Annotated in this window: 47 protein-coding genes and 3 pseudogenes (1 of these 50 running past the window's edge); 29 read left to right on the top strand and 21 right to left on the bottom strand. The window is 54.4% G+C overall.

Going from position 1 to position 57,671, the window contains the following annotated elements:
- The 5 genes and pseudogenes from RBB80_RS11835 to RBB80_RS11815 form a co-directional block, all read left to right on the top strand.
- Positions 1-20, top strand: partial view of a hypothetical protein gene (locus tag RBB80_RS11835; RefSeq protein WP_433968358.1) — the 3' end only. It extends 820 nt beyond the left edge of the window; 20 of the gene's 840 nt are visible here — the last part of the coding sequence; its start codon lies beyond the left edge, outside the window; it ends in the stop codon at positions 18-20.
- Between the two features lie 263 nt (positions 21-283).
- Positions 284-982: a hypothetical protein gene (locus RBB80_RS11830; protein WP_433968357.1), complete on the top strand. Its 699-nt coding sequence runs from the start codon at positions 284-286 to the stop codon at positions 980-982.
- 37 nt (positions 983-1,019) lie between these two features.
- Positions 1,020-1,928 carry an aminotransferase class I/II-fold pyridoxal phosphate-dependent enzyme gene (locus RBB80_RS11825; RefSeq protein ID WP_433968356.1) on the top strand — a complete coding sequence of 303 codons (909 nt, stop codon included), beginning with the start codon at positions 1,020-1,022 and terminating at the stop codon, positions 1,926-1,928.
- Between the two features lie 127 nt (positions 1,929-2,055).
- Complete coding sequence (locus tag RBB80_RS11820; protein ID WP_433968355.1) at positions 2,056-2,994, top strand: peptidoglycan-binding domain-containing protein; 939 nt, start codon at positions 2,056-2,058, stop codon at positions 2,992-2,994.
- A gap of 233 nt (positions 2,995-3,227) precedes the next feature.
- Positions 3,228-4,540: pseudogene (locus tag RBB80_RS11815) on the top strand (sigma 54-interacting transcriptional regulator).
- Between the two features lie 320 nt (positions 4,541-4,860).
- Here RBB80_RS11815 and RBB80_RS11810 read toward each other — a convergent pair.
- Positions 4,861-6,225, bottom strand: a complete 1,365-nt coding sequence (locus tag RBB80_RS11810) for a hypothetical protein (protein ID WP_433968354.1) — start codon at positions 6,223-6,225, stop codon at positions 4,861-4,863.
- Positions 6,226-6,763: 538 nt separating this feature from the next.
- On the opposite strand from RBB80_RS11810, the gene RBB80_RS11805 reads away from it, so the two are divergent.
- Together RBB80_RS11805 and RBB80_RS11800 are read left to right on the top strand one after the other, a co-directional pair.
- Positions 6,764-7,947, top strand: a protein-coding gene (locus RBB80_RS11805; protein WP_433968353.1) for an IS3 family transposase whose coding sequence is annotated in 2 segments (ribosomal slippage) — positions 6,764-7,031 and positions 7,031-7,947 — 1,185 coding nt in all. Because the reading frame shifts where the segments join, the coding sequence is not laid out codon by codon here.
- Positions 7,948-8,974: 1,027 nt separating this feature from the next.
- Positions 8,975-9,877, top strand: a complete 903-nt coding sequence (locus tag RBB80_RS11800) for a hypothetical protein (protein ID WP_433968352.1) — start codon at positions 8,975-8,977, stop codon at positions 9,875-9,877.
- Positions 9,878-9,995: 118 nt separating this feature from the next.
- Here the strand turns inward: RBB80_RS11800 and RBB80_RS11795 are convergent, their stop codons facing one another.
- Together RBB80_RS11795 and RBB80_RS11790 are read right to left on the bottom strand one after the other, a co-directional pair.
- Positions 9,996-10,820: a hypothetical protein gene (locus RBB80_RS11795; RefSeq protein ID WP_433968351.1), complete on the bottom strand. Its 825-nt coding sequence runs from the start codon at positions 10,818-10,820 to the stop codon at positions 9,996-9,998.
- A gap of 276 nt (positions 10,821-11,096) precedes the next feature.
- A complete protein-coding gene (locus RBB80_RS11790; protein WP_433968350.1) occupies positions 11,097-11,903 on the bottom strand; it encodes a LysR family transcriptional regulator in 807 nt (268 codons plus the stop codon).
- 104 nt (positions 11,904-12,007) lie between these two features.
- Here RBB80_RS11790 and RBB80_RS11785 point away from each other — a divergent pair, with 104 nt between their 5' ends.
- The 5 genes from RBB80_RS11785 to RBB80_RS11765 all read left to right on the top strand — a co-directional run bounded on the left by RBB80_RS11785 (position 12,008) and on the right by RBB80_RS11765 (position 15,485).
- The gene (locus RBB80_RS11785) at positions 12,008-12,958 is read left to right on the top strand and encodes a Gfo/Idh/MocA family protein (RefSeq protein WP_433968349.1); all 951 of its coding nucleotides are present in this window, start codon (positions 12,008-12,010) and stop codon (positions 12,956-12,958) included.
- 219 nt (positions 12,959-13,177) lie between these two features.
- On the top strand, positions 13,178-14,158 hold the full coding sequence (locus RBB80_RS11780) for a quinone oxidoreductase family protein (protein ID WP_433968348.1): 981 nt from the start codon (positions 13,178-13,180) through the stop codon (positions 14,156-14,158).
- A 26-nt stretch (positions 14,159-14,184) separates the two neighbouring features.
- Positions 14,185-14,694 carry a nitroreductase family protein gene (locus RBB80_RS11775; RefSeq protein ID WP_433968347.1) on the top strand — a complete coding sequence of 170 codons (510 nt, stop codon included), beginning with the start codon at positions 14,185-14,187 and terminating at the stop codon, positions 14,692-14,694.
- On the top strand, positions 14,588-14,812 hold the full coding sequence (locus tag RBB80_RS11770; RefSeq protein WP_433969626.1) for a nitroreductase family protein: 225 nt from the start codon (positions 14,588-14,590) through the stop codon (positions 14,810-14,812). Before RBB80_RS11775 ends, RBB80_RS11770 begins: the two co-directional genes overlap by 107 nt.
- A gap of 76 nt (positions 14,813-14,888) precedes the next feature.
- A complete protein-coding gene (locus RBB80_RS11765; RefSeq protein ID WP_433968346.1) occupies positions 14,889-15,485 on the top strand; it encodes a redoxin domain-containing protein in 597 nt (198 codons plus the stop codon).
- A 116-nt stretch (positions 15,486-15,601) separates the two neighbouring features.
- Here RBB80_RS11765 and RBB80_RS11760 read toward each other — a convergent pair whose 3' ends face one another.
- The 4 genes from RBB80_RS11760 to RBB80_RS11745 form a co-directional block, all read right to left on the bottom strand.
- Positions 15,602-16,087: a tyrosine-type recombinase/integrase gene (locus RBB80_RS11760; RefSeq protein ID WP_433968345.1), complete on the bottom strand. Its 486-nt coding sequence runs from the start codon at positions 16,085-16,087 to the stop codon at positions 15,602-15,604.
- A gap of 144 nt (positions 16,088-16,231) precedes the next feature.
- Positions 16,232-16,432: a cold-shock protein gene (locus tag RBB80_RS11755; protein ID WP_020711995.1), complete on the bottom strand. Its 201-nt coding sequence runs from the start codon at positions 16,430-16,432 to the stop codon at positions 16,232-16,234.
- Positions 16,433-16,594: 162 nt separating this feature from the next.
- Complete coding sequence (locus RBB80_RS11750; protein ID WP_433968344.1) at positions 16,595-17,125, bottom strand: tyrosine-type recombinase/integrase; 531 nt, start codon at positions 17,123-17,125, stop codon at positions 16,595-16,597.
- Positions 17,098-17,526: a site-specific integrase gene (locus RBB80_RS11745; protein WP_433968343.1), complete on the bottom strand. Its 429-nt coding sequence runs from the start codon at positions 17,524-17,526 to the stop codon at positions 17,098-17,100. The genes RBB80_RS11750 and RBB80_RS11745 overlap by 28 nt, the downstream gene beginning before the upstream one ends.
- Before the next feature lie 323 nt (positions 17,527-17,849).
- Here RBB80_RS11745 and RBB80_RS11740 point away from each other — a divergent pair, with 323 nt between their 5' ends.
- Together RBB80_RS11740 and RBB80_RS11735 are read left to right on the top strand one after the other, a co-directional pair.
- Positions 17,850-18,404 (top strand): hypothetical protein, encoded by a 555-nt coding sequence (locus RBB80_RS11740; protein WP_433968342.1) that lies wholly within the window; start codon positions 17,850-17,852, stop codon positions 18,402-18,404.
- A gap of 439 nt (positions 18,405-18,843) precedes the next feature.
- Positions 18,844-20,013 (top strand): hypothetical protein, encoded by a 1,170-nt coding sequence (locus RBB80_RS11735; protein WP_433968341.1) that lies wholly within the window; start codon positions 18,844-18,846, stop codon positions 20,011-20,013.
- Between the two features lie 1,103 nt (positions 20,014-21,116).
- Here the strand turns inward: RBB80_RS11735 and RBB80_RS11730 are convergent.
- Complete coding sequence (locus RBB80_RS11730) at positions 21,117-21,611, bottom strand: hypothetical protein (protein WP_433968340.1); 495 nt, start codon at positions 21,609-21,611, stop codon at positions 21,117-21,119.
- Between the two features lie 150 nt (positions 21,612-21,761).
- On the opposite strand from RBB80_RS11730, the gene RBB80_RS11725 reads away from it, so the two are divergent.
- The 3 genes from RBB80_RS11725 (at position 21,762) to RBB80_RS11715 (ending at position 24,886) form a co-directional block, all read left to right on the top strand.
- Positions 21,762-22,919 (top strand): winged helix-turn-helix domain-containing protein, encoded by a 1,158-nt coding sequence (locus tag RBB80_RS11725; RefSeq protein WP_433968339.1) that lies wholly within the window; start codon positions 21,762-21,764, stop codon positions 22,917-22,919.
- Between the two features lie 307 nt (positions 22,920-23,226).
- Positions 23,227-23,991, top strand: coding sequence for a TolB family protein (locus RBB80_RS11720; protein WP_433968338.1), 765 nt, complete (start codon positions 23,227-23,229; stop codon positions 23,989-23,991).
- Between the two features lie 337 nt (positions 23,992-24,328).
- Positions 24,329-24,886 carry a sugar O-acetyltransferase gene (locus tag RBB80_RS11715; RefSeq protein WP_433968337.1) on the top strand — a complete coding sequence of 186 codons (558 nt, stop codon included), beginning with the start codon at positions 24,329-24,331 and terminating at the stop codon, positions 24,884-24,886.
- 389 nt (positions 24,887-25,275) lie between these two features.
- On the opposite strand, the gene RBB80_RS11710 is transcribed toward RBB80_RS11715, so the two are convergent.
- On the bottom strand, positions 25,276-27,201 hold the full coding sequence (locus RBB80_RS11710; RefSeq protein WP_433969624.1) for a phospholipid carrier-dependent glycosyltransferase: 1,926 nt from the start codon (positions 27,199-27,201) through the stop codon (positions 25,276-25,278).
- Between the two features lie 385 nt (positions 27,202-27,586).
- Here RBB80_RS11710 and RBB80_RS11705 point away from each other — a divergent pair, with 385 nt between their 5' ends.
- The gene (locus RBB80_RS11705) at positions 27,587-28,417 is read left to right on the top strand and encodes a TIR domain-containing protein (RefSeq protein ID WP_433968336.1); all 831 of its coding nucleotides are present in this window, start codon (positions 27,587-27,589) and stop codon (positions 28,415-28,417) included.
- A 187-nt stretch (positions 28,418-28,604) separates the two neighbouring features.
- Here RBB80_RS11705 and RBB80_RS11700 read toward each other — a convergent pair whose 3' ends face one another.
- The gene (locus tag RBB80_RS11700) at positions 28,605-28,946 is read right to left on the bottom strand and encodes a hypothetical protein (RefSeq protein WP_433968335.1); all 342 of its coding nucleotides are present in this window, start codon (positions 28,944-28,946) and stop codon (positions 28,605-28,607) included.
- Positions 28,947-29,095: 149 nt separating this feature from the next.
- Complete coding sequence (locus RBB80_RS11695; protein WP_433968334.1) at positions 29,096-29,662, bottom strand: hypothetical protein; 567 nt, start codon at positions 29,660-29,662, stop codon at positions 29,096-29,098.
- A gap of 959 nt (positions 29,663-30,621) precedes the next feature.
- Between RBB80_RS11695 and RBB80_RS11690 the strand changes: the two genes are divergently transcribed.
- The 3 genes from RBB80_RS11690 (at position 30,622) to RBB80_RS11680 (ending at position 34,525) form a co-directional block, all read left to right on the top strand.
- On the top strand, positions 30,622-32,256 hold the full coding sequence (locus tag RBB80_RS11690) for a hypothetical protein (RefSeq protein ID WP_433968333.1): 1,635 nt from the start codon (positions 30,622-30,624) through the stop codon (positions 32,254-32,256).
- Positions 32,257-32,613: 357 nt separating this feature from the next.
- The gene (locus RBB80_RS11685) at positions 32,614-33,684 is read left to right on the top strand and encodes a hypothetical protein (RefSeq protein ID WP_433968332.1); all 1,071 of its coding nucleotides are present in this window, start codon (positions 32,614-32,616) and stop codon (positions 33,682-33,684) included.
- 673 nt (positions 33,685-34,357) lie between these two features.
- Complete coding sequence (locus RBB80_RS11680; protein ID WP_433968331.1) at positions 34,358-34,525, top strand: hypothetical protein; 168 nt, start codon at positions 34,358-34,360, stop codon at positions 34,523-34,525.
- 34 nt (positions 34,526-34,559) lie between these two features.
- Here the strand turns inward: RBB80_RS11680 and RBB80_RS11675 are convergent, their stop codons facing one another.
- The 4 genes from RBB80_RS11675 to RBB80_RS11660 all read right to left on the bottom strand — a co-directional run bounded on the left by RBB80_RS11675 (position 34,560) and on the right by RBB80_RS11660 (position 38,229).
- Positions 34,560-35,009, bottom strand: coding sequence for a hypothetical protein (locus tag RBB80_RS11675; protein ID WP_433968330.1), 450 nt, complete (start codon positions 35,007-35,009; stop codon positions 34,560-34,562).
- Between the two features lie 128 nt (positions 35,010-35,137).
- Positions 35,138-35,896: a hypothetical protein gene (locus tag RBB80_RS11670; protein WP_433968329.1), complete on the bottom strand. Its 759-nt coding sequence runs from the start codon at positions 35,894-35,896 to the stop codon at positions 35,138-35,140.
- A 16-nt stretch (positions 35,897-35,912) separates the two neighbouring features.
- On the bottom strand, positions 35,913-36,905 hold the full coding sequence (locus RBB80_RS11665) for a hypothetical protein (RefSeq protein ID WP_433968328.1): 993 nt from the start codon (positions 36,903-36,905) through the stop codon (positions 35,913-35,915).
- Positions 36,906-37,117: 212 nt separating this feature from the next.
- Positions 37,118-38,229, bottom strand: a protein-coding gene (locus RBB80_RS11660) for an IS3 family transposase (RefSeq protein WP_433964155.1) whose coding sequence is annotated in 2 segments (ribosomal slippage) — positions 37,118-37,977 and positions 37,977-38,229 — 1,113 coding nt in all. Because the reading frame shifts where the segments join, the coding sequence is not laid out codon by codon here.
- 27 nt (positions 38,230-38,256) lie between these two features.
- On the opposite strand from RBB80_RS11660, the gene RBB80_RS11655 reads away from it, so the two are divergent.
- The 3 genes from RBB80_RS11655 (at position 38,257) to RBB80_RS11645 (ending at position 41,013) form a co-directional block, all read left to right on the top strand.
- Complete coding sequence (locus RBB80_RS11655) at positions 38,257-38,550, top strand: DDE-type integrase/transposase/recombinase (RefSeq protein ID WP_433969623.1); 294 nt, start codon at positions 38,257-38,259, stop codon at positions 38,548-38,550.
- A gap of 564 nt (positions 38,551-39,114) precedes the next feature.
- Positions 39,115-39,876 (top strand): IS5 family transposase, encoded by a 762-nt coding sequence (locus RBB80_RS11650; RefSeq protein WP_433968327.1) that lies wholly within the window; start codon positions 39,115-39,117, stop codon positions 39,874-39,876.
- Between the two features lie 681 nt (positions 39,877-40,557).
- Positions 40,558-41,013, top strand: coding sequence for a HipA family kinase (locus tag RBB80_RS11645; RefSeq protein ID WP_433968326.1), 456 nt, complete (start codon positions 40,558-40,560; stop codon positions 41,011-41,013).
- 2,139 nt (positions 41,014-43,152) lie between these two features.
- On the opposite strand, the gene RBB80_RS11640 is transcribed toward RBB80_RS11645, so the two are convergent.
- The 4 genes from RBB80_RS11640 to RBB80_RS11625 form a co-directional block, all read right to left on the bottom strand.
- Entirely contained in the window at positions 43,153-43,728 is a 576-nt protein-coding gene (locus tag RBB80_RS11640; RefSeq protein ID WP_433968325.1) for an outer membrane beta-barrel protein, read from the bottom strand.
- 14 nt (positions 43,729-43,742) lie between these two features.
- The gene (locus RBB80_RS11635; RefSeq protein WP_433968324.1) at positions 43,743-47,513 is read right to left on the bottom strand and encodes an Ig-like domain repeat protein; all 3,771 of its coding nucleotides are present in this window, start codon (positions 47,511-47,513) and stop codon (positions 43,743-43,745) included.
- Between the two features lie 1,335 nt (positions 47,514-48,848).
- Entirely contained in the window at positions 48,849-49,076 is a 228-nt protein-coding gene (locus tag RBB80_RS11630) for a hypothetical protein (protein ID WP_433968323.1), read from the bottom strand.
- Between the two features lie 771 nt (positions 49,077-49,847).
- On the bottom strand, positions 49,848-50,831 hold the full coding sequence (locus RBB80_RS11625) for a transposase (RefSeq protein WP_433964555.1): 984 nt from the start codon (positions 50,829-50,831) through the stop codon (positions 49,848-49,850).
- Positions 50,832-52,224: 1,393 nt separating this feature from the next.
- Here RBB80_RS11625 and RBB80_RS11620 point away from each other — a divergent pair.
- Positions 52,225-53,160, top strand: coding sequence for a HipA family kinase (locus tag RBB80_RS11620; RefSeq protein ID WP_433968322.1), 936 nt, complete (start codon positions 52,225-52,227; stop codon positions 53,158-53,160).
- A gap of 806 nt (positions 53,161-53,966) precedes the next feature.
- Here the strand turns inward: RBB80_RS11620 and RBB80_RS11615 are convergent.
- Positions 53,967-54,530, bottom strand: a complete 564-nt coding sequence (locus tag RBB80_RS11615; RefSeq protein WP_433968321.1) for a transposase — start codon at positions 54,528-54,530, stop codon at positions 53,967-53,969.
- 58 nt (positions 54,531-54,588) lie between these two features.
- Positions 54,589-54,951, bottom strand: a pseudogene (locus RBB80_RS11610) (IS66 family transposase); the annotation flags it as partial.
- A 47-nt stretch (positions 54,952-54,998) separates the two neighbouring features.
- Between RBB80_RS11610 and RBB80_RS11605 the strand changes: the two are divergent.
- From RBB80_RS11605 to RBB80_RS11590, 4 genes and pseudogenes are all read left to right on the top strand, one after another.
- A pseudogene (locus RBB80_RS11605) lies at positions 54,999-55,208 on the top strand (transposase); the annotation flags it as partial.
- Positions 55,209-55,689: 481 nt separating this feature from the next.
- Positions 55,690-55,929 carry a hypothetical protein gene (locus RBB80_RS11600; protein WP_433968320.1) on the top strand — a complete coding sequence of 80 codons (240 nt, stop codon included), beginning with the start codon at positions 55,690-55,692 and terminating at the stop codon, positions 55,927-55,929.
- Between the two features lie 368 nt (positions 55,930-56,297).
- Positions 56,298-56,501: a hypothetical protein gene (locus RBB80_RS11595; RefSeq protein WP_433968319.1), complete on the top strand. Its 204-nt coding sequence runs from the start codon at positions 56,298-56,300 to the stop codon at positions 56,499-56,501.
- A 111-nt stretch (positions 56,502-56,612) separates the two neighbouring features.
- Positions 56,613-56,888, top strand: a complete 276-nt coding sequence (locus RBB80_RS11590) for a hypothetical protein (protein ID WP_433968318.1) — start codon at positions 56,613-56,615, stop codon at positions 56,886-56,888.
- Positions 56,889-57,671 lie beyond the last annotated feature (783 nt).

Here is a 57,671-nt window from a genome sequence, read left to right as displayed (position 1 = left end):
TGGATCCGCTGCGCCCCTAAATAACGTGTTTTGGGGATATATACAGAAGGAGGTCGACCGGCTTTCTGTTCGTCGCCGAGCGTTTGAGTACTCACATCAGTACGGGCTCACGCTGCTTGGTAGAGCTACGGGCGGCATCCGTCCTGCAGATTCTCGATCAAAGTTCCTCGAAGCGTTTCACAACCTTTTGTACCAAAGCTTCCTCTTTTTCAAAGAGGACTTTCAGACGACGGTCATTGCGGACGGATTCCCTCTCCTTAATGCACTCAAGGAAGTTCATCTGATGCTGGCGCAGGGAGCTCATAACCAATTTGGAGACTTGCCGTGGACTGCGCGCGTGGAGACACTGCTGACCCAATTCATGCTGGCACGGCCTGAGATTCGCGACTTTCTTCAGAGCCGGGTAATGGTCCCTTACAAAGAAGCCTGGATGCCACAAGTGGACACGATGAAAACCCTCCAAGGATGGACTGACGTGTCTGTAACTCACTTCCGTGATCTCGCCGTTTATGGAGAGCAGTTGTTGCTATCAGCGCGGTACGGTGACTGGATTAATGTCAACGATGAGGATTCAGCGAAGAACTGGGCACGCTATTGGCGGCCAGAGATCCAGGGCTACATTCACGCATACCGTGCAGCAGTGGGCGTGGATGTGACTACCGGAGACAACGTAGATGCGACGATTCCGGGGTTCACCTGCAGAGGCGGCTCACTACCTACCAACGAATGCTGCCGTAGCGGAACAAATTCTATGCTCGATTTCACTTCCGCAGCGTATCTGGAATTCGAGCACGCTTCGTGGAACCTGCCCGCTTGGCCCCGTCTAACTTCGGGAAAGCCGTCAGCCTTGGAGGAACTTCCCGGTACCGCTGAGGTCGAGTCAGAACTGGCGGCGCTGGTCGGTTGCGAGCGAGCGCTGCTGGGGACGTCAACACTGCATTTGTTCTGGGATTTGTTTCCGCTGCTATCGGGGAGAACCTGAGCATCTTTGTCGATCAGGGCTCCTACGCGATCTCAAAATGGGGCGTAGAGAGAGCAAAGACAGCGGGCGCGTCAGTCCAAACCTTCCCCCGAACGACATTCCAGCGTTGCAGAAGGCAATGCGCAACGCCGGGCGGGTGACGCCAGCGATAGTAACGGACGGCTTTTGTCCGGGGTGCGGGACAGCGGCACCATTGACCGATTATGCACAGTGCGCTGTGTTAGGAGGTGGATTTCTCGTGGTTGACGATACTCAGTCACTCGGCGTGTTTGGAGCATTGACTGCAGGGTTTGCTCCGTACGGTCATGGCGGGGGAGGCTCCCTTCAGCGCTTGGCCTTACGACATCCAGTTATTGTGCTCGTTAGTTCCCTTGCGAAGGCGTTCGGAGTCCCTGTCGCGATGCTGGCAGGAAGCACCCGCGTTGTGGAGCACTTCAGGTCTGAGAGCCAAACGCGTGTGCATTGCAGCCCACCCTCCGCGGCGGCTTTGGCAGCTGCCCTGAACGCGGTCGAGCTAAACCGCCGCTTTGGCGACGCGTTGCGCTTGAGTCTGGCCGAGGGAGTGGCCCACTTTCGGCGAGGTTTGAAGCGCCTATCTCTCTTGGGCAGCAACAGCCTCTTTCCCGTGCAGCCCATTGCCCTGCCCCCGGGCGCCAACACTGTGGCGGTCTACCACGCACTGCTGAACCTGGGTGTGCGTCCCGTGTTGCACGAGGGCTGTGGGGACCATCGTCCTTGTATCAGCTTTGTGCTCACGGTTCGGCATAGGTTAACCGACATCAACAAAGCACTAGACAGCTTGGTGGAAGCGCTGCCCAGCGGAGCGCTTCCTACAGAAGGAGTGAGATCCAATGAGTCCCTACAGCGGAAGAACCGGTTATACACCCCGTGCGAGCTACTCCGGGAGTTCGAAACAAAGCTCCGGCTACCAGAGCGGTGGCTATAGAACCAGACCAACTGCCGTCACTGGAACGGGCGACAGAGGGTCCAGGTACCCGCGCGGTTATGTCGATTATCGTAGGCGTCCCAGGTGGCCATGGTTGTATCAATCCGCGTGGGGCGTCAGCACACCAATGGACACATCCCAATGGGTACCGTGGGCACAGGCCTGTCTCGCCCGGCTTGTAGGTGCCTGGGTACCTCAGGACGGTATTGTGGGACCGGATACCCGCCGCGCAATCCAGATGTTCCAGGGACAACAACAACTACCGGTTACTGGGATACTCGACAGCCAAACCGTGGGCGCATTGCAGGCGGCATGCGCTCGCCAACTTCCCCCACCCGCCCCCTTTCCCAGTCCCTCCGGTGCCGATCGCAGGACCTCCGGGACCGCCCGACATGCCTCCGAGTGGCCCCCCGACTCGCCGGATCAGACCGGAGAAATGGAAGAAGCGAAGTACTCACTCGAACAGCCGGAGTACGGCGAGCAGGAATCGATGTTGAACGATATGCAGGAAATCGCATTGGCTGCGGAGTTGTCTGGAATTACAAGTGAGCAGGAGTTAGAGCAATTTCTGGGAGACTTAATCCAGGACATTGGCAGGTCCGTAAAAGGATTCGCGAATTCCCCTGCGGGTCAGACAGTTGGAGGCATTCTGAAGAGCGCGGCAAAGCAAATACTACCGATCGCAGGCAAAGCCGTGGGCAATTACTTCGGAGGTTCTTCGGGTGCCGGAGTGGGCAGCCAACTCGGGTCGGCTGCGGCACAGTTGTTCGGCCTGGAAGTCGGTGAGATGAGCCAAGAGGACCGCGAATTTGAAACCGCAAGGAAATTCGTCAGATTCGCTCGACATGCGGTGAAGCGCGCGGTGGATGCTGACGACGATCTGCCTCCATTCGAGCGAGGTAAGCAGGCCGTGGTCGAGGCTTCAAGGCAGTATGCTCCAGGCCTCGTAGATGCGGTGGAGGCGATTCCCGATAAGCCTGGAACGCCCCCCGAGGGTCAATCACAGCAGCAACTAGCGGGACGCTGGGTTCGACGCGGCAACAACATTATTATCCACAGCGTTTGACTCTACACTGTTGTGGCAATTTGTGACTGAATGCACCACATCTCAACCTGCGGCCGTGTGTTGCTGCGTTGATTCTTGCCGATCCGGAATTGGAGTTTCGCGATCGGGAGGATTCTCTCTTGTCCGTGTCTCAGCAGAGTTGGGCTCGCCCACACGCGGAGGCGACCGTGGAACAGGCAGCAGTATGGTTTCGGTTTTGCGGACGCAGCGACCCTGCTGAGGCTGCAGTTCGCATGGGATTGGCTGAGGCGGGCATCCAGCTCACGCCACTCCAGGCCGGGCATCGCGAGCCGTGCGGGATCCTTTGTTTCGACTCCATAGAAGAGGAGCTTTTCACCCTTCTTCATGAACTGCGTGGCCGAACGGGTGCCCGGGTTCTAGCTCTGGCCGCAACCGAGGCATCAAGCGGGAGCATCGTCTGGCGATTGCTTCATGCCGGAGCGGACGACGCCCTGTGCTGGAAGAACGATGGTTCAGTTGCCCAGCAGGTTCGGGCCAAGCTCGACCGCTGGTGCCTTTTGGATCGGGCAGTAGATGAAGTGACGAGGCGCAGTTCGCTAGTGGGTGTTAGCGCAGCCTGGCGCACACTGGTTGGCGGTGTCATAGAGGCCGCTCGGTTCAATGCTTCTCCTATCTTGCTTATCGGAGAAAGTGGCACTGGCAAAGAAGTATTGGCCAGCCTCGTCAACTCGTTATGTCAAGATGCCAACGCAGGTCGTGGAGTACATGGAGATCTCGTTACGGTTGATTGCGGGGCGATCGTGCCTGAGCTCTCGGGAAGCGAGTTCTTTGGCCACGAACGGGGGCCTTTACCGGCGCCCAGAATCAGCGGGAAGGTGCTTTCGCTCTAGCGCACCGCGGAACTCTATTCTTAGACGAAATCGGCGACGTACCTCTTCCATTGCAGGCTCAACTGCTGCGCGCGATTCAAGAGAAAACATTTAAGCGAGTTGGGGGCAACGCATGGCAAAGCACAGATTTCCGGCTCATCTGTGCTACAAACCGAAACCTGGAAGACCTGGTAAAGCGCGGGCAGTTTCGTTTAGATCTTTACTATCGCATCGCTGGATGTGTGTTTCACATGCCGCCGCTTTCTGAACGTCTAGACGACATCCTGCCGCTTGCCTTGAGTTTTCTGGGCTCTATCTTCCCTGCTGACACTCCTGCCGTCGATATTCCCGTGCGCGACTATCTCATGCATCGGTCCTACCCAGGCAATGTGCGCGAGTTGCGCCAGCTTGTTCAGCGCATCGCGCAGAAACATGTGGGACCAGGGCCCATCACGGCCGGCGACATACCGGAAGAAGATCGCCCGGTCGACCCAGAACTCCACTTCTCTTGGCCAGACAAGCAGCTTGAGCAAAGTATCGGTCAAGCGATTGCATGCGGCACTAGCCTGAAAGAAATAAGCCAGAAGGCTACCGAAACGGCAATTCGCATTGCCGTTCAGGCAGAGAAGGGTAATCTGCAGAAGGCCGCAAGGTGCTTGGGCATCACTGATCGAGCGCTTCAGATTCGGCGCGCCGCCGGCAAGTTCGCGTATTGACGACGACTTACGCTGCCGGTGCGTCGCTTACGGCTACGAAGCATATGCGCCAACCACGACGACTCCACCATTCTTTCGCACCCAATGCCCTGTCGCAGGAATTCTGGAGTGCGCCACGCCATTGCTCCCATATCTACGTCCGCTAGAATCGCGGTCGACCCTGCTGGGCTGGAACGAGGACGTTGGACGGGCTCTGCGCTCTGGCGTGTCACGCGGCACGGAATCGAAGGAGTACTTGGAATTATCCAAATCCACTGACTTGAACATTGGAGTGTCTACCACGATCCTTGGGGTGCCCATGCACTGTCGTCTTGCAGACGTCATACACCTATCGAAAGAGGTAGTTGCTGAGCCGCTCGGCAACTGCGCCAATCCATTTTGCGGGACACCAATATTCTTCGCATCACTACCGGTTTGAAGAGAGGGACCGCTTGGGGGGCGGCGAGGTTGCCAGACGATTGTCCCAACCCGCGCAGACCCTGCAGTGCTGGTGCAGGGAATTTGCGTCCAGTCCCTGTGCTGGCTCCGATCTGCGGACGAAGCATCGGATACGAGACTTGCGCACTCGGCGGACGTAGCATTTTTGGCGCCCCGGTTCCGAGAACCCTAGTAGCTCCTCCCGATTGAGCTACATCGCGGGCCTTTAGCTCGATTCGACCTAAAGCTTTCGCTCCTGCTGAGAAGGCTGGAGCTATCGCGCTTGGAATTTTTGGCCCGAACGAGACTCCGCGTATAGCTGGCACAGAACCTGAAAGGCGCGGGATCGTGACCGTCCCAACTCCGGGCACCTTGATTCCTCCAGCCTGTTGCAACTTCTTGAATGCGAGATTCCCGGCCATTGAGAGAGCGGCCGTTTGTATGTTCTGGCCGGACATCACCTTGTTCACGAATGACAAAGCACCATCTGCGAGCGGCGACTTTGGCAACAACTTCCCGGTGGCCGCTAAGGCAGCCTGCTGGATACTCTGGCCTTTCGAGAGCGACACGCCTGCGTCGAATGCAGCTTGCGCAATTGGATTGTTTGGTAATTGCGAGCGAAGCGTGCTGAGCGCCGCCTCACCAATGTTCTTCCCTTTGGCCAAATTTGCTGCCATGTCAAACGCTGCCTTCGCGATTGCTCCCCCAGGCAAAGCGCTGCGCGCCGCGGCGATGAGCGCTTCGGTGATCGGTTCACCGTTGGCAAGCGCACTCGCTGCTCCAAGGGCCGCCCCCACTCCAGTGCCGATCCCCGGCACGAAGCCTGCAACCATGGATGCGAGTTGTAATCCCTTCTTGACATCACCCAGCGCTCCACGCCCGGCACTCTCGATCGCTTTGAAGACATTCTCTCCGCGGGCGACTCGCGATGCTGTATCCCCAGCAAATCGCATGACCACCCCGCCAGGTACAAGCAGGGAGATGGGCACGACCTTGTCAACTGCAGAAGCGACATCACCTATACCTTTCGCAATTTTGGAGATCGGAACGACCTTGTCGACGGCCTTCACCACGTTACTGACCGTGTGCCCGATATCACTGACGAGACCGCCGAGAAACTGTTCCAATTCCTCGTCGGATTCAATCACAAGAGGATACTGATGGCTCTGGCGCCGCTCAAAGTAGAACTCCGGCGTACGACGCATCTGTTCGAGGTCAAATTGTTCATTGACCCGTGGGACGGTGAAGCTTTCCACTGTGAGTCGCATGCTACGACCTCGCAATTAAAATCGATCCAGCAATGGAGATGAAGCAAGTGGGATGCCACACTGAAATCCCTGCAATTCACGCTGAGTTAACGAATATGGTTTCGGTCAGGTATCGATCGATTCCCCGCGAAGTCCACACTCGAAAGATGGATTCTCTTTGAACACAGAGAGCGTGCTAATGCCCAAACGCGGTAAGCATCAGCATGTAAAGGAGATGTCGCCCGCGCTGCGTGGCCACTTTTTGATAAACGATTAAATTGCCAATTCTCGGCTTGAACCGGCCTATATCTCTATTCCGAATCTCACTTCGCTTATCTGCAGGCCCATGGTATACGGCTCCACAGCTTGATCTCGGATACCCAGATACAGACGACGTGTCGCGGCCCATACGGAATGAGAAGGGCGCCGCTGGGGTGTTGGCTGCGGCCAAGGATCACTGTTTGTTTTCCAATTTTCGCAACGGCAGCATCGAGTTGGAGTGCCCGGCAAATTTTGTGCCAGTGAGAACCATAAGAAACTGGCATGAGAGGAGCTTTGTATGGGACGAGGGAAGAGGTATCAACCGGAGCAGGTGGTGAACCTGCTGCGACAGATTGAAGTGGCGGTGGCGAACGGGAAGACGACGGCACAAGCCTGCAAGGAAGCGGAGATCGTGGAGCAGACGTATTTCCGTTGGCGCAAGGAGTATGGCGGTCTGCAGGTGGATCAGGCGCGGCGGCTGAGGGAGCTTGAGCAGGAGAATGCGAAGCTGAAGCGTCTGGTCGCTGAACTAAGCCTGGACAAACTGGTGTTGAAGGACATCGCGGCGGGAAACTTCTAAGCCCTGAGCGACGGCGTTGTGCGGTCAGCCATGCTTGTGAGCATGGAGTGAGTGAGCGGCATGCGTGCCTGCGGTTGGGGCAGCCCAGAGGCACGCAACGCTACCGACCGACGCAGCGTGAAGACGAAGATGCTCTGACTCAGGCCATCGTAGTCCTTGCCAGCCAGTATGGCCGCTACGGGTATCGCCGGATCACGGCTCTGCTCCAGCGAGCCGGCTGGCAGGTAGGCAAGGACCGAGTCGAACGTATCTGGCGTCGCGAAGGGCTGAAGGTAGCAAAGAAGCAGAAAGCGAGAGGCCGGTTATGGCTCAACGATGGCTCGTGTGTGCGGCTCAGGCCGACACACCCCAACCATGTGTGGAGTTACGACTTCGTGAGTGCGCGAACTCACGATGGCCGCAGTGTGCGCATCCTGAACTTGATCGATGAATCCACGCGGGAGTGCCTGATGATCCGTGCCGAGCGGCGTTGGAGTTCGGCCAAGGTCATCGGAGCACTGGCCGACGTGATGGTGTGGAAAGGGGTGCCGGAGCACATACGTTCCGACAACGGTCCGGAGTTCGTCGCGAAGGACCTGTGCAAATGGCTGGCGGACACAGGTGCAAAGACGCTGTATATCGAACCCGGCTCTCCCTGGGAGAACGGCTACGGTGAGAGCTTCAACTCGAAGCTCAGAGATGAGTTCCTCAACGGAGAGATTTCCAGACGGGTACACCACACGCGTTCGGTGAATCCACAAGCTACGACCTCTTGCACGAAGGTACGCGCTAGCCTCTCCAGGTATAGCCATCTCCGGGTTGAACCGCCACTCGCACTCGCTTCGTTCTCCGTTAGGCCACAGCTTGATAACGGCAAGCTCGACAATCCGGTCTATCCCCAAAATCGTTCCCGTGGTCTCTAAATCAAAAAAGACTAATGGCCGAATGAGGGAAAGGCTGCGGTGTTCAGGGGATGCTGCGATTCCAATACTCATGCTCTAAGAAAGCTCCTGATGAGTTGCGGGATGTTTGACGTTGCTTCTGGACAACGGCATCTTGGGTCATAAGCAATTTTACGTTGCGATACTGTCCTCCATGGGCCGCCGGACCCCTATCAGGAACGCTGTCCAGCAACCACCCCCAAAATCCAACCCTCAAATCCTCTACGCCAGCCTCCTGTTAGCGGACGGAAACAAATTCGAGGCAGATGTAGCAGTACACGGAAATCCAGTCTGCAACACACCCCGACAGACATAAGACCAAGGCCACTACCAGAAAGGGGGAAGGCTCCCCCAGCCTGCAGCCGGCAAGGAAGCCACCGTCTTCCGGCCCCCTCCTCTGCGGGCCTTTCCCGCCGTGCGACTTGAGGCTATTTGAATGATTGTTCAACACGAAAGGAGTGAGCTGAACCTGCGGTTCCGTCCGCAGTAGCCTATCGACATCGGCGTAGCTGGTAACGGCTGGGTCGAAAGCTGTCGAGACAACGAGCCTCTGTCTTTGACAAGGAGAACCCCGCGAGGGGTTCTCTGCCACTGCCAGCGTCAAGGCGGTGGGAGGAGCCAGGCTGAATGATATGTCCAACGAAAGTGAACCACCGCAGGCATCGTAACGGCCGAGGAGCCAAAGACGCTGACAGGCTCTAGCCAAAAGGCACACAGCCGGCTGCTCCACCGGTAGGGATGGAGTACACGGACACAAAGGCTATCGGTGTAGAGGTGGGGGCTAAGTCATTCGTGTCATTCAAATGGAACAAGGTAAGCCCGTTGCCCCGCCCTTCTGGGCAGGTGCTGCCGCAAGGCACGCTGTTGGGGTAGCGGGTAAAGGATGCTGGAAAAAGCGAATGCCGCTCTGTAATGGAGCGGATACGATTCAGATTGGAGTTCGCATTTCGAGCGCCTCGCATCTCGGAATGCTTTCCCTGTTGATCGGGAATCTTATTTCTATCGCCCCTTGGAGTTGATAGGGCTCTGCCTTGGTGCCAAACATTGTCCTGCAGTTGATCAAGCGCATCGCGATTGGCTCAGGAAAATTCTGGATCAGGGGCGCGATAGGTTGCAGCTTGGCACACCGACACAGCTTCTATCGGCCTACGCGGCCAGTCAACTGGACGTACGGTGGGATATCCAAGTGCCCCGAGGCAATGATCCGCCATTGCCTACTCTTTGCCTCTTGCACTGGCTTTCCAGGGAAGCCGAATTCGCTTCACCTCTTGGACTTGATTTCAAGGAGGCCGACCTTGAGGGACGAATCCTGAAGCTTGCGCTAAGAGCAGAGAGTCAGATCAATGACGTGGCCGAGGCCTCCCTTGTTTTGTGCGCCACGTCCTCCGTGCTGGATGCATGTATCCAGTCTCAGGTGGAACAAAGTTGGGCGCAGCCGGTCAATAGCCGCGATGCACTTCGCATTGTAGAGAACATCGGTGACCGCTTCCCGGTCATCGTGAACGCGTTGAAGAAGAGACATAACAACCGACCGACTGTAACGATGACAGACGAGTACGACGTGCAAGATCTACTCGGAGCGCTGTTGAAGGTTCACTTCGAAGACGTTCGACCGGAGGAGTGGACTCCTGGTTATGCTGGCAACTCCAGCCGCGTGGATTTCTTACTGAAGGCCTTCGGCTTGGTGGTGGAAGTGAAGATGACCCGCAAGAACCTGGATCAGAAAGAGGTCGTGAACCAGCTCGCCACAGATATCCTGCGTTACCAAGCCCACCTGGATTGCAAGACGCTCTTTTGCTTCGTCTATGACCCCGACGGCAGATGCGGAAACCCGGCAGCACTACAGAACGACCTGACAAAACGGCACGGTCCGTTGGACGTTGTTGTTATGGTTCGTCCAATGCTGCGTTAGACCAACGCCTATTTCCGTAAAGCGCCTATACGCACCTGGTTGTGCTGATTTCGCCCCGCGAACTCAAAATCTCAATTTTGTGGGCCAGCCGCCGGATCGCTATGGTCTTGATCATGGTTCACACCCGCTGTGGCTCCCCCAGCATTTGCGAGATAGCGTTCTTGTCTCCGAACAGCGCCTCATAGCTGAAGTTCTCGTGTTTCTCCATGCCAATGAAGTCGTGCAGCGTGTGAAGGCTTAGCGTTCGCTTGCGCTGCCTGAGGAATACGAACACCTCGTCACGAGGAAAGTCGAACTCGTATCCGATCCGTCGACATTCTCGCCCCGAGTCGTTGAGGTGTTTCCAGCAAGCCTCATGGAACTTTTTGACATCGCTTATTTTGCGTTTGACATCGATGGCCAGATCAACATCGGCGGGACGTTCCGCGCCCCGCACGTAACTTCCGTAAAGGACTACAGTCGTGACCCGGTAAAGAAAGAAATCATCCTCATTGACAATGCGGACCCGCTCCATGAGTCCCTTAATGGCCTCATCGGCCTTCTTGCGGTGAACCGGCTTGGCTGCGGTAGCGCGGCGAAACTCTCGTCCGTCGTCCGTAAGTTCGTAGCGCGGCAGCTTTCTTTCGTTCGTCTCTTTCTCATTCAGCCGAATGAAGCCCTGCTGGATGAGAGTCTCGATGAGTTGAGGAGCAGCACGAAGGCTCGCGTTCCAGTAGCGTCGGCAGGCAGGATAGTGGGTGTAGGTCTTCTCGTCTTTCGAGTGCAGCCAATGGAGGCAGTCACGACGTGTCGTGTATTTGAACTGACCTTTAGTCCTGAGCCAATAAATTTCCTCCGCGAGCCACTGCTCATTAAACGAGCTGTCGTCATAGACCTTTTGCAGAACGTTGCGCACGCCAATCGCAGCGATGCCCGCGATCTTCTGGTCCTTTGTGATACGCATGGTCATAGTTCCAATGCGGCCTCCATGGGGAAAAGATTCCCGTGATCAATTGCCAAGTGCGAGTGATGGATAAGTCTTCCGCTCTGGTTACGATGCCATGTAGTTATATACCGACGCACGGCTGATCCCGAAGTCCTTGGCGACCGCTGCCTTGTCTTCACCCGCTGCGACGCGCTTCGGTTGGGAAGCTGGCCTTTTTCTTCTCGCTCCCCAAACGTCTGAGGATGTCCAGCACTCGGGCCACGAGAGGATCTGGGCTCGCGTTGGACCAGAGCGCTACGGTTTCAAGAGGTGGAACATCGGCTTTGAGAGGCCGGAAGACCACCCCCTTGCCGACAATTCTTGCGCTGAAGCCGGCACAAACGCAAAACCGGCGTTTGCCGACGCAAGGGCCAATGCCGTCAGGGGATGCTCAATCTCCTGCGTCCGCATGTCGGTCATCCCGGCCGCAAGGAGAAGGTCGATGATCGCTTGATACAACGTCGGGAAGAGATCTTTCCGCGGTATCAGCAGAAGGTCGTCTTTCAGATCCTCGAAGAGCACGACTCGTTTTTTCGCTGCTCGGTGCTTCTCGTGCAACACCAGAATGAACGGCTCAGACAGCACGATCGCGCTTGAAATCTGCTTAGGCAGTTCTTCCGAGTAACCAAGCCCCAGATCTAAATCTCCCGATTGCAGCAACTGCATCTGGGTGGACGAAGGACTTTCTCTCAGCTCAACCGTCACCATCGGCAATTGGGTCTTCAATTCCTCTAGCAACCGGGGAAGGATATTGAACAATGCTGTTGCGACGAAGCCTAGCCGAAGCGTTCCCACTTCGCCTCGCTCTGCCCTGCGCGCTGAAGACACGCTTCGGTCGAGCATTGCGAGCGCTTCGCGCGCTGTCTTGAGGAAGACTTTACCCGGACGGGTGATCTCCACATGGCGCTTCGAACGAATGAAGAGAGCTACGCCAATTTCCTCTTCAAGTTGTTTGATCTGCACGCTAAGCGAAGGCTGAGCGACATGCAGCGCTCGACTCGCCTCGCGGAAGTTCAGATGATCGGCAACTGCAACCGCATAACGAAGTTGTCTCAATTCCACTGATCGCTCCGGACTATCAATTGCACTCCAATAAAGTATCACTTCTTTATCAGTCCCTCCTCATCTTTAGTTCTGTAGCAAGTGACACGCATAGGGAGGAAGGTATGAAGGATCAAAAGAAAATTCGTCTGGGATTGATCGGTGTTGGCAATTGGGCCTTGTTCGCACATGTCCGGGTGCTGAGGCTTTTGCCGGAGTACGAGATCGTAGCTATCTACAGCCAACGCAAGGAAGCGGCGATGGCGGCCGCTGCAGAGTATGGCATTCCTCACGTAGCCGAGAGTTTGGATGCGTTGGTGACGGACCCATTGGTCGACCAGGTCCTGGTGCTGACCACTTCTCAGCAACATGAGGAGGGTATCCGCGCAGCCATCACTGCAGGCAAGGACGTTTACTGCGAGTGGCCGCTTACGCCGACTGCGGCCAAATCTGCCGAGCTGGCGACGCTCGCAGATGCTGCCGGAGTGAAAACCCAGATTGGCCTGCAGCGGCAGTTCGCCCCGGCTTTTCGATATGTCCATGACCTCATCGCTCAAGGCTTTGTCGGCAAGGTGCGCTCGGCCCGCATGCACGTCAGTGTGAATCTGTTCGGAGAAATCCGTACAAACGCGGCGCGTTGGAGCTTGCCAGTCGAGAATTTCATGAGCGTCGTCTCGATTTTTGGGGGCCATTTCTTTCCGGTGCTCTTCTCAGTGGTGGGAAAGCCGTCCAGCTTCTCAGCGCTCACGGTCAATCAGTTTCCAGAGGTCACCATCAAGGAGACAGGAGAAAAGATCCAGACGACATCGCCAGACGAACTGTTGATGCATGGAACTCTTGCCGATGGTGGTTTGTTTTCGATCCATATCGAGGGCGGCAAGCTGAGCGGTTCCGGCGTGCAGATCGATATCACTGGCGATGCAGGTGATCTCAAGATCACCAACACCTCAGCATTTGGTGGTGTCGATGAAGACTTCATTGTCACTGGGGCAAAGGGGATAGCAAGCCGTTGGAGCATCTCCCGATCCCTGCGGAGTACGAGTGGTTCCCACGGGCCGGCCTACAGACAGGCGTAGCGGAACTCGGCGACTTGTATGTGGCGTTGAGCAGAGATCTGGCCAGTGGAACACAAGCCGTTCCGACATTCCACGATGCGGTCTGGCAGCAGCAGCTCTTCGAGCAGATTCAAGATTCGTCCGAAACAGGGAAACGCATCAACCTGTGACTTTGACCGGCGTTGTCTCCAGTCTGGCGACAACACCGGGACACACTTACACGTTTTCGAGGAAAGCTATATGTCGACCAAAGCAACAGCTGCACGTATCTACAAGTATGGAGAGCCCGATGTCTTTCGTTTCGAGACCATGGATGTTCCTGATCCCGTTGGTCACGAGGTTCTTGTGCGAAACACCGTCATCGGTCTCAATTTTGTAGACATCTACTATCGCCGCGGAACACTGCCGGTCCCGGAGTTTCCAGCGATCATCGGTGACGAAGCATCAGGAGTCGTCGAAGCGGTTGGCCCGAACGTGACGCTGGTGAAGGTTGGGGACAGGGTCGCCTACGCCGATGCGTTCGGTGCGTACACGACGGTGCGTCTCTATCCTGAGGATCGCCTCACCGTAATTCCCGATGGAGTAACAGACGACCAGGCAGCCAGCAGCCTGCTCAAAGGATTGACAGCACGTTACCTGCTGAAGGAAACCGTTCAACTCCACGAAGGAGATACCGTCCTGTACCACGCTGCAGCTGGTGGAGTGGGTCAGATCTTCACGCAGTGGGCAAGATCGCTTGGGATTCACGTGATTGGAACAGTATCGACTGCGGAGAAAGCGCAAATCGCTCTCCAATCGGGCTGTACAGCGGTGATCAATTACAGCACGGAAGACTTCGTAGAACGCACCTTCGAGTTGACTGGTGGCCAGGGAGTAACGGCTGTCTACGACTCGGTCGGCAAGGATACGTTCCGGGGCTCACTCGCGGTACTGAGACCCCGCGGCACGCTGGTTCAGTTCGGCAAAGCATCGGGTTTCCCGGAACCAATCAGTCCATTTGAGCTGGCACCCCGAGCGCTGTATCTGACGTGGGCAATTTTGCCGCACTACAACGACACCCCAGAAGCTCTCGCTGCCTCCTCAGCCGATCTCTTCGACGCCATACAGTCGGGAATTCTCAAGGTCGACCCAACGAACATCTATCGGTTTGATCAACTGGTCCACGCACATCAGCAACTCGAACAGCGACGAACCGTCGGCGCAACAGTACTGCACGTCTAGATACCGAGCAATCACAGGAGAAAATCATGAATCAAGCATTGCAAAACGTAATCGAACACCGTCGCACCACAAATGTCTTCGAGCCAAACCATACGATTTCGGACGAACAGATTGAACATTTGGTCCATCTCGCGACACGAGCCCCGACTTCCTTCAACCTTCAGAACTGGCGATTCCTGGCAGTGCGAACACCAGAGAGGAAGGCCAAGCTTCGTAAACTTGCGTACGATCAGGCAAAGGTAAGCGAGGCAGCCGTAACGTTCATCGTATGCGGACAGCTCGCGGACTATTCCGCCTTGGAAGGGCGTCTCGCGCCCTCAGCGGATGCGGGCTTCATGTCGCCCGAGCTTGTCGCTGGATGGGTAGGAGCGGCTAAAGGTCTGTACGACGATAAGCCGCAGATGCAGCGGGACGAAGCGATGCGAAGCGATACGAAGCGCTACATTTGGAGCTGGGTCACTTCTATATGCCGCCGAACTGCATGGGTTCGGCTCTTGCCCGATGATCGGCTTCGATCCTGTGGCCGTCGCGAGTGAATTCAGCCTTCTCCCCGATGAGATTCCAGTATTGTTGGTTGCGATTGGTCGAGCAGCTACCAATAACTGGCCGCAAAAAAGCAGACGCCCGCTGACCGAAGTGCTCAGCTTTGCCTAGACTTCTTAGGTTTCAACGACTGTTGCAGTGATTAATTAATTCAGATCAACTCGACACACCGAAAGGACCTTCCATTATGCGATCCGATATCGTGCCCGGGGCGCTCTTTCCCGACTACGAACTTACTGACCATACTGCCAAACGCCGCAAGCTCTCGGAACTGCAGGGTCAGCATCCCATGGTTCTCGTACTCAGCCGGGGAGGCTATTGCCCCAAGGACCGCCGGCACTCAGAACTCCTGGTCCAGCTGCACCGTGAGCTGGAAGTTGGATATTGCCGTCTCGTCACCATCAGCACCGACAACATAACTCTTACCAACGAGTACCGTTCAGGCGTTGGTGCTCACTGGCCGTTCCTTTCGGATACGCGACGAAGTGTTCAAAAGGATCTCGACATTGCCGAATATACCGATCCAGACCACGATCCGATGATTCCACATGTCATTGTTCTGGAACCGGGCCTCGTCATATACAAGATCTACAACGGCTATTGGTTTTTCGGCCGCCCGACGCTTGAAGATCTCCGCCAGGACCTCCGTGCTGTCACCCAAAAGTGCCGGCCGGATTGGGATATCACAACGCCGGAAATGAAGGCTGCATGGAAGGAAGGCCGCAAAGAGCTCTTTTACCCATACGGCAAGACCTATGCGCAAACAATCGGCGAGCAGGATTAGAGCCGGTCTTCCATCCGACACAGCTTGGCGCAGGTGCGGCGCAAATCATGGGCGCCGAAGTGCTCGATGCCGATTTGTTTCGATGACTGTAACTACCGACCAGATCGCCCAGTCGCTCAGGGTGTCGCGATTGACCTTCCCGCTCTTCGAGACCGATCGCAGCAGCCGGCCGTCTTCGTGCCGGCCGCAGTCATCCAGGCGTTGATCCCCTGCTTGACCCAGATGGGGATGGCGACGGTGCGGATACATCGGCCTTTGCCCTCAAGGTCGGCCAGCACCCACCTTCCCTCGCGTTGCTGAATGGTCACGACGTCGAGCTCTGCCAGCTCGTTGCGTCGCAGGGCGCAGCCGACCTGGAGGGCCAGGAGGACGTAGTCGCGCTTCCCATTCAGGGTGAAACGGTCGGGCACTGCGAGAAGTTCTTTGGCCTGCTCCCGGGTCAGCCAGTTCCCCAGCCGGGTTCCCGTCTGGCGGATGTTGGGGACGTCGGTCAGGCTGGCCGCCTCGTCCAATCCGATCATGCCGGCGCGCCGGGCCTCCCCGATCAGTTTGCGGACGGCGGAGAGCCGGACGTTTATAGTGGACGGCGAGAGCGACTCCATGCCCGCACGCCACTCCATTGATAAGGACCGGGAGAGAGGCCGGCTGGCACAGAAGGCGAACAGGTCGCTTCCAGACCACACGGCATCTTCGACCGTTCACCGCGAGTCTGCTAAGCCGGTCCCTTTCACAAAGAAGTAAGTAATTTAAAGAGGCTGAATGTCGGCTGCCTGCCAGCCCTTAGGCCCCTTAATCACATTGAACTGCACAGCCTGACCCTCTTGGAGGCTCTTGAAGCCGCTCGAGGTGATTGCGGAGTAATGTGCGAAAACGTCTTCGCCGTTTTGACGGCTGATGAAGCCAAACCCCTTGGCATCGTTAAACCACTTCACTGTTCCCTGTTCCATAGTGTTTTCCTCGGTTCTCATCTGTTGCCATGCTCAGTCAAATTGGGGTTCGGGTCGCATCTTTGCTGAAACCAAACTTGTTTCCGTGCAAGGTGTTTGCATATTAGCACCCGCTCGTCAAATTGTGGCGTCCCCAAAATCCGCGAGAAGTCGCGGTCTCCACTAGAGTCCAAGGTTGTCGTTCACCGCGATCTCGATATCCTGCTCGGAGCCGAGATAGCGCTCCGTGGTCTGGATGGACGAGTGCCCCAACAAGAACTTTATCTGCTCCAGGTCGCCGCCGTTCTTTCGGCACAGTTTGGCGCAGGTACGGCGCAGGTCGTGGGCGCCGAAGTGCTCGATGCCGATTTGTTTGGATGACTGTTCAACTACTGACCAGACCGCCCAGTCGCTCAGCGTGTCGCGATTGATCTTCCCCGACTTCGAGATCGACCGTAGCAGCCGGCCGTCTTCGATGCCGGCCGCGGTCATCCAGGCGTTGATACCCTGCTTGACCCAGATGGGGATGGCCACGGTGCGGATGCGTCGGCCTTTGCCCTCGAGGTCGGCCAGGACCCACCTGCCCTCTCGTTGCTGGATGGTCTCGACGTCGAGCTCGGCCAGCTCGTTCCGCCGTAGGGCGCAGCCGACCAGCAGCGCCAGGATCACGTAGTCGCGCTTGCCCTTCAGGGTGGAGCGGTCGGGGACGACCAAAGTTCTTTGGCCTGCTCGCGGGTCAGCCAGTTTCCCAGCCGAGTCCCCTTCTGGCGGATGTTGGGGACGTCGGTCAGGCTGGCGGCTTCTTTGGCCCCGAGCATTCCGTTCTTCCGCGCCTCCGAGACCAGCTTCCGCACCGCCGAGAGCCGGACATTTATAGTGGAGGGCGAGAGCGACTCCATGCCTGCCCTCCACTCCATTAATAAGGAGCGGGAGAGAGGCCGGCTGGCACAGAATTGGAAGAGGTCGTCCAGAGCCTTGGCGTAGTTGCGCTGGGTGTGCGGCGATGGGACCGCGTCGAGGACCATCTTGCGCAGCCGGGCCTGGGCCGGGGTGAGGGCCAGGGTACAGGCGCCAAAACGAGTGAATTTGTCATGAACTGATTTTACCCCTGACAATTAGCATTGTCGTAGGCAATAAATGTTGATTATAAAAGGCTTACAACCTTCGCTTCGCCAAGCCGCGCTTACGATTCCGTATGGCGACGGCGCTGATCGAGACATTTTTCGTCACAAATTGCCCCCTCAGCCGTTTTATGGATATTGACCTCTGGAGAGGTCGAAGTGGGAGTCCACGAAGAAGCTTTATCGACTTTTCCACAAAAAAATAATCAGGTAACCGCTCCGTCCCGGGGTATTAGCCCATGTATTACACGATGCGCAGGGTAACGCACCATGCGTCGCGAAACGGATTCACTAGCCAAAGGATATGGAGCTTTAGCATGTTTAAGTCAGCAACACCAAAGAAGGGGCCGAAGCACTTGAATCGGCTTCACGCGGCTGAGAACCTTATCTCGGCCTATGTAAACCTGCCGGAGGACGGCAAGGTATGTGTTGAGCAGTTTTTGGCCCTCCAGGTATATAGCGACGCCGGTATCGGCCACTACACCCCTGGTCAGAATGGCCATCGTGTAGAGTCGGTCGACCAGCACGTCATGTGCTACTGCATGAAGATGACTGTTCATGAACCTTGGTCGAAGTGGGCCAAGATGGTCACGGAGGCTAACCTCTCGGAATTCGAACGGCGTGAGGCCGTGCGGGAGATGTTGGGCGCCCTCATCAGCCAGAAGAATAAGTCTTGCCTCAATGACTCCGAGTTACGTGAAGCCGCTGAAAAGGCGCTTGAGTGGACCCTGTGGGATGAAACCAACCGTGCTCAGTCACGCTTGTGGAATTCGCCGGAGTACAGGGGTTGCCTTGAGGCGATCGCTTCCGGAGAAAATCGCAAGGAAGCTCTCAAGCAGTTTGTTGTTCTGAATAGCAAGGCGTACGTCTAGCGGTAGCCAAGGTGTTGACCCCGACCGCTTTCCATCGCTTGCGCGATGGAAAGCTCCGGGGCACGTCTGGGCATGTCAACGGGCCTCATGGCTCGCCGTCGTCTAAATAGACAGTACTCAAAGCAGGCCGGCAACGCACTCTCCAAGTTGTCGCTTCTTACACCTACGCGGTTGTTCATGATCCCAAACTTCACGGTAGCGCTGTCTAAAAGAGCATTCAATATTGAAGCACGACACCGATAGCCCTTTCAGTCTCGGACCACACACCGGCCAAGTGCCTTCGGGACTTCCAGTTCAGGCTCAGTGATCCTGTCGCAACCGGCATCTTCTGGAAACACACTGTTTCCAGAAAGCCGTCTATGAAACCCCTTATAGAGCGGGTGTTGCCCGGCAGTTCATCGCCACTTTCCGTCCGCAGTTCTTTCTTTGAGAGGCTTTCATGAACGAGTCAGAAGCAAACCTCCCGTCCGCGACTGGAGTCCACCCAACGTTACCGTTGTCCGGCACCGATAAGGCCGCCACTTCAGCGGCTCAGTCTTCACCGGTGCCGCCATCAAGCAAGGCTCTCGAGATTCTCACTACCATTAAGCATACGATCAAGGCACAGACTCACTTGTCCGACGCCGACATCGCTGTTGCCGCGTTCTGGGTCGTCTCCACCTGGTTCCAGGAGGCCCTTATCGTGCTCCCATGCTTGGTGATCACCGGCCCTCCCCACGAGGCAACCGAACTTCTGCGCGTCCTCCATGACCTCTGCCTTGGATCACTGCTCCTCGCTGGAATTCGCAGGGGAGACCTCAAAGATGTGTCCCGCCATACGCTCCTGATCTCTGAACCCAATCTCAACAATCAGACCGCAGCTCTCTTGGGAAACCTGACAAATCGAGGCTTCGTGATGGTGGAACAAGGGTCCTACCTAAATTGTCATACTTCTAAGGCGGTCTACATCGGCGAAGATCCGACGATTAGGAGGATCCAGCACGCCATCTACATCGACGTGACGCCGGCGCTGAATGCGGACAAACGAATTTCTCCCATAGGGGTTGACCGGGCTGTCGAGGATCTCAACGGCAACTTGGCCAAGTATCGCGAACGTAACCTGGCTCAGGTACGTCGGCTTGCGTTCAACCCCATTGGGATCTCGCCGGAGACCGGCGCCGTCGCAAAGGCGCTCGGAAGCTGCATTGTGGATTCGCCCGACCTTCAGGCGGCGCTCGTTTCAATTCTCGCGCCGCGCGACCAGCAGCGGATCTCTGAAAGGCTGGATACAGCCGAAGCCTTGGTCATCGAAGCAGTCCTCGCTCTGAGCAGGGGAGGCGCCGAACAACTTTACGCAAAGGAGATCGCGCTCGAGGTCAACCGTCTACTGGAAGCGCGCGGCGAGCGGACCAAACTTAGCCCAGAGAAAGTGGGACATCGGCTGCGGAAGTTGGGTTTGGCGACGCGGCGGTTGAGTCAGGTAGGCAATGGCTTAGTTATGGACAAGGAGACGCTGACTCGGCTTCTGACGCTTTCTTCGATGTACTTAGGGGAGGATTGGCTCGCTCTCGCCAAAAACCTACATCGCCCGCAAGTAACTGTAACGACCGAAGTTGAGGAGGTTATGTAAGTTATGGAGGTTTATTGCACTATTTTAGAAGGCTTTCACCAAAGCCTTCTAAAATGAGTGACTTTCACCTTATGAAATCTTGACTGGTTCAGATTTTTGCAATTGATTTGCGGGATAAAATGCAAGAATCTCCGGCTTGTGCCCGCTCTAATTGCAAGTCGATAACAACCGGCCCGCCATCTTTCTCATCTGCTTGAAAAACATGGAGTTACCGGATATTGCTGGATACATCGATATGCCACCAGTGCAGCGTTATCCGCGACCAGTCTTCTTCAATCATCACCCCCGCCGCTTCCAAGCTGGGGTGATTTTCCTTAGAGACTTGGGCAGCACTATCCGGCGGAAGCTTGATCAAATCCCCTGACGCTTGGCGCCGGTACCTGCACATGCGAAGCAGCTCTGTGCTGAAGCTGTCCTCTCTAGGAGGGCCACAATAAATACTAAGCGCTTCAAATAACGAGGTAGAATTCAAACCAGATCCGTGGAGGGTTGAATCATGCGTAAAGGTGCAGATATCGTCGGCTGACTTCGGTCTGCCGTCTGAAGGAAATGAGCTGAGCAGGGCTTCTACATAAGCCTATCCGTTCGGTTTGCCATTCATCATTCAGAGCCTGGAATTCTCTTACGAGAGCTTTCCAGGCTTCTTGCTTGTAGGGGAGACTTGATGTATGTGGCTGCAGCCGGGAACCTGTCCGTACAGCGGGGCGTCATATTCATAGCTCGTTACAGCCTTCAAAAAAATCTAGAGCCGAGATACGATCGAACGCACTCGCTTGCAGCCAGCTTCTTGTTCATCGCCGTCGTCTTCCCGAGTGACGGGCAACCCGCACCTCACCCGCGGTCGGCCGTTCGGGTGCGTAATGAAAGGGTTGCCGACAATGAGTCGGAATCCTGAAACGCCGCGGTTCGATGAGTGCTAAGGCCTGTGGGTGTTGAAAAACTCGAAATCTCAGAAAACCAGTACAAATTTGGGGATAGAAAATGTCTAAGCAACCTCAACAAATCGTTTGTAGGGCATCCTGACGCGATCTATTTTCTGAGGATTTTTGCAAAGTGAGTTTTTCAACACCCACTTGTTATCGTCAATTGAGTGCCGGTGAAATTCAATCAACCTTGTAAGCGACACCGTTGATCGCGCCGCCGTCGACCACCAGGATGAATTTCCGGCCCTGGTTCACCACGATGAAGTGGTAGCCGAGCGGAGGAAAGCCGGGGGCAACGTCGATCGAGGCCGACCCGGTGCAATCCGGGTTGACGCTGTAGGTGCCGGTGCTCGGTCTCCACTCCTGGTCGGGAGGCTGGCCGTTCAAAACGACGTGGTCGATCTCTGTGATGGTGCCGTCTCCGTGAAAGTGAGCGAGAACCAGAGTCCGCAAGGTGGCATCATTCACATCCGTCCTGTTGCCTTCGATCTGAATTCCATAGTCGCCAGTCAGAGTCCGGTTTGAACACCTTTTGTTCTGCTCTTCGTTGCGATCATCGAAGGGGCCTGAATGGTTGAGCTGGCCAAGAGCAAAAGTGCCCGATACCAGGATGATGCCAACCGCAAATTTCCGGGTAATAATGCTCAATGGGGCTAAAGTCGAATTGTTTTTCATAGACCCTCCTTGGGAATGTGAGCCGCAACGCAGGGAAGGACGCGCGACAGGGAGACTTTGCAGGAGGCCGGAGGAAGAAGTCCTGACAGAAGTGTGAAAGTTAGTTGATAGAATTTTGAGGCCCGAGTTCTTGCAGGTATCCCTATATCCGTGAAGTACATCTATGAATTCGGCGACTTTCGCATGGATCCTGCTGAGCAACTTCTGCTACAGCATGGGCGGCCTGTAGCCTTGACTCCGAAGGTCTTTGAGACGCTGCTGATCCTGGTTAAGAGCGAGGGCCGGCTCATTGAGAAAGATGGCTTCATCAGGCAACTCTGGCCCGAAGTCTTTGTCGAGGAAGTCACCCTCGCGCAGAATATTTCTCAATTAAGGAAGGTCCTTGGGGACGGGAAAAACGGAACTTCGATCATCCAGACAGTGCACAAGCGCGGGTATCGATTTACACCTGCGGTAAGAAAAATCGTCTCCGATACTTCAAGGCTGTCGGATATCGCAAATGAAGAACAGGCGGATGTTGTTCTCGCCGAGAATCAGTCGTCAGCTGCAGGCCACCGGCCCGCGGGTCTGAGCCATTCACAGGTCGCACTGACGGCACACGAAACACCAGAGTCTACCCCGCCTCCCATGCTCGATATGCCTGAAAGTTCGAGGCGTCGCGGCTTCCGCATCCTGGGTGCTATCGTGTGCGTTGCGATCATAGTTGTTGTCTCAGGTTTGGTTCTGCGCGCCAGAAATCATCGCAGCGAACATGTCTCCGGACCATCGGCCCGAATGCGGATGGTCCCAATCCTCGATCTTCCGGGAAAAGTAAGTGATCCGGTACTTTCCCCGAACTCTGAACAGATCGCATTCATCTGGGATGGCGAAAATGCCGTGCGCGGGGATGTGTATGTTCATTTGATTGGCGGCGAAAAGCCTCTGCGCCTGACCCATACCGACAGTGGCTTTACTTGCTGTGCAAGCTGGTCTCCGGATGGGCATAAGATAGCGTTTGGCCGTTGCAATGACAGTGGAGGAGCGATCTTTGTTGTTCCAGCGTTGGGCGGTGCGGAGCGCAAAGTTACGAGCGTGGCGTGCATCTACGGGAACGCCGGTTGGCCCATTTGGACCGCAGACGGCAAGTCGCTGGTAATCGCTGCCCAGTGTTCGCCGCAGGGTGCAATCGGCATCGTTCTCTTCTCACTGGCAACCGGTGAGAAACGGTGCCTATCTCATCCGGAGACGGGGACCGTGGCGATCGGACTCCGGTATTGTCTCCCGATGGAAACACGATCGCGTTTACCCGTATGCACTCCAGGACTGTGAATGAAATCTGTACCATTCCCGTGCAGGGAGGCAGCACGCGTGTAGTCACGTCGGACGGAGGAAGTTTTTGGGGCTGATGTGGTCTTCCGACGGAAAGCGTATTATCTTCCGGTCGCCACGGCAGGGTATCAATCGAATCTGGAAAGTCTCCCGCGATGGAGGTTCCGTGACTGCCGAGGATGTCTACCCTGAAGTTGGCTCGCAATCCCATGATGGCAGTCGACTCGCATATATTCAAAGTCCTGGAACCTGGCCGACAGAAGCTGTGCGTGTCACGCTATCCCGGCCTGGTGGACGAGTTCTCGGAGTGCAAGCACTTTTTGCTTCGGGGAGCACCAGCTCGGCTCTTCAACCCTCACCCGACGATCGGGAGCTGGTATTCGAGTCGGACTTGGCGCAGGACGCAGGCTGGACGATGGAAATCTGGAAGAGCAGATCGGACGGAAGCGATCCACTGCAGCTGACCAACTCTCATGGTCATGCCGGAACTCCACGCTGGTCGCCGGATGGTAAGTCGATAGCGTTCGACTATCGGCCGGGATTGAGAAGCCATATCTATGTGATGGATTCGGTGGGCCGCAATCCGCACATGGTAAGCTCTGATCGATTTGAGCAGCAGGCTCCAAGCTGGTCGCGTGACGGCAAGTCGATCTACTTTACGGCTAACAATACGGGAGACTGGCAGGTCTGGCGACACGACCTCGCGTCTGGAGAAGAAACGCAAATCACTCATCAAGGGGGATATTCGGCGTTCGAGTCCAATGACGGCAAGAAGCTCTATTATTCAAGACTCGAAGGTGGAGGCATCTGGACTGTGCCGGTGAATGGAGGCGCAGAGGAACAGATCACAGATGCTCTGCATCATGGCTACTGGGGCCACTTTTCGGTGGTCGATTCCGGAATTTACTTTCTGGACGCAGATGCGGAGCCGGCTCCAACGATAATGTTCTATGACTTCCACAAACGTCGCACTACACCCGTGCTTACGCTTAAGGAAAATCCCTTCCGTGGACGGCAAGTCTCGCGGCGTCACGCAATGGGATTACACTCTACTTTGTGCAGTACAAGCTGACCAGTTCCATCGCCCTGGCCGAAAACTTTCAGTGAAATGCCACTAACTCCGTGAATTAAGAAGGAGTGAGCATGCCGGCGGTTCTTGAAGCAAGATCGCTCATCGAAGAACCGATTAGTCCTGATATGTCGGCTTGTGATGAGTGACTGTCGCTCATCGATCGCGAGTTTTGCGCAAGGCGTGAGGACATCCCGCTCCATCCGCGGCCCTACACCAGTCCGTCCTCCTCGGAACCCTGCATCTGGTCATCGACACACTGGAGAAATTCTTGAGAGTATCCGGCATCAAACTCCACAGAAAGAGGAAGTAGCTCTCTGCAAAAGTGGTCGAAAGGTGCATGATGAACACCGAACGTGGAAAGATGCTTGCCGGAGAAATGTACAACGCGCTAGACCCCGAGTTGGTCCAAGCACGGGACCGCGCTCGTGACCTCTGCCAGATTCTGAACACTACCCGTGAGGGGGACCGGGAGTTGAGACGGGAGCTGCTCTTGAAGATCTTTGGCAAAGGCGGGGATACCGCTTGGCTGCAGCCACCGTTCTTCTGTGATTACGGATCCAACATAGAACTTGGCGAGCGGGTATTCTTCAACTTCAACTGCACCATCCTCGATGTCTGCAAAATAACCATTGGGGACTACAGCCAGTTCGGTTCTGGCGTGCAAATCCTCACTCCACTTCATCCTCTCAACGCGGCGTTGAGACGTAAGGAGGAATATGGCGCTCCTATTACGATCGGGTTAGATGTATGGGTAGGTTCGGGCGCGATCATTCTTCCTGGCGTCACTATCGGATCGCGCACAGTCGTAGGCGCTGGAAGCGTCGTCTCCCGAAGTCTACCGGACAACGTCCTTGCAGTAGGCAATCCTTGCAGAGTCGTTCGCGAGATCGAGTAGAGATCGCGGGACTGAGCGCGCCGTTCAGATTGGCAACGAAAAGTCGCCTGCAGTGAATAATCCCAATTTAGGACGCCACAACCGGGGCTGCCACACTCTCGGCAGCCTCACAGCGATAAGTCGGCAATCGCACGCAAGCTCGACCTCTCAAACCGCCCGCGAGCTTACACCCGGCAGTAGGTCAGTTTGAATTCATCGACTGAACTCCGCTGAAGATGAGCTGCCACTTGGTGTCTTCGCCGACCGCAACGGCGTTTATGGGGAGTAATTCTGAGAATTGCGTGCAACCGACGCTCAATGAGCGCTTTGCCCTGTTGTCTGCAATCAGGCAAGTGTCGCCATCGACTTCGGATGGAAAGAAAAACCTCACTGCTTATGTTTTGACGATGTCACGGATGCAGCTTCTGCTCTAAATCCGGCACAAACAGCGGCTGGGCGTCGGCTTCTAATCGATGGGCCGCTGCCAGTGCCAATTCATAGGCGGCTCGTGCACTGTTTTTGTCGCCTACTGCTGTCTGGGCGTCTCCCAAGGCCGTCTGCGCCAGCAAATTTTCCGGCTGCAAAGCGACAGCCTTCTCTGCCGCAACCAAAGCTTCTGCGGGCCTCTTCTGCCTGAGCAGGATATTCGCCGTTTGGACTGCTGCCAAGGCCGCCGCTTCAGGGACATGGAAATCGCCGTGGTACACAAACACGCTGTGATCGATCTGCTCCGCCATCGGCATCCACCGGAATCGCTCGAAGACATTCAACTGATCGCTGGGCCAGTCACAGGCTTCCAGATCGTCTGCGCTTAACAGGAGGTTGCCATGGATGGTTTCCGGCACGTCGACCGGCAGAATCTCCCATAGGGTATGGGCCGTGGGGAGCGGGTGGCAGGGAATGCCGTAGGCTTGCGGACGAAGATCCGGATAAGCGGAATAGGCGAACCAGCACTCCACGCCAGGGTGGGCGTCAACCCATTGCTTAACGTGTGGCAGTTGCTGCGCCCAATCCACACTGGAGTCGCTCAGATATTTGTGTGTGTTTTCCGTTCCGCCCCAGGCTTCGTTGCCGTACGCCATCTCTGCCGGAAAAACAGCCATGACGGAAACGATATGACACGCCACCAATCCTCCACCGATCCACATCCAGCGCCGGCTATGCTGCGCGAGCGCTGTGAGACCCGCTGCTGCCAGCAATGCAGCCAGTGGATACAAGAGCAGAACATGACGAGTGCCGATGTTCATACCGCTGAGGATCGCCGCAGTGAGATAGATAGCGCCAGGCACAGCCAGGTACGCCAGCTCCCTACTCTGCCTGAGCCTTCTGCTGACGAGCGCAATACCGGCCAAAACCACCAGACCGATCAAGCCCAGAGTGGTCTTGATGGACAGCGCGACTGGAAAGTACCACCAAACGCCGTGAGGATAGTCGTGCCCCAGCAGGAAGATGGCATACTGCTGCGCCGCATAGTGAATGTCAGTTATTCCCATCAGGTAGGATTCCGGCAGCAACCGCCAGTTGGCGAGATGTCCTATGACCCAACTGTTCACCCCTGTGAGAGGTGCAGCGTATTCGCTCAGCGTCGGGTTCATGACCAGCCCCGCCGGTCTGGCCGCATAGCGAAAACCGTAGAAAGCCCAGAGCAACCCAACCGCGAGGACCATGGTGGCTACCAATCCGCCAAAAAGTGTGCCAGCCATCCGCTTGCGCTGTCCCCGCTCGGCACAGGCGATCTCTACCAGCGTCAATCCCAGCAGCATGGGACCCAGCAAAATCCCGCTGTGCTTGGCCGACAGCGCTAGTCCCGCTGCCAGGCCGGTGAGCAACAGACGAATCACAGACGGCTGCCTTGCGTAACGGTAGAAGCAATAAATTGTCGCCAAAAAGAAGCACGCGACTCCCACATCGGTGGTTACCAGATCACTGTTGGCCAACACATTGGGTTCGAAGACCACCAAGAGCAAAGCCAGCAAGCCAGCGGACTGGCCAAAGAGCTTGCTCCCCATGAGAAATACCATCACTGAGAGGCCCATGGCGAAGACACCTGCTGCCAGGCGCATGCGGAAGAGCAGGCGATGGCTTGGGCCATCATTTCGTTCCATAAAATCACGGCCATCCCGGTACGCCTCACCCTTGAACATTCGGTGTTGCAGCGGAGGCACCCAAAGCTGCTCCTGCAGCAGCGGCAGTGTAGCCACCAGTTTCACCAGCGGCGGATGCTCGGGATTCAGACCGTAGTCACCGGTATGCCACATCATGTAGCCGGCGAAAATATGGTCGCCCTCATCAAAGGTGAGCGACTCGCCATGAACAATGATCGCAATCAGCATCATCTGCAAAACGATCAATCCGCCTGCCAAGGTCCAGACTGGCATTTTCAATCTATTCATCGAGACTCCGCCTCAACAGCTTTACGAGTGCAATGCAGTAGCTGAGGAAAACGCCATGCGCAATCATTCGCGCCTCCACTTTACCGATACTCACTCGGGACGAATGATAAATCGCCAAGGCGCTCACCGACGCCGATTACTCCCCGCAAGTCGGCATGGCGACTAGAATCGGCTGCCGCGCAGCCAAGGCAATCAGCGTCGCCATGGGCGTTTCCGAGTACTAATCCTTGGAGACGTGCTCAACAGCGCTCAGATCGGCGGACATTGGCCGACTTTCGAGGACTGATCCTCGTATACTTGGTTCTTCTTGCAGCTTATGAAAAGGAACGTGGCCCGCATAATGGGAATAGAACCGAAGCTCGTAGTGACGCGCAAAATCGCTGGAGCAGGGCTTGAGAAACAAATTGCAGAGGGCGAGAAGCTCCTCGAGAGGCCGATTACAGATTCTGTAGGTGATTATCAGCAGTTCCAGAACGACGTGATGTTATGGAAAAGCCACTCCATCGTTCTTGTCGGAACATTCTTTGACACTGACCAAATAAAGCGCAATCTTACCTTCTCTTTGGCCGTTGCTCTCCCGCGCTCTCCAATTCACAAGAAGTGGGAGCAGCTTAACAAAGAGTCGGGCTTCTTTCAAACACAGCTTCGGTCCATTTTGAAGAACTTGGTTCTCTACAAAGTCAAGCGTAAGCCAGTTAAGAAGCTGGCGCCTAGCAACAAGGTGCTGCGAAAGGAGAAATACGAAGGTGAATGGGATCTGTTTATTTCGCATGCAAGCGAGGATAAGGAAAGAGTAGCAAAGCCCCTTGCCGAGAAGCTGAGGAAGCAGAAAATTTCGGGGCGATTGGTCAGGGTCTGGTATGACGAGTTCTCGCTCGGCTTAGGTGACAGTTTGCGAGCTTCGATTGATAAGGGTCTCACAGGTTCACGATTTGGTGTCGTAATACTGAGCAAGAATTTCTTCAAAAAAGATTGGACTAAGAAAGAGCTGAATGGGCTATTCGCACTTGACTCCACACACAAAAAGAGGATTTTGCCTGTTTGGCATAGGATTTCGGCTTCTGAAATCGCGGAGTTTTCGCCGATGCTAGCGGACAAGCTTGGCGTAAACAGCAGGAAAGGGTGGATGAAATCACCAATCAGATATTGGCGCAACTGAGGCTTGCCTTAGATTCTGAAAGGCCGGCGCGGGCAGGCAAGAAGAAGTAGCTTTCATTCCGTTTGCTTGGGTGTCATCGCGTCATTTTATATGCAGAATCACTGCCTCCTAAATTACCAGAATTGGTCAGGACGGCGCGCGCCATCGATAGTTCGAAGCAAGTCCGCAATAGTGCAAGAAAGTATTGTCAGTGAAGCTGCCCGGCAAACCAATCCATTACCCGCAAAAGGCGATCCATTTGTCCTTCGCCTGTCAGTATGCTCAACGGGATAAACGGCTGTCTGGCAATGCAGTCCGTCGGCAACTTCACTCCTGGAATCAAGTTCAGTTTTTCGAGAAACTCAATCCGCTTGGGCTCCGCATCGAATGGAGGCTTCATGCAATCCCGGAAGTTGATATAGAGTTTGCCTGACGTCATGAGCAGCATCGGGTACAGCTTCATCGTCCCGTCTGCCAGGAGGAACCCGGTCACCGATCCATCCAATTTTCCGTGGCCATAGATCGTTCCAGAAGACGTGTTCTTCTCCATCCACGCCACGATTTTGTGGGCCGCCTGCACCACGTCAGGTTTATATCTGGATGCAAGCTCGTTGAAGAACGACTCCCGATCCCAACTGCGTGCCGCTGCCCCAGACTTCTGTGCTCGCGCTCCCTCGGTCTGTCCAAAAAGTGTTGGAGCTAGGGTTCGCAGGCCGTTCTCTCCCCGTACTGTCTGAGTTCCAGGGCCAGAACCTCAGCGGGATTCATTTGGCGGTTCAGGAACTCAACGATTCTGCGTAGTTCCCGGGGAATGACGTCGGCCACGAAAAGAAGCCGTATCTTCTGCGCCTCAAGATTGGTCTTGACTTGAGCCCAAAACCGGGAACTCTCGACCTCTGGGCCAAACCTCTGCTGCAACTCTGAATCCGGATCTTTATCGCTCTTGGCACACGTGGCCTCAAACGCCGAGCGTATGGTTTCCACGGTCCAGTAGGCCGTGCCATTAGCCGCATAGTCGAGCATCTGTCCGACCACCTCTCGGCGCAAACGGGTGTCGGTCTGACGCTTCACTTCGACGATGGTTGGCACACCATCCTGATCGAGAAATAGATGATCGGCAGACCAGAGTCCTGATCCGTTCATCTCACCGGGAATGGCGATTTCCCGTGTCACCAAAACCCATTGTCTAGGCTCTTCGGGGTCGATCAGGTCACCCGAAAGCAGTTCCGGATATTGTTCCAGCAATCGCTGAAAGTCGATCTCCAAAGCAAACTGGGTTGGCTTGAGCGCGACCAGTCCTCCATCCCCGGACAACGCGAACATGTAAACCTTTCAGAGAAAATACGAAACGAAGGTTGATTGCCACGAAAAGGCTCTGCTTTGACCCAAGATCAGCCTTAGAGTGCCACACGACGATAGCGAGCTGCCTCTGCGTCAATGCCCTAACGTATGGGGCCCTAGCGTTCGTAAGCAGGCATTTTGTGACTGAGCGAACAGTTGCTGTTGCGCCGGAGATGTTCGAAGTGCGCCGACTCCCCTGCATGAGGCTTTACAGCCCGTTTGCACTCCGGGCACATCAAACCCAATTTGCCATCAGGAATCGCTACACCGGTAGCTTCAACTATGGTTTTAATTGCAAGCGCAAGCTGTACGTCAATGAGGCATTGTTCGATCTTAGCCATGGGCTTAAAGCTAGCACAGCTCTCGCGAATTCACTGTGTATACAGGCGCTCCGCACTCTATGTTCGATTCGACCAGGCTAGAGATGCTATGGTTCGATTGCCAGGGCCACTTTCGGTCGTTCGATGGAAACATGGGACAATCAGATGTTTTAGATGCTCCGCCACGCTCTATTGCGGGTGAAATTGCTAATATCGTTTGCACCAACCAAGATGTCCCGAATGCGGCAGATTATTGTGCAGGCTTTTCTTCTGACGCATGTCAGCGAATTAAGAAGGTGGTCGAAACCAATGTGCCCCCGGCTTCTGTAAGCCTGGGTTTGGACTAGTGGGCAGCGGCCTCACGCCGGAACAGTTGAGAATATGTTTTGCGATGCCGCCGGTCGGGAGAAATTAAAAACGGCGGGTGACCGTGTCGCATGGTGCGACATCAACTGAATTAGGTGTCCCCGTCTCGATTTTTCGAACTAAGCAGAGAATTGCTCCTACCTACTCTCAAAGCCCAGAACGGTAATAGCCTATAGAGGCTTCGATCGCGACAAAAAGATGCGAGAACCAATAAAAGAGGCAAAAAAGCAAAGCGGAGGTCTTTCTATATCAGAATATCTTCCACTTCCGAGACCTCGTGTAAAGTCGAAGACCGGGGTCTTGATTGGCAGACCACCAGCTGTTGATGGCTATGCTGCAATGTCCGGAGATCAACTCTTGGACGAATGCAGAGCATTGTACGAGCGAGAAGGCATTACGGCATTTAGCTTCAAATCGCTCAAGTTTCATAAGCTCTACTTCCCTCTTTACAGCAAAGGTCTAAAGCTGGCACATGTCATCAAAGCATTGCATCTTGAAGACGAGTACCACGCTCATCGTTTAGCACAGCCAATGAGAGCTGGGGGACGAGAATGCTTCAGATGGACATGGGATCGAGTACTCACAGAAGCACGAGAGGTTGCGGAGGAACAAGGTAGCCTTCCCGCGGCTGCATGGTTTCAAGCTAATGGTCATGGGTCATTAGTGTCTTCGGTTTACAGCCTTGGATTTACATGGGTGGATCTACGTTCTGCCCTCAAGGACTTTTCCAACAGCAACTTTGTTGAAAGCCGAAACGGGTTGCGGTGGCTCAGTCACGCCGAAGCGTCATTATCTAATTTTCTATATGCAAGAGGAATTGAGCACCGCAAAGGGCGCAAGTATGCGGATGGCTATGCCGAGCACAGTGGATATCGTTACGGGATGTATGATCTAAGGTTTTTGGCCTCAGATGGTCGTTGGGTGGATGTTGAGGTCTGGGGCGACAAACCGCTAGGCTTGGAAGAGGAATACCGAGCCAAACGCATTTTGAAAGAGGACTTTAATCAAGAAAACAACCCTAATTTCCTAGGCGTTGGATTTCGGGATTGCTATGAAGAGAAGCGCCTGACCGACGTACTAGAGCCACACATAGGGAGAATTGAACCATTTCAATTTGATAAGCCGACCGACCGCCTGATTCACGCGACCCACTGGAGCAATGCGGACGAGTTACTCGAATACGCACGTCATCTCACGGCGACAATGCCCGACGGGAAGTTTCCGACAGAAGAGTGGCTTAGGAAGCGGGGAAAGTGGGTGGATCGTCCGGGCGAAGCTTTGAATACTTTTTCCGTTTACATCAAGCTGTGGTTCGGCGGCGTTCGAAATCTGCGTAAGCTCCTCGATCAGGAGCAAGTCAGCACAATCGATTGGACCGCCGAAAAAGCGCTTGAGGCTTACAGAGAGTTCACTGAGCGGCACGGGATGACACCGGACCAAGCTCGACAACGATACAAGAGAAAGGGAGAGTTATCGGCAGGGATCGAACGAGAAGCTTCCAAAATTGCTATGGCGGTCCTTAAATACGCTGGTGGTGCTGTAGCCGCAAGGGAAAGCCTGGGCATTGATCTCGTGAGGGGGAAAAAATGGACGCGGGATTTGGTCGTTACCGCGGCGAGAGAGATAGTTGCTGAATACGGACTTTCACCGATCCAACTGCTGAGTGACCATCGTGCCGGGCATGTGATATTGCCAGAGACGGTAAAGAAGCGAGTCGGACAAGTGATAGGAGCTTCTGGCCATTGGGGCGGTATGCCGGCAATACTTAAGGAAATAGGTTTTACGCCGCCCTCTCGGTACTGGACCAGGCGTAAAACTAGAACTAAGCTGTAGTCACCAAACAGCCCCTGGGATTATGCAATGGATACTCTGGCGACATAGACCAGGACTTATATCGGGAAAAGCCAGATGACAAGAACGAAACAAATCAAGCTGCAGAATGTCCGCCTTTTGGGAGGTCAGCAACCTTACCCAGCAACTAGCATCCCCATTCGAGAGGTAATTTGTGGCAGGCGAACGAAAGCAGCGCGAAGCACTGAACAATCTCCAGGACAAGTATCGGGCGCGTCTCGAGAAACTTGACCTTGATTCCTGGGAACGTATCCAGACGATTCAGCAGATGTCGGAGGAATGGAGGACAATCAACGAAACGATAGCTGCCTCCTACCCGCTAGACGTGCCGAATGCCGATTGTCACCACGCAATGCTGAAGGGCATCGCAATCGACAATCAAGCTTGGAAAGACACACCGCCGGGTGGATTTCCTTCCCAAGGGATCGCGTCGATTTCTTTTGCTTCGGTCCAGAGAAAGCTTCGCTGTGGACGCAACAAGAGGATGATTACACTGTGCTCCTGGTCGAAGTTGACCGCACAAACATTCTATCGAATCTCTGGCGAACGCTTGCGAGCAGCATGTCCATCTCTATTGGGCTTGCTTCAATGCAAGAACAATCGCGAGAGATCGACTACGCGTGGATTTATCGCTTCGATCAGCAGAAACCTGTTGAGAGTCAGGATCGATTGGACGGGGATGATCCCCTGATTTTGAACGAGCGCTCTATCTATCGAATTGAGCATTGGTTTGACCACGCACGCATCCTCGAATTGTTGCTTCGGGACGAAAAGTTCTTCGTCGCAGCCCAGCAGCTTTGCGACTCATTCCGTAATCACTGGTTCTGTCTCGAGTGTGCTCTGCGACCTCCAGCTCACCGTAGACATCAACATCCAGAGCCCGATGTTTGGAGCATGGTTTCACGAATTCCCAATATGGAAACTGCGATCGTTCAGGCCACGCGGGCTGTTGAAGGGCTGCTCGGCAAGCCAGGTCAGAACCGGACGCGGACGAGAGATCGTTGGCTTCGAGAGATTCGACTCCCGCCGGAAGATACCTTCGATCTCGCAGAAAAGAGCTATTTTGATTTCTATTACGATCTGTTTCCAGTCCGTAACGACTCTGCCCATAGCTTTGGATCTCTCTCGGCAACGTTGACGCGGTTCGATGCTATTACCGCCCAGACATTCGCGCACCTTGTCGTAAAGTCTCGCTTTGATCGCGATGCCTGTGCTGATTCGGAAGCGCAAAGTCGTCTTTCTTTCAATGACGCCTTGTTATCCAACATTGAAGGCAGCGGCCACTCTGGGATGAGTTCCCCCGTACGGCGCGTGCTGGGCGTGATTTTCCACCGGGAGCCTGACGCGCGAGCCGCTGAAAAGGGTGTCCGATTGGCTGTTTCCAAGCACTGTAAGCCAGGAACGACTTGAGCACATCCTATTGGACAAGGAGCTTCCGTTCTACATACATCAGGTCGCAGCATAGGCGAGCTTGCTATTTGGCTTGTCGTCCACCACCACCACCCGATATCTTGTTCGCGGCTACAAGGGGCTCATGTCATGCGTAAATGGATCGGGAACTGTCTTGAGATATTCGGGAACGGCCGGCGGAGGCTCTTTACACGTAAGCATGAAATCGTAGGCTCTACCACTCGTTCCGGCATCCGTTGCCACTCCAAAAGCTTGCTTAACCTGATACTTGAAGTGAGCATAAGTGACAAGAAATTCCAGTCGTTTTACTCTGCTCTCTCTTGACTCAAGTGATGCAAGGTAACTCCAACTGTTCCTCTCGAACGCTGGTAGTGTGTGAAGTAATCTGGATCACCCGTCTTTTCGCTTTCGAGACACGCAGCTAGCATGCGCTTTCCCGACTTGATGCGTCTATCCCGAGACAGCCAACCCAAAAATCTCGCGATCTGCACCTTGACTCCAGAAGATCTGGTATTCCACTCAAGATCAGGGTCAACGTCGTGGGCGCGAGCAATCATGTCATCAATCGCGAGACCATATCGCCAACCAGGTGACAGCTCGAGCTCCCCTGAGGCTTTTTCACGAAATGCCTCGACCGTTCGGTTTAGGATCTTTGCAGAGATCGGCTGCATGCGTGACACGTAGATCTCGGGAGCAGTTCGACCATTTGCAACACGTTCTGCTCTTCGTCATTCACCTGGTATGTGCCCATTGCCGCTGTATCGACGCGAAGCTCGATGAAGTGAACGAAGTCGGCCCCGGTATCAAACCGCCGGGTGATGAGTTCAACATCGGCGAGTGAGAATACGAATACAGGAAATCCGGCATCCTTGAGTTCAGGCACTAGATGAACTGGATCGAAGGGCTCCGACCTCGGCGAGGATGATGATCCCGTACATATTAGGGTAGCTCAGCGCATCGAACTCTAGTCTTCCATAAACTTCATTGGCTAGAGTTTTCACTACGCCCGTGACGAGACTCTCGTGGGTCGCACGGACCTGCTTCAGCGCTTTCAAAATGGCTTCTGTCGCCCAAGCCTTCGCTCCGTGATTCCCGCGCTGCGCCTTCACCTGGACAAGGAAAGCAACATCGTCAAAGAGGACTAAGGCATCAGCAAGTTCTTCGCCCTTTTTCTTCGCAGGATTGCGATAAGTGAAGTCTCGAAAAAAGAGCGCTCCAGACACCCCTGGGGTAAGGCGCTCCTCGTAATCTCCTGGCTTTCCGCTTGGAGCGGGAACTTCGGTCATACCGAATCGCATTTTCACCAGATCATCGTCAGAAATCATGACACTCCTGCAGTGTGGCACCGATAAAGTTTAGCTTCTTACTCCCGTCTAAGATCAAAAGCCGCCTCTACTTTTGCCTGACGTCGTCGTACTCGATCCCCGTCGCGACTGTCGAGTCTAATGAGGCGTCAATTACAAACGAGCGAATCGTCACGCTGCCAGAAGTGGGTAGCCACGTAGAGTCCAGTTCGGCAACCGCTATTCCGCAGATATCGGTCACGTAGTTGGACCTCCATGTCCGTCATCAAGCCATCATTCCACGTTCCCTTAACCTCGATGATCACGCTTACAGGGCCATAGTGTGATTCCTTGGCACGCTTCGGCAACAAGGCATCCACATGAATGTCAGTGTCTTGTCCGGGCATTTCGCCGCGACGGCCCCGCCGAATTTGTACCTCACGATTCACTACGACTCCACGTTCGGAGAGGTGCTTCCGCAGGAAGCGAGCGACGTAGTCTGAGATATCCTCTTCCTGCTTCGGCCACCATTCTTTTTCTAGGTTGTTCCAAAGGTCTCCTACAGCTGCCAGTTCACCATGCAACTCTGCCTGGAGTCGGTCCAGGGATTCGACGATGACATTGAGCAAGTGTTCATTGCTCTCTACGAAGCGCTTGCTCTCGTCCTCGCCCATTGCGAGAATCACCTCGGGAGAAGGTGGTTCCCAAGTCGAGGCGCAGGCAAGGACCTCAGCCTCGTCGAAGTGATACCTCAGCCATTTGGATTGGGGAAGCCTTAATTCGATGCGGGCAATTGCATCACACGCCTCAAATGTGCCGCGCTTCTTGAGAATCTCCAATACTCCATCGCGAAAAAATCGGATCGTATCGACCGGCCCCACAGCACCAGATATCATTCGGCCATTCGCTGGTGGATATTGCTCTGCCATCCAGAGGTAGACCTCCTCAAGTTCGACTTCGGTAAATCCCCCCGAATGCGCTTCTGTCAGGGCGGCCATAAGAGAAACCTTCGAGCAGCGCGCGACCAAACTTTGCGTCGTTCTGAATGAGTGGCCAAAGAACGGGCCATGCTTTTTCTTCACCGACACCCAACAACACCCGAGAGAAAGTCATGCCTCGTTCGGTTTCATGATCTGCCCGAATTACGTCTTCCGCCCAAGTCCGCACATCTGCGACCTCGTTGAGCAGCAATTTGTTCAGGAGACTTCCTTGGATCGAAGGAGCGAGGTCGTTCTTTTGGAGCCTCTGGAAAAGAAGATGACCCAACGACTCTGACCATCCTCGATCCAGCAGAGCTGAACAGAAAAGATACTTTTGCTCACCCGCGTTTTGAAAGTCGATCAATGCGAGGAGTCTTTGATTCATTGCATCGGGAGCTGAGCGGGCTGCCAGGCGAAAGATCTCTTCGATAGCTAATACTTTGTCCTCGCCAGCGCGACCGTCTTCTGTGAAGCTGGGAATCCATCGAGTCCAAAACTTGGGCGGCTGTTCTTGCAAGAATGTCGGTTCCATCGCTTGAAGCAACCAAAGTGCGTTGATACCACCCGAAGCTCCGTTACGTACCTGATTTGATGGGGTTGAGTCAAGTTCAGGGAAAGTCGTTCCCATAAGGTAGCGCTTTGCCGCTTCAACGATGCGCAACCGTGTTTCGTCGGATGCTTCGACCCATCCGGGGAGTTCGAGCGGCTTCATCCATCGGAATTCTTTGTAATGAGTGCCGCCCTCCTCCACTGACATCTCGCTGATGAGGCGGAGCCATTCGTCAGCGTCTCCGTCTTCCGATTTCACAAGTGCAGCTTCGACGCGGGGAGCCATCACCGGGGCTTCCTGTAGATTGTTACCTCTAAGAAAATCTTCGCGAGACTGGCGCTCCCATTTCGCCATCTCGGAATCCAGCGGCGCAGGCTCAAATAGGCCTTTACACTCGGCGGCAAGCATCGCGTTCACTTGGCATGCGTACCAAATGGTGGTTAACGCATCGGTTTCCCAAGAACTCGCGAGTCGGCAGACAATCCGAGCCTCTGCTACGGGATCGGGCGAAACTCCCTTTGGATTCGCTCGATGAACCAATCCAGATCTTTGCTAGTCAGCAGTGAAAGTTGAAGGGCCTAATTTTCCTGTACCAAGGTCAGAGTTAGTCTTCGACCTGTTTAGGTTCCAGCCAGATCGCGGCTAGCCGCGATCTGGCTGGCGAACTCGCTCGGCGTCCTGTCATCGAGAGCTGCGTGAGGACGACTCTCATTATATTCCTGCCGCCATGCTTCGATCAGGTGTCTTGCCTCCTTCAAATCGAGGAACCAGTGGATATTCAGACATTCACTTCGCAGGGTTCCGTTGAAGCTTTCAACGAAGGCGTTGTCTGTTGGCTTGCCTGGTCTGGAGAAGTCGATCTTAGCGCTGTTGCGATAAGCCCATAGATCCATCGCCTGACTGGTGAACTCGCTGCCGTTGTCACAGAACAGCACCTTCGGCACGCCACGGTCTAGCTTCAACTGGTTCAGTGTCCGCACAACATCGTCTCCTTTCAGGCTCTGTCCTACTTGAATCGCTACAGCTTCTCTCGTATGCACATCCACGATCGTCAAGGCGCGGAACCGCGTTCCATCCTGCAGCTGATCCATCACGAAGTCCATACTCCAGGCTTCGTTCGGAGCCGTAGGCTTGATCCGATCCTCACGAGTTCGAGATGCCTTCCGCTTCCCGGCAGGCTTCATCCTCTTCAGCGTCAGTCCTTCTTCCTTGTACAGCCGGTACACCAAGTACTTGCCCACATCCCAGCCTTCGCGGTTCAACAGCACGCGGATCTTGCGGTATCCATAACGCACTCTTGCCTGAGCGATCTCGCGGATCCTCATCCGCAGTTCAGTCCGTGGATCGAGACAGCTTCGGTAGCGGTAGGTCGCTCGAGGGACGCGTAGAACACGACAGGCATGCCGTTCGCTTACCAGGTAGCTTCCAACCAGCCGCTCCACCATCGGCCCACGCCGCGAAGGCTTCACCATTTTTTTGAGAGCACATCCTGCAGCATCGTCTTGTCCAGCGTTAGCTCTGCAACAAGCTGCTTCAAACGCAGGTTCTCTTCTTGTAACTGAGCCATCTTGCGAACTTCGTCCACCTCTAGGCCAGCGTACTTCGCCTTCCACCGGTAGTACGTCTGCTCGCTAATCCCCGCCTTGCGGATCACCTCCGCGACAGGAACGCCTACTTGCGCCTGCTTCAGCACACCAATCATCTGCTCTACCGTGAACCGTCTCTTCCTCATCCAAATCCTCCTCAGCCATAGGGTTAGATTTGGTCGAAGACTAACATTTCTCCTGGCTCAAAATTACCGGGGCCCATCACAGAGCGATTCTTTCGAAAACTCTTGCGTGGCCAGGGTGCGGAACCACTGCAGATCATTACCGACAAATTGAGAAGCTACACCGCTGCCATGCGAAGCATCTTCAGCAACGTGACTCACAGGGTGGAGCGGTACGCCAACAATCGCGTCGAAGCCTCGCATCAGCCGACGCGCCAACGGGAACGGCAAATGCGCCGATTCAAATCTGCCAGGCACGCTACAACGTTTTCTCTCCCTCAATGATGCCGTCCGAAATCTGTTCCGTGTAGGCCGACACTTATTGAGGTCTAGCAATCACCGGCTCCTGCGATCGCGGTCATTCGCGGTCTGGCGGGAAGTGACCGCGGCCTAAGCGAGCGCAAGACCCGCAGCGTGCCCAGCTCAGAATGTCCCTCAACCTCTTAAGTTGACAATGCCGCTTAGAAGGCCAACGATGAGAGATACGATGCATTGTGTTCAGGGGTATAGTTTTTCCTTTGCTCATAGACTATTGCGAACGTCTTTCACTTTCCGCGTATGGTTTTATCATCAGCCTTACGTGGATCTAGTGTGTTATGTGCCGCCGCGTAAATACCGGCTACAGCGAAGCGAGCGGCGAAACCGATGAGAACTATAGCTAAGACAATGGCCGTAAATCGCACAGCGAGCTTATCAAGGGAGGACATACCGGAAGATTATCATCGGTTTACACCAGTAAAACTGCAACTTCCGTGTGATCTCGAAAACGTGTTGACACTCCGACCCACTCTAGGGTGTGTCATCAAACTCGCTATATGCGAGAGGTTGCAGTCTTTTTATCGTCGTGGGATGGGTTTACGTCGTTACGGATTGCGGGACGACCAGTGGGATCGGATCAAGGATTTTCTGCCTGGTCGCTCTGGGACGGAAGGGCGTCCAGCGCGGGACAACCGTCTATTTGTGGAAGCGGTTCTGTACCGTTATCGAGCGGGGATTCCGTGGCGCGATCTACCGGAGCGCTTTGGCGATTTCCGGGTGGTGCATACGCGGTTCACGCGCTGGTCTGAGCGCGGCATCTGGAAGCACGTACTGGAGCATCTGAGCCGGGATGCAAACAAAGAATATGCGATGATCGACGCCACCATCCTTCGCGCCCATCAGCATGCGCGGGAGCTCGCAAAAAGGGGCGGCAAACAAGCCCTCGGGCGGAGCAAGGGCGGGCTAAGCACTAAGATCCACGTAACCGTGGACGCGCTGGGCAACCCAACCGGTGTGCATCTGACCGGCGGACAAGCCTGTGAGTTGGACGGTGCCGACGTTCTGCTGCCGCAGCTTCAGGCCAGAATCGTCATCGCCGACAAGGGCTTCGATGCCGAGGCCAGAGTGCTGGAACCGTTGCGCGAGGCTGGAAAACAGGCAGTGATCCCGCCTCGCGCCAAACGCCTGCAACCGCGCACTTACGACAAAGAGCTCTACAAAGCTCGCCACCTGATCGAAAATTTCCTTCGCCAAACTCAAGCAGTTGGCGCCATCGCCACCCGCTACGACAAAACCGCCAGAAATTTCCTCGCCGCCATCCATCTCGCCTGTGCCTATCTCTCGCTCGTTTGATGACACGCCCTAGGGACCTACCTGCTGGCGCTGACATACATTGAATAGAAACCGTAGAAGCACTAATGGCCGGGGCAGTGCCACACATATCCCAAGACTGATCCTTTTTTTGCCTCCAGTAAAGCCCTGGGTGGAGCAAGTTCCATCGGGAACAAATCGTCGGATTCATTCCATTCGCAGCTCCATTATCGTCAACGACGGTCTGCAGCACTAACGGAACTCGCTGAAGTACAATACCTGCATCATCGAAGACCCGTAAAGTATAAGTGCACGGTTGAAGCCGCGCAATGAGATCCAGCAGACTCCACACTTCAGGCGGCTTCTTCTCTGTTGCTTCTCCGCTGAAGTGTGGACGCTTGTAAGCACATCCATCTTCCACCCGGTTCCGGATTAGACGTGAGCCGCGAATGCAGACGTGTCCGCTCCGCACGCAGTTTGCTCTCCGCGTGTTGTCAGATCTTCGCTGTTCCCTCTGAACAGGGAACCAACCGACTGTCGGCGTCGGTACCCGGAGATCCGGCAGTTCATTCAGTGCGGAGCGACTGGGGTTTGCAAGAGAAAGAGGCGGTTCTAGCGGCTCACCCAAAAGTGTTATCGAACTGCGAACTGTTCTGAATATCCTACTAGCGAAATCATGGTCCTACCATGTAGCCTCCTAGTCATTCAACTTGGAGGAATGCGTTGAGTTTCGTTGAGTTTGATTCCTTCTATAAGGAAGAGCACCCTTGTTCTACTGTTTTTCTCTCTGCTAACAAATACATTCGGAAGATGAAAGGTGGTTCTCAATCAATTCTGGTTCAGTGCGACGACAATCGATTCTACGTCGTAAAAATGGCTGGCAATCCGCAGGGGTCTAATGTCGTGGCCAATGAGTTTCTGGGTGGCGTCATCGCAGGCGCAGTCGGGCTTCCTGTAGCAGAAAGTATGATGATTCACCTGTCCGATCACTTCATCGAAAGTGAGCCTGACTGTTGGTTTGAACTCCCTCAGGAAGAAAGCGTCCCCACGCCGGCTTGCACTTTGGAAGCCTGCTTGTTGGCCAACCCTCTGGCCCACAACGGCCATCAGAGTACATCAGTCCGTCGAGAGTCAACACCATTGCGAATCGTGATGCATTTTTGGGAATGTACATCTTAGACGTTTGGGCGAATCATCAGGACAACCGACAGGCTGTTCTCGTCAGGACATCGGACGACGGCGCTCAGGAGGCTTGCTTCATCGACCACGGTCACATGTTTGGAGGTCCTGATTGGAACTTTCGAGAGCTTCCAGGAGCGGCTCTCCATCTCGAAACGTCCGTTTACTTCGAACTCTGGCGTGACGAGGTCGTTTCTTCCTGGATTTCCCACTTTCGAACCGTTCTTCCTGAGGTGCTTTCTTGGGTCACCTCAATTCTTCCACCGCGATGGTATAACGGTGACTTGAGAAGCCTGAGGGAGCGACTCATCCATCGACTATCTAATCTGACAGAACTTGTCGAAAAGGATGCGGCAAAATCTCGACAGTTCGTTCACCAGGACAGTGAAAATGACGCCCTGCGATTATCAGATTCTGGAATACACAAGCTCAGAACTCCGGACACACGGAGTGCCTTTTATCGTGATCTTGCGCTTTCAGATGCAAAATTCGTACACTTTGACCGGGTACGTTTTGCGGAATTGGGAAGCTAAGATCGAAGTCACTTCGGAGGGCGAACTCAGTGATGTCGAAGTTTTTCTGGAAGATCTTCGGCATCACAGCCGAACCTCGCCGTCATCCGATACCCGTTTCTTTGATCGTTTGAATGGCCTTAGCGTTGGACCGCTCCGCGCGTTTGTATCTGGCTCTTGCCTCGTACAAGAGTTGGATACGATACTTCCGATGTTCTTCGATGGCCAGGTCGGACTGTCAGGGTGGCAAAGATCCTTCGATATAGTCGGTGAGGATTGTTTCGATCTGGCAGGAAAGCTAGTCCCGGCATTTACTACCAGCTCTTTGCCCTCAGACGGGTAGAATCGACGTCACATGATTGGACGTAGTACATAGGTCGGCCCCATTCCTGCCGATCCCTGACCCAGGCAATGGCGCAGGCGGCAAAGACGAAGAAGAATACTGTTGACCACAAGAGTAAGACGTCCCGTGCAATAACGTGCAGATGGAGAGTCAATCCGTCGACAGAGAAAATCTCCAGTAAAAATGCAATCCGCAACAACTGAACAGAGGCTTTTATTCCGCAGAACACCTTTAAAAGCGGCCGTCGAAGAGAAAAGGGCAAGCAACATCCACACAACGGGATGCACTGAAAGTCTCGTGAAAAGCTCGGCATAGGGAGCGGTCATAGGTTTGCTCGATTGAAATCAGATCCAAGGTTCGAATGATTCTGAACGCATGGTCTCCGCCCTAGCAGGGCGGCGTATTTTCCAACCATTTCGATCAGAGACACATGACGTTCCTTAGGATCGGTACATGACTCTACTGCGATGACAACACTCGCTTGGGAGCTCGTTCCAACTTAGATTTTCTGAGAAAGATACTTGCAATAAGAGATCGGGCGGTGGGAGTAACGATTAATCCTACGGAAATGTAGCCCGCACACAGAAAGCTAATCCAGGCGGGGTGGTGATTTGATCTACAGATGCGGGACATCACGTAGTCACAGGCTGTGAGCATCCCTAAGAGATCGCAGACTGCCGATATCTGGAGGAAACTATCTTTCGCTATTAGAGCCGCGGCCAGATGTTTCCAGGGGAACGGATATCGTCTCGCACCGACGATCAATACAAGGAAAAACGTACATACATCAAACAGTCTCATTTTTCTCCGACGCTGGTCTAACTCAACTTGTGCCATCAGATACGAGACCATTCTAGCTCAAAAATCATGCTCGAACCAGATCGCGGGCGCATTAAATCCACACGCCGACCCAAAATGGAACCGCCTTTCGCTCATACCCAGAGAGACGGTTATGCTCGCGGAATCTTGGTCCACGCTGAGAACACTGTATTCTCGGCTTCTGGAGCGCTACTGCATAACTTCTCGAAAATGACGGTGAAACGACGTGGCTCTCATGCCTGCAACCCGCGCAAGGGCTTCGATTCGAAGACTCTCAGCGTAATTGGAACGAATCCAGCGCATCGCGTTGCTGACCTGGAATGCAGTAGTCACAATTTCTGATCAAGTCTGGCGTAGCAATGAAGCATTTTCGTTACGTTACCTTTACGGCGAAGTGACTTTACTTTTCTTAGAGTTTGGAGGGGAGGCCATCACATAGTCGTATGGGACATTGCGGGTGTCGTTTCATCTGACGAGTGCCCGCGGACCTTGTCGGCTGCCATTAAAGACACGATAGCTCAGACCGAAACTAACCCCGTATGGGTTTATCGTACCGAATGTGAACTGTGGCCATTGCTGATACTCCACATCGATAAGACGTATCTTGAGGTTCTGGCCGAGCATAAGATCAACTCCAGCTCCCATTGCGACAACAAAGTACCTTCCCTTTGCTGAATCGTATGGATAGTTGAAGTAGCCCAAGCCAACGATCGTTTTGACGTATGGCGTATACGGCCCCCTTCGAAACTGGACCCGTGGACCCACCAGGTAGGTGGACTCGCCAATCTTCGACATCTTGTTCTGTCGCAGCCACCGGCTCTCAGCCTCGATTCCTACCGCTCTAATGGGGTTGATATCGACGTATACCCCGGCACCGTCAAACGTCTGCTTTCCGTAGCCGGATTGAAAGGAGGATAAGGTTTCTCCAATCGAGATGTATGCTCCGGGGGCCGTGGCCGTCGGAAGCGCCTGTGCAGAGCTCTTCCGAAGACCTAAAAGAGATGTCAACGCGACGAAAGCGATGGAAAGAGATCTATTCATTGCCCACATCTTTCCTATTGAGTGATGGTCATCGTCACGCTGACAAAATGGGAAACGCCAGTCTGACTGGAGGCGTTGATCATGAAGTTATAGGTCCCTGGTGGTGTTCCGTTGTTCTGGATGCTTCCGCACCCAGAGAGGGCAGACGTAAGCCCGAAGAGTCCCATAAGGAGAAGAATCAGGCTGATTGATCTAAAGCGTCGCGCTTGAGAACCTAGGAGTCCGAAGACAATGCACCCGGGAAGCAACCAGGCGAGAGCTGCGGTCGAGGCGGTGTGATTGTCATTCCGAGCCTGAGTCCCGCTGAGCAACGGTGAGCCGGTATCGACGGTTACGTCGATGGACTGTACGCCACCTGCCGCCAAGTTAGTCTCATCTTGAGAGAAGGTGCAGGTCGCATTTTGGGGTAAACCGAGGCACCCGAGGGAGAAGCTATCTGCAAAGCTCTTGACAGATATCAGAGTTAATTTGATGGTGCGGTTCTGCTTGCTCTGCATCTGCCACGAAGTTGGAGTCGCCTGAATGTCGAAATCGGGTGGAGGCCCAATGGTAACCGGGGTCGGTGAAGAAGACGAGGCGCCGTAGTTAGCATCGCCATTGTAGGTCGACGAAATAGTGGCGTTCGTTCCTGACAATAGGACCGTCACGGTTGCTACACCGGTAGCATCGACCGGCACAGATGCGAGCGTGATACTTCCCGACATAAAGGAGACGTTACCGGTTGGAGCGGTTGAAACAGGTGAACCAGTCGAGCGGATTACCGAGATGAGGGTGAGCTGCTGTCCACCGGTCAGTGAGGTCGCCGATGTGGTAAGTGTGTCCGTGCTAGGTCGTAGCTGAACGAGCTCGGTAAAGGGAACCGAGGTACTTGAAATGTCTAGCGGATCACCGGCATAGGTGGCAACAAAAGTATGAGAGCCCGCAGTAAGAGATGGGATCGATATAGTGGCCAAGCCGTCGCCGTTGAGTGTACCAACTCCTATCGAAACGGAATCTTCCGAAAAAGTGACCAGGCCAGTTGGTCTATTTATGCCTCCATTGGAGACGGTTGCGGTGATGACGACCGAGGCCAGGGTCGGCAAGGGACTCTGACTGGAGGTGAGGGTTGTGGTGGTGGGGGCCTGCAGAACCGTTATCACGAGGGAGGCGGACTTGCTGGTTGTGTCATTCGAATCGCCACTGTAGATAGCGGTTATGTTGTCCGTTCCGATACCCAAATTCGAAACAGTGAGAGAAGCTGTTCCGTTAATGAGGAGACTCGTCCCGAGGAGGATATTACCGTTCATGAAATTAACGGTGCCGGTAGGAGTGTTGCCTCCCGAAGCTTCCCTTACCCTGGCAGTGAGGACGACAGGTCTGCCAGAGATAGAGTCTGTCGTGTTGGCAGAGAGCATAGTGGAAGTAGCCGTCTGCGCGATCGTCTCGGTGATTATCTGTGTAGATGTACTTGTAGCGTAATCCGCATCGCCTAGGTAAACGGCGGTAATAGTGTGAGTCCCGGCTGTGAGCGTCGAATTGATGTAGGTCGCAATCCCAAGCGTATTGAGGGGAACAGTAGCAAGGGTAATCGCGCCATCGTTGAAAGAGACGTCGCCGGTCGGTGTGGATGAGTTAACTCCACTGACAGTGGCGGTGAATGTAATAGAGGTAGCAAACTGAGCGACCGCATTGCTGGTATTCAAGGTTGTTGAACTGGGAGCCAGATCGACGGTCTGAACAAAGGGATATTGGCTGGTAAAGTCGTTCGCATCGCCGGCGAAGACAGCGGTGATGTTATGTTTCCCGACCGTTAATGATGGGACCTGGAACGAGGCGACTCCGTTGCCGTTCAGTGGGGCAGAGCCGATAGGTGTGGTGCCGTCAGTGAAAGTAATGCTGCCGGTGGGTGCAGTCGTCCAGCCAGTAACGACAGCGTTAAAGGTTAGTGGAGCGAATTCGACCGCTGGATTTGCCGTGGGAATTACGTTGAGATGAGTTGCCTGCTCGATAATCTGGATGAGTGGATTGTTCGGAGTGCTGGCTGCATTTAGATTGTCACCACTGTAGACCGCTGTGATGCTGTGCGATTGCAGAACTAAAAACGAGGTGGTGATAGTTGCTGTATCCGAGGAAGGGGTAACGGATTGAGGAATGCCAATGGCTGTAGTTCCGTCGAAGAATTGGACCGTTCCTGTGACCTGATTGGGACTGGCGATGTGCGCCGTAAAGGCGACAGCGAGACCGACTGCAGCGGGATTGAGATTGGAGGTGACGGTCGTTGAACTTGGGTCCACGGAGAGGACAGTGCCGCTAATATCGACGGCGACGGGATTGTTGCCCGAGTCGGAGGTTACGGAGAGAACACCCGTACTTGGAGCACCAACGGTCACGGGAGTGAACTCGACAGCAAGGACGCAGCTGCTGTCGACCGGTAGGGATTGGGAGATCGAACACGTTGTCGTGATTGGATCGGTTGGAGTGAAGTCGAGTGCCGCATGAGTGGTAGCAGGGAGCGCGGCGAGGTTGGTTAGATTAAGCGGTGCGTTCCCATTGTTCTCAATCCTTTGGGCGATTGGGGCAGATGTCTTGCCTTCCTTCATCGTAGGATATTGAAGTCCTGCGACGGTCGCGCTTACCTCACGTATGCGAAGGTCGAGCCGATCGGCAAGGAAGAGATTGCCAGCGGCATCAAGGTACACCGAATAAGGTTTGTAGAGGCCAGCAAGGGGTGCGTTAAAGCCGTCGCCACCGAAGAGAGCAGTTCCATTGCCGGCAAAAGTCGCGATCGCTCCTGTGACATGATTCACTTTTCGGATCGCGTTATTTTCTGAGTCTGCTATATAAAGATTGTTTGCGGCATCAATAGCGATACTTGCCGGACCATTTAATGTCGCATTGAGGGCTAGGCCACCATCTCCCGTGTAGCTCCCGGTGCCGTTGCCCGCTACGGTTGAGAGATCTCCTGACACCGCGTCGATTCTGCGAATACGATTATTGCCGAAATCGGCGATGTAGAGACTGTTGTCTGTCGCGACGCAGATCCCCCAAGGCAGATCAAACTGGCCGGAAAGGGCGTCGCCCCCGTCTCCAAAGAATCCTGAGATCCCGTTCCCAGCTACGGTTTTGATGTTCCCCAAAGAGTCTACTTCACGAATGCGGTTATTACCCGTATCGGCGATATAGAGATCTCCGGACGCGTCAAAAGCAAAGCCTTGCGGAGCTGAGAGTAGGGCTAGAGTCGCGGCGTGCCCGTCGCCGCCAAACCCTGCGCTGCCAAGAGTCCCCGCAATTGTCGAAATATTATTACCGGTTGCGGCGCTGATCTCGCGAATTGCATTGTTGCCGGTGTCCGCGAAGAAAATGTTTCCTGCCCCGTCTATCGCAATCGCAGACGGGGCGTTGATCCGAGCTGACATCGCTGGCCCACCGTCGCCACTGAAGCCTGCTATCTCACTGCCGCCAGCGATGGTAGTGACATTGCCAACAGGATCGACCTTCTGAATGCGATTGTTACCCGTGTCCGAGATATAAAGATTGCCTGCAGCATCGGCGGCTTCCCCAAGTGGGAGATTGAGTGCAGAAGAAGTGGCTGGCGTACCACCGCTAGTAGGGCAGGACCCATCATTTAGGCAGCCGTCCCCTGCCAGAGTGTTGATTTCACCAGGGGCCATAACGCTAAGTGAGCCAGTACCGACGCCTGAGAGACTTTGGTCGGCCATAAAGTGTCCGTTAGTGTCGACAAGCAGAACGGCACCGACGCGCAGTCCCGGATACTTCGGCGCAAAGCTGACGGATACGCTACACATCTGCCCTTGAACATACGGTCCGGCGGCGCACGTGCCGAGACCAGAGGGCGTAAAGTCCAAATTTGCAGAGCCCTGGGTCAACACTCGAATACTTGCGAGCGTGCCCGCGGTCTGGATCGTTATGTTGACCGGCTGTGTCAGCGCAGTGCCACCAACAGAAACTGAAGAAGGGAAAACGAAAGCGGCGGCTCTACAGTTTGAAGGGAGGAGGACGAAGCATCCAGTGATCAACAAGAAACACATCCGCTTTGCACAAGATCCACGTAATGATCTATCAAAGTGGCCCATCTTGCGCGAGTCTCGCAATGCCCCCTGAACAAATAGGCGCGCTGTCTGAGGCCTTTCGCTTGTTCTTTGACGGTCGTTTCTCTCATGCTGATTCTGTTTCATAAAGCCCGGTTTCCCCTTATATCAATCGCTGTTGCGAATCGTCTCGTCAACAATTTGCATTGATCGTGTAGCGACAGAACCTGCCCACTGACTTTCTGGCGATTCTGCCTACAGCTGGAAACTGTAGAAGTGAAGGAGCAATCCGCAGACCGACCATATGGTGCATATCGTCAGCCTCTAGCTGTTGCAAGAGCACAGAAAATAGAAAGACCGCGAGATTGCTCGTCCTCGATCTGGCAGTCCGATCGAAGAAAACTTCTTGCTAATGCAAAAAGCAGAGGAGGTCGATAGGGCTCCGTGAGAACGGAGATTGCGATACGTATCGCGGTGATCGGTATTACTTGCTCCCTAGCGTTTCTCGGTACTGGCAAAGAATCTCAAAATTTGCTGCTCCGGTATGAAAAACGGCTAATGCATTGCCTGGTTCAGTCGATCCTTAGCTTGTATGTGAAAGGCAAGCCATATGGATACTTCTGTCACTGATTCGATATTGACAATGTCGGCCACTGCTTCCGCCTCTCCCGTTTTATCAGCGCATTTTTACCGCCGAATCAATGTGCCAAATGACACCGCCAAACTCTCCAAGTCCAGCAGAGACGCCATCCAGAGTTTGTCTGGATCATCTTGTTTGTGTTGAGCTCCGCGATAATCAAGACGGGATGCGCTCGCCCGGTAAGTAGTATTCAATCCACACAGCAAACGACCAGCGTAACGCCCTCGTCGTTGGGGATTCCGAACTCCATTGGGACGCATAAACCGGTGCAGGTTCGTACCCGGCAAGTCCAGATCGACTTACCTTCCCTCAGAACGAACACTAGTGATCACGAATACGCTGTCAGGAGCGTTCGGGGATGACCTTGTCACCGATCTGTGGGACAAGGGGAGGCTCAGGTTCAACAACTCGCTTACGGGCTTTCGCCATAGTCCGATTAGCGTATCAGACCATCATTCTTGCGCCTCAGCCCAGCCACGCTGCCAAGCATGACTCTCGGTGTCGTCATTCTGTCCACCCTTCTGCCCGCATTCAGAGCCCTTATCGTAGTCGGCAGTTTCTTCGTTTGAGCGTTGGCGCAACATGAACGGCTCATCATCGCTGCTCTCGATGGTGGGAACCGGCTCGACAGCGGAAACAACTGGATCACTGACCTGGACTCTCTTGGGACCGGTTGTCATATCGTCTAGCGACGAGAGCCATGTAACATGGCTTGGATGTCATTCATGCTTTCTAAAGGTTCCTAGGTGCCTAGACGATTAACCCTTCGCCACAGCTGATGCAGTTAGCGCAAAGAGACCTTCCTAATCGGAGGTCTCTTATAGAGGCGGTCTTCATATGCCGCTTCTCTATTGCAGTACCACTGGTGGTTTTCTGTGAGCATCCTGGAACGCAAACCCAGTCTTTTACAAACCCCGCATCTTGCTGTTATTTCTTCCGTTGTGTCGAGTTTGCTTGTTAACCAAATGTCTAACATTTGCAGAAATCCCAACTTGGGACGAGAACGTACAATTACTGGCGTGCTCAATGGGTTCTATAAAAAGGGATGTCAAGAAAAAGTTTCTCCCTCGACCGGACGCCGAGAAGATTTTTGTCTCGAGATCCAGCCCACTGCCTGTGAACGTGCCCCTCGATTCGCTCGAGAGGTTTGTCTTGGCTTGTTTGCCATTCCGTGGCTTGCATCTTCCGGTGGTGACGACGCCAATCGAGTCTTAGACTTGGGCAAGCGGACCTGGTATTTGAATGTCAACCATGGTTCTATTTGAGGCTCGTGGCCTATCGCTATTTCTGGTTATCCGAGGAGGCATAGCGTGCATTAGTGACTCGGTGCCGAAGCACACAAGGCCGAACTCATTGACTGATACTCACCTCGAACCGAGCGTCTCGAGAACCCGACCGACCACCACCTAAGAGAATGGCCGGAGATGGAAAGGCCTCCTTATCAGAGACGCTCAAGCTTCTTGCCGATGCAATTGTGTGGCGTCGAAATCCACTCCTTTCTTCCAAATCGTTAGAGTGATGCTGGCAATCTTGCGTGCCAGGGTGAGACGCGCCATCGTCGGTCGCATTCCTTTTTCAAGAAGAGCAACATAGAAATCGTACAGGGGGCCAGGGTGAGTGCTAGCGGAGATCGCAGCCCCTTTGAAGAGATTCTTCACATCGGGATTATGGTTGTTACTCAGGCCACGCACGGTCATGCGCTCCCGGTTTCGTTGCAGTTTCCCTCGGACGTAGCGATACTCGCCGCTGTCGTGGGTCTCCAGCGCGAAACCACTGTAAGCCCACAGCTGGCGCTTGCTACGGAAACGGTGGGGCGTCTGCAGCTGCGCAACCAGCAAGGCTGCACGAATCGGACCGATCGAAGGAATCTGGCGAAGCAATTTCACGGCATGATGCTTGCGGCTCTCGGTCAGCAAGTCGCGTCGCGCTTGCTGACGCACTGGTTGCAGCAGATCCAGTTGCTGATAGAGCCGTTCGGCCCGGAGACGAACTCCGGGTTCCGGGATCTTGTCTAACCATTCTGTGCGATGCCGCGGTGCATAGACGCTGGTACCGCTACAGGGAATGGCCCAGCTTCGGTAGAGGGCTTTGATCCGATTCATGACTCGTGTGAGATCCTTCGTAATGGTTAGGTAGCTGCGACCTAATTCTTTTATGGTGCGCATCCCGTGCTCGCCATGGTAAACCGACGTGAGCTGGTTGCCACGCAGCAGCTCCGCCAGCTTTCGCGCATCGATTCGGTCACTCTTGCTGCCGTCTTTCAACAGGGCGTTCTTGCGCGGATCGCAGACCACGAGATGGGTGACGTGAGGTTTCAGCAGGTCATGTAACCAGGCCGCAGAGACTCCTTCTTCGAAGGTCACCGATAAACTTCCGTGTAGCCCTTGGAGGAACTCAAGGATCGTGGCCGCTTTCGTCTCCAGAATACTTTCCATGATCAACTTCCCCGGGAATCTGTGACTGCAGCCGAGATCGTTGCTTGGTGGACGTCCATGCCGATATATTTCTCTTGGCTCATAACGCCGCTCCTTTCGGTAGGTGGTGATACGAATAACCACAACCTACAGCAAAGTGGGCGCCTTTTATATTGCGTGCCTTCTTTCTTCGAAGTGCACGTTGAGTATAGTTAAGGATCTGCAAGGAATCAGACTCTGCTACTGCAACCTCTGTGATATGGCCGACGAGGTTCAAACTCCCATGCGCTTGTCGCAACTCTTGCTAAGACTTCCTTCCGGGCAGGCGGGAAAGTCATCCGTGTTCCATAGAGCTAAGAGTTTGTTGTGGTCCATCATTTGCTGATGCAGTTCTAGCCTTTCCCCAAATGTCCAATGTGGCGTGCACAGCCCCACAATGAAGACATCGGGAGTAATCGACAGTCAACCGGACGATATCTGCTGGCCGAATCAGCTTTTCGCATGATGGGCATTTGTCAGAGAAACTTTCCTCAGTCGGGAACTTGTATGTGCGTCTCATGCAAAGATTGTAAAGAGAACAAAAGACGAAGACAGGGAAATCTATCAGCACATTGCAAATGCTAGACTTACGGGTATGACAGCAGCCAAGTCGGTCTAAATGAACGTCCTCCAGAGATTCAAGAAAAGCTGGCTGACCAATCAAGCGTCGATGGCGTTCGGTATTATCGTGACGTTTGCGACCGCGGGACATCGTTGTCTCCTCGATTCAGCTTCGCACAGCAAAAGAACTCGCCACTAGCAGTGGAGTGCAAACTGACAAGTTGATTACTGCTGCAAATACCAACGCTGATGCCTCAAAGCGATTTGCAACCGCCGCAGAGGGGATAAAGCCGGGCGTTCAGGATGCTGTCACGAAGCTCAATCTTCAGGCAGAACAGCTTTCAAAGGGCGCAACTCAGACCACTCGGCTTGCGTCAGCAACAGAGGCCGCGATTTCAGACGCATTGGAATGTGACCGGCCTTGGATAGGAGGAACAGGGGTTGTCACCGGTTTCGAAGTTGGAAGCACTAGGATGTCTCCCCGCTTCGCTCCGATGGCACACCGCATCCTCACCTCGAGAATGCGGTCTCCGATGGTTACCGCGAAAACTCCCAGGGACGAGACGATGGGCGCGTGCTCCCTACGATCCGATAAATCCAAAAATGATGGGTCACGTTAGCGTATATTGCACAGAGTTTGCTGTAGGATCTACAGCATCTTCGCTTATTGTTCTCCCATGGCCATCGTGAAGACGTTCTTCCAGCAACTGATGATGCGCTGGCTAACCGTTACTCTTAAGTGGCTAAACTAAAGTTGTAGTGTGGAAAACTGGACCGACCATGTACGCTTCAGAGATTCCGTTCTGGAGGAAAAGTGGGCCTCGTTGAGTTTCGTTCCTTTGAAGATAAACTTCATCCTTGTTCTAATGCCATTCTCTCTGCCAACAAATACATCAGGAAGATGAAAGGTGGTTCGCAGTCCATTTTAGTTCGGGCCAATGATGGCAGGCACTACGTCGTAAAGATGACGGACAATCCTATAGGCCCCAACCTGCTTGCCAACGAACATCTCGGTAGCCACGTTGCAAAAGCCGTCGGACTCCCGGTTGCGGAGGCCAAGGGAATATTGCTCTCTGACAGCTTCATCGATAGTCATCCGGACCTGTGGTTCGAACTTCCGTCTGGAGTACGCCGCCCAACTAAGGGTATGCATTTTGCTAGTCAGTTTGTGGGCCAGACCTCTGGCCCAGACCGGCCAACAGAATACATTAGCCCTTCGAGAGTAAGCATGATTACAAATCGGGAGATGTTCCTGGGGATGTACCTCCTCGACGTTTGGGCCAATCATCAAGACAACCGTCAGGCTATCTTCACACGAGGCTCAACAAAGGCCCAGGAAGTTTGCTTCATTGATCACGGTCACATGTTCGGAGGCCCGGCATGGAATTTCAAAGAGAATCCAGCTTCAGCTCTTCATTTGGAGAGGTCTGTCTACAACGATCTTTGGCAAGACGAACAAGTGACCTCTTGGATTTCACGATTTCAAACCATCATTCCAGGAGTGCTATCTTCCATTTTCCCTTGTATGCCAGACGAGTGGTATACAGGAGATTTGAATGAACTACATAGAAGGCTAGCAGATCGGTTAATCTGTTTGCCGAAACTCGTCAACGCAGATGCAGAACGGACTTGGCACCCAAGTCAACAGAAAACAATAGATGAAACTCTGCGATTATCAGATTTTGGAATACACCACGTCGGAACTCCGGACACACGGAGTGCCTTTCATCGTAGTCGTGCAACTGCATGAGCTTGGATCGTACGCCTTACAGATTTTTATCTTGCGGCAGTGGAAAGCGAAGATTGGAGTTGCCTCCCAAGGAGAGGTTGATGAAATCGAAGTACTCTTAGAAGATCTTCGACTTCAAAGTATCGAACAGAGTTCGATTCCCCCTTTGTTTGAACGTTTAGCCAATCTGAATATTGGACCTATCCGTGCCTCCGTGTCGGGCTCTTGCTCTGAGCAAGATCTAAATGAAGTGATCAAGAGTTCTTTGATGCTGTTCGCGGATCTTCGTCTTGGCAAGAACATTTCGACGAGCTTAACGATTTAGATAGAACCAATGGAGTCTCACGATAACGAATGATTGTGCGGCGATAGAGCACCTCAGATGCATCTTCCACGTGCAAGTCACGCTCATCTCGGGCGCAAAACACGCAGCGATTGCCCCGCCCACGCCTCCACCTCAGCGGGAGATCCGGTGCCACTCTCTGAGCTATCTTCGTCGATCGAAGCCAGCAGGATCCGGGTGCAGTTCCGGCCGGCTTGTTTGGCGTTGTACAGGGCCATATCCATCTCTAACAAAGTCGGCTTTGTCAAGGGGTTTTGAAGCGTGCTACTGCAGGCACTCTTAATAATGAGCGCTCCAACCCGACCATTTGCAAAACTTGCCACTTCCAGCAAGGCCCGTCTGTAACCTTTTCAGGTACGAAACTCAGTCCGACCCAACCATCTCTTCGATCAGAACATCGACCATGATTACTTCTTCAGACTCCCTCGTGTGAGGGAGCGAGGCGCTCAATCAGAGCCGCGGCGATCTGCTTCACACCATGGACTTACACGAGCAGCCTCGCGTGCGGACCGATCTTCAAAGTCCGTTGACGTTCTATTTCTTTACGCCACATCCAGTACAGATGAACGGCTAGCTTTCGTGCCATTGCCACTTTTGCAATTTGGCGACGGCGGCGCATCATCAAGTGCAGGTACTGACGTCGCCAGTCAGGATCGCAGCGCACTACCGTTTGAGCGGCCTCACCCAGAAAGAATCGCATCAGACTGTTATCTTGCTTGGTGATATTTCCGAGTCGCTGCCGATCAGCGCTTGATTCTTCGTCGCAGGGAATAAGCCCCAAATAGCTGCTGATTTGTTTGCCGCAATGGAATCGGTCCGGCGATCCGACAACCAATACAAAAGCAAGAGCTGTGAGAGAACCAGCGCCAGGATGGCTCATCAGGTATCGCACTTCCGATCGACCGTCCGTTTTCTGGTGCAACTCCCGATAGAATCTCTCCGCTTCTCCATTGCTATGGCTTAAACGCTGCTCACAGTACTCTCCGGTTTCTGTATCCAGATAGGCAATTTGCTGACCACTCGGGTGAAAATCACATCCGATAATCACGATGTTCGGCTCCTTTCTCCCATACTCGGGCCTGGGAGCCGACTTCGTTATGAAATCAGAGCCGTCCGGTCTTGGTTGGTCCGTTGCCTGGCGCGAGCACGGGGACAGGTGTGTCGTCGGCATGAAGCTTGCTTGCGGACATGACATGATCGCGAACAGCTTCAACCAGAGGAGCAAGCAGTTCGCTCGTCGCGCCGACCCATCCGGCCAGCGTCGAGCGGTCCAGATCGACGCCTTCGCGGGCATAGATCTCCGACTGCCGGTAGAGCGGCATGTGGTCGGCATACTTCGAGACCAGCACATGAGCGAGCAGCCCAGGCCCGGCGAGTCCTCGATCGATAGGCCGCAATGGTGCCGGAGCTTGAACGATCCTGTCGCAGGCGTCGCAGCTCAGCTTCGGCCGCACATGGCGGATAAGCCGACTACGCAGGCATAAGTTTGACTGCAGACGCGAAGAGGAGTTTTGCCATGAAGAAGAAGTTCTCGGTAGAGCAGATCGAGTCTGTGTCGAAGCAGGCTGAGGTGGGAGTTCCGGTCGCGGAGCTGATTCGGAAGGTCGGGATCAGTAAACAGACGTTCTATCGCTGGAAGTCGAAGTACGTTGGCCTGGAGGTGGACCAGATGCCGCAACTGAAGCAGCTGCGGGACGAGAACACACGGCTGAAGCAGTTGGTCAGTTGACTGGTGCGAACCGACGCTAGGTCTTTCTGATGCTATCAGCTGTGGATTATGGGACGAGCTTGTAAACATCGAAGCGGTCGATGCTGGGCTGACGTTGATAGTGGGACCAGATCTGAGCAAACTGAGGGCTTCGGAGGAACCATGAGGCGAAGTCGACTTTTTCCCGAAGATTCCCAAGCAGGGATATTCGAGATCGCAGCGTTGCACGAGGACTATAGCGGGGTGCCAGTACTCAAAGTCCTCGACTGTAGCGGTGCGCTGGATGGTGGCGAGTTGAGTGACTCTTTGCGTGGTGAGCTGCTTGAAGGGAGCATGTGGGCCGGTAGGGCCGAGTTCGTTTTGAAGGATGGACGGCATCAACCAAAGGCAAGCGAAGCGGCTTGCCCAGGTAAGGCCGAGGTTGTAAGTGACGGACATGGGGGAGACGCTGGTGGAGAAAACATAGACAGGTGTGGATGGCGGGTATTGGGAGAGGAAAGTGCGTAGTTCGAGGTCGGGCAGAGCTTCGGGGGCGGAAAAGACGATGCGGGGACGGATGGCCGCGACGCAGAGGAATGCGGCGGCGGCGATGGCGGAGGTTATGAGCGTGATTTTGCGGACGAGGCGAGCGTCTGAGAGGAGCTTCGCGACGAAGCTGTCGAAGAGCGCATTGAAAAAGTCAATGGGCAGCCAGGCGATGGCGAGGAAGAGGAGGGCTCGCTGGGGGAAGCTGTGGTAGGGCCAGTCGGTGTGTTGAATATCGCAGGCGATAGAGGCAGCGAAGCTGCAGAGCAGGAGCGCGAGGGAGGCGGTTGCGTCGCTGAGGGATTTACGGAGGAAGACCCAAAGCAGAGTGGCTCCAATCAATAGAGCCGTGTAGCGACGCAGGCTAAGGGCGAGCGAGAGAGCGTTGTAGTTGCCGAGGGCCCAGTAGGTATCGAGGAGTATGGGATATGTGCTGGAGAAGTAAAGAGGCGTGAAGATTTGAACGATGGCGAGGAGGAAGAGGCAGGTGATGATGAGGGAGAGCAGCTCGGGGGCGAGGAGACGGCGGAGAGTGCGGAAGCGGAGGGCTAGGAAGAGTTCGAGACCGATAAGGATGATGACTTGGTGCGGCTTGAGCCAGATGGCGAGCCCGGCGGCGGCACCGAGGGCGAAGCGCTCGGGAAGAGGCAGGCGACCTGCGACCCAGGTGGCTACGGCGAGGATATATGGAAAGAGCAAGATGGCGAGAAGATGCTCGCGCTGGCCGAAGTCGTACTCGCCAATGCTGCACTCGGCGTAGAGGATTGCAAGGGCGATAAGGGTTAGTGAGAGTGGATTGGTGAAGGTGCGACTGCAGCGCAGAATTCTGATGCACCATGCGACGCTGACGAGAGTCAATACGAGGACGAGAAGCTGAAACAGGAAGACAGGTGAGGCGTGAAGACCCTGGCCCAGGAGGATGGGAATCGCGGAGAACCAGATGATGAGAGGAGGGTTGGTTTCGGAGAGGTGCGGGCCGTAGATTTGGTCGCCTGCGATGAAGCGCTGGGCTTCGACGAGGTAGGAGGACTGGTCGTGCCCGAGGGGCGCGTGAAAGAGATGAAAGAGGAGAGAACCTGCAATGAGTACGGCGGCAGACAGGACGACGAGGATGCATCCGACGGAAAGGAGCGGGGAGAATCTTTTTGTGGTCATCTAGGGGTTCTCGCTTAGGACTTGTCTGAATCTAGCTGGGTTGCTCGGGTCTATCGTGATTTTGGGGATGGGTTGAGAAAAAAGGGGCAGGTCACGCTCTGGCGGTTCAAAGAAATTGGTACCATAACGCCTGATTATCTTCTTCTCGAAAATATACAAAGGGGTGTTAAATTTGCCAAAGCGCATGCTCCCATTCTCTCGCACATGGATATTCGAATCTGTGGCGAGAAATCAGTCCGGCGTCAGGAACGGATGTCTTGGGGCAGCATTGTTCGTCCCCGTAATCTCTCTCATTGTCGGATTGCTTTTTCTAAAAGCGGGGTGGGATGACGGGGCGATCACAGCCGCGTTTTCAAGGACGTTTGCAGATACTGGCGTGATCGCGCTAACTCCACTTTCCCCTCACGTAGAAGGCTTTTCCTCTCTGAGTTGGTTTCTTCTTCTGACGCTCGCCCATCCTTTTGGACATGATCCTTCTAGATATCTGATATGGATGAAGGTTCTTTCTGCTCTCTTTACTTTCCTCTCGCTTGTTTTTTTATTTTCTCAACCGACGTTTTTTAGTGAACCGCAATCTAGTAGCGTTTTCAACATGGATTCTGGCATTTGCCATTACCCCTCTCTATGAGACATTCAACGGAATGGAGATGAATCTCTCTCTTTTTTTGTTTCTATGCTTAATCTATTTGTTGACGGCTAATATTAATTCTTGGATTAAATTCTCGGTGTGTTGGTTGGTAGTATCTCTCTTTATGGCTACTCGATTCGAAGCGCCATATATGCTGGTGGCTCTCTTGATAG

The sequence above is a fragment of the Tunturiibacter gelidiferens genome (assembly GCF_051013345.1).
Taxonomy (GTDB): domain Bacteria; phylum Acidobacteriota; class Terriglobia; order Terriglobales; family Acidobacteriaceae; genus Edaphobacter; species Edaphobacter gelidiferens_A.
The sequence above is the reverse complement of the archived record's forward strand: the minus strand, read 5'-3'. Positions and strand labels throughout refer to the sequence as shown.

Bases quoted from the DNA above. Each gene is read 5' to 3' on its own strand.
- RBB80_RS11820 (WP_433968355.1), top strand. From the start codon at position 2,056: ATGGACACATCCCAATGGGTACCGTGGGCACAGGCCTGTCTCGCCCGG.
- RBB80_RS11775 (WP_433968347.1), top strand. From the start codon at position 14,185: ATGAATCAAGCATTGCAAAACGTAATCGAACACCGTCGCACCACAAAT.
- RBB80_RS11635 (WP_433968324.1), bottom strand. From the start codon at position 47,513: ATGTGTAGCGTATCCGTCAGCTTTGCGCCGAAGTATCCGGGACTGCGC.
- RBB80_RS11625 (WP_433964555.1), bottom strand. From the start codon at position 50,831: ATGGAAAGTATTCTGGAGACGAAAGCGGCCACGATCCTTGAGTTCCTC.
- RBB80_RS11650 (WP_433968327.1), top strand. From the start codon at position 39,115: ATGGGTTTACGTCGTTACGGATTGCGGGACGACCAGTGGGATCGGATC.
- RBB80_RS11810 (WP_433968354.1), bottom strand. From the start codon at position 6,225: ATGCGACTCACAGTGGAAAGCTTCACCGTCCCACGGGTCAATGAACAA.
- RBB80_RS11785 (WP_433968349.1), top strand. From the start codon at position 12,008: ATGAAGGATCAAAAGAAAATTCGTCTGGGATTGATCGGTGTTGGCAAT.
- RBB80_RS11690 (WP_433968333.1), top strand. From the start codon at position 30,622: ATGCGAGAACCAATAAAAGAGGCAAAAAAGCAAAGCGGAGGTCTTTCT.
- RBB80_RS11675 (WP_433968330.1), bottom strand. From the start codon at position 35,009: ATGATTTCTGACGATGATCTGGTGAAAATGCGATTCGGTATGACCGAA.
- RBB80_RS11755 (WP_020711995.1), bottom strand. From the start codon at position 16,432: ATGGAACAGGGAACAGTGAAGTGGTTTAACGATGCCAAGGGGTTTGGC.
- RBB80_RS11765 (WP_433968346.1), top strand. From the start codon at position 14,889: ATGCGATCCGATATCGTGCCCGGGGCGCTCTTTCCCGACTACGAACTT.
- RBB80_RS11825 (WP_433968356.1), top strand. From the start codon at position 1,020: ATGGGGCGTAGAGAGAGCAAAGACAGCGGGCGCGTCAGTCCAAACCTT.
- RBB80_RS11715 (WP_433968337.1), top strand. From the start codon at position 24,329: ATGATGAACACCGAACGTGGAAAGATGCTTGCCGGAGAAATGTACAAC.
- RBB80_RS11665 (WP_433968328.1), bottom strand. From the start codon at position 36,905: ATGCTTGCCGCCGAGTGTAAAGGCCTATTTGAGCCTGCGCCGCTGGAT.
- RBB80_RS11710 (WP_433969624.1), bottom strand. From the start codon at position 27,201: ATGATGCTGATTGCGATCATTGTTCATGGCGAGTCGCTCACCTTTGAT.
- RBB80_RS11740 (WP_433968342.1), top strand. From the start codon at position 17,850: ATGTTTAAGTCAGCAACACCAAAGAAGGGGCCGAAGCACTTGAATCGG.
- RBB80_RS11630 (WP_433968323.1), bottom strand. From the start codon at position 49,076: ATGACAACCGGTCCCAAGAGAGTCCAGGTCAGTGATCCAGTTGTTTCC.
- RBB80_RS11730 (WP_433968340.1), bottom strand. From the start codon at position 21,611: ATGAAAAACAATTCGACTTTAGCCCCATTGAGCATTATTACCCGGAAA.
- RBB80_RS11640 (WP_433968325.1), bottom strand. From the start codon at position 43,728: ATGAATAGATCTCTTTCCATCGCTTTCGTCGCGTTGACATCTCTTTTA.
- RBB80_RS11700 (WP_433968335.1), bottom strand. From the start codon at position 28,946: ATGGAGAAGAACACGTCTTCTGGAACGATCTATGGCCACGGAAAATTG.
- RBB80_RS11830 (WP_433968357.1), top strand. From the start codon at position 284: ATGCTGGCGCAGGGAGCTCATAACCAATTTGGAGACTTGCCGTGGACT.
- RBB80_RS11760 (WP_433968345.1), bottom strand. From the start codon at position 16,087: ATGGAGTCGCTCTCGCCGTCCACTATAAACGTCCGGCTCTCCGCCGTC.
- RBB80_RS11735 (WP_433968341.1), top strand. From the start codon at position 18,844: ATGAACGAGTCAGAAGCAAACCTCCCGTCCGCGACTGGAGTCCACCCA.
- RBB80_RS11795 (WP_433968351.1), bottom strand. From the start codon at position 10,820: ATGCGTATCACAAAGGACCAGAAGATCGCGGGCATCGCTGCGATTGGC.
- RBB80_RS11780 (WP_433968348.1), top strand. From the start codon at position 13,178: ATGTCGACCAAAGCAACAGCTGCACGTATCTACAAGTATGGAGAGCCC.
- RBB80_RS11670 (WP_433968329.1), bottom strand. From the start codon at position 35,896: ATGGCAGAGCAATATCCACCAGCGAATGGCCGAATGATATCTGGTGCT.